Here is a 57,671-nt window from a genome sequence, read left to right as displayed (position 1 = left end):
TTTATGTTATAACAACCCGCAAGTTTTTTACCTTTGGCCGATAAATAACCGTTCCACTCAAAACTAATTTTACTCTAGTTTCACTAGCATTAAAATTTGATAGTACATGAGTTCTCTCCACCCAATTTTCCCCAATAGGTTTTCCTGATGTTAAATTTACTAATTGCCAATCCACGTTTTTTTGTACATATGATTTTACATCTGCAGTGCCAGGTATTAGCGCATCATATGTTATGGTGATCTTAGTATTAGCCCCTGCTGTAATGCTTCTTGTAACATAATCTCCAGACTCTGAAAGATTACCTAGAACTAGCTGTAACCCTGGATATAGCACCGGACTTTTTTCTTTTGACCCTTTTAAATTTGCCTTTACTGTTAACTCTTCAGATAGTCTTTCACGCAGCGCGAGCGGCAAATTATCAGACAAAAAGTTTTCTTTTCCCTCTTCATCTGTTAAGATAAATTCTACATTAGTATCAAATGCCACCTTCTCAACATTTGTTAAAACTATTAAATCTGATACATTATTTGCAGTAACTTTACCCAGATCAATAACGTGAGAGTTTTCGCTAAATTTTGCAGCTAGTAGTCGAAACGTAAGGTCAAAGTTTTGATGTGGAGTCCAGGTACTTGCATTGCTCGATGAGAGTAGTACTCCTACTTGATAAGGCTGACTTGTTACCCACCTACTATTTACTGCATCATATTTGCCAAGCTCTGCTATTTTTACTGCTGTATCTGCATCATCAGTAAGTAGTACTATCGCATACTCCTCTCCTGCATGGCAAAACATTGGTGACCATTCTATACGTGTTGCTGTGCCATCTATCTTTATATCTTTTGGCTCAATATAACTTTCAGCAATGACAGTCTGCGAGGGCATTCCCACTGCTGTTTCTCTAATCTGCACAACAACACGTTTTTTGCCGCTATTTGTGAACCATAAATCTAGACCCCCTATGTGCCTGCTCTCACTTAAAGTAAATGTTTGCGCTAAAGGATCAACTCTTCTTGCTGCGATAACTCTTCTTCTTTCCTCTATGGTAATTGTTTTTTTACCAGTATAAGTTGCTTCTCCATAACTGCCTTTATCACCGAAGAACTGTACTAACTTAGTCCCAGCAGGAATGTTTCTTGGTACAGTCAATCTTCCTTTTATTTTTCCTCTGTTATCAGCAATAAATGTTGCGATCATGTTTTTCTTTCAAATATTTTCTATGCTTGAGGTTGAATAAAAATTCCATCAAACTTTATCTCTTTAAGCTTCTCACTTGGCTCAAAACCTTCAATTTCAAAATTCTGTACTGCTTCTCTCATAAATTCAGCTTCATATGAAGTACTTGACAGCAGCTCTGTTGTTTCTTTAACACTAAATACTCTAGTTACTGGACTTTTCCAATTCGTGGTAACCTCCGTCCAGTGGTCTATATTTTTATTTAGAGTAATTTGTGCCGGAACTGGATCAAAAGCTTGATACGGATTAATTTTTTCTCCTTTAGTCTGTAAACGCTGCTCCAGTACCGGTTCAAGTTTATAAGGTAAAAGATAAGGTTCTTTACCTCTTTCAACATCAATAATTTCCACATCTATAGGTAAAATTAATTCTTTGTTTACTATTGCTGCAGACTGCGAAATTCCTTGATCACGCATATCATCATCAAAGAATGAATCAACAAATACTCCTTTTTTGGTGGTAGGTTCTCTTGAATTTGCATCATTTCGTAAACGCTCCTGTGCAACAAGTGCATAAAGATCATTTATTCCTTTTTTCATTGCTTCAAGCTCATTCATCGGTACAGCATGAATAGCATTATTCACTATTTTTACCCCTTCGCCTTTTTTCCACGTCTGATGAATGTAGCAGAGCAAAAGTTGTCCAGAAGGTGCTTTAGGCATCGATGGTCGCCAAGGGTGAGCTATGCCTTTTATCCTTCTTATTGCGCCTTTTGCATCTATAGTAATTAAATCAAAGCGGGGCATTTTCCAGGTGTAATCAATCAGAACCAAGCTGTTATCAACGGCACCTCTTACTTTACATCCCTCTTCACTTATATCTTCAGGGCTTACATGAGTGCGACAGCGGTAAGTTATTTGATAACTACTTCCAGGAGCTGGTTCTTTGCCAGGTAATGACCAATCAACATTTCCTGCATTTAACTTATAGTCTATACTATTTTCATAAATAACATTGCCTTGTTTAATTTGAATAATTTCAAGTACCGCAGAGTCAGGTATTGGATCAACAGCTCCTGAGTATGAACCATGAGTAACGGTAATGGTTTTTTGAACAGTTATATCTACTTTTTTAATTTCACTGATTGGAAAATCATTAACTTTAAGTTCCATTACTCTTTGGCTATTTGGCTGAAAAGTATGTGGTTCTGATTCAACTGACTTTATATCTGGATCTTCATCAAAAGAAACACGGATACTGTGAGGAAGTTCAATCTCATAGCCATCAACATGAGCTTTGCCCTCATTAATCACAAATGTTTTCGCCCCTTTTTCGCCCTCTTCCTTTTGCAGGAACATTACTTCAAGGCCATTTACTACGTAAGATCCATTAGCTTCTTTGTCATAACGAGCAAGAGCGGTAGTTACTATGTTTGCTTGTGGTGGTGGTGAATGTTCTATTAATACTCCATTTTCAATATGGTAAATTGGATAAAATTCCCCATTTGTAGAGTTAACAGTAACACTCTCTGCTTGGTATCCCCAAATGGTGGAAACTTTAAGCCTTGCTGCTCCTACTTCCTGATAATTTCTTGTACCAACTGCAGGATCACGAAGATTTTCGTCCTCAAGTTCTGTGATGGTAGATAGGGCGAAAAAAACACCGATACGAACTGTAGTATTAAGTGGAATAATAAAATTTTCCCCCCTTACCCTTCTCACCGCTCCACGAAGATAGATTTTTCCTCCTTCAAGTGTAACTTTACCAGTTTCTCTATCTATAATACAATTGCTTCCTGTTATAACATCACCGTCACGAAATATTGCATCGCCTATGCCTTTAAGCTTAGAGAGAGCATACTCCTGAGTCTCGTTTAATTCTGCAGATTGCAAACCTCTTCCAGCAAGAAATAAGCTTTTTTCGTATTCTTTGTCAGGATTAAAGCGGTTATAATAACTATTTAAGGTCATTTTGTTTCAAAAAGTTACAACAAATGAAAAAGTTTCCCGAGTTGCAGATGTTCTGATAAGTGGTACTGTATGTTCCAAAACCAATAAAATCCCATGGTCTTCTATATCTTGAGGTTCAAAATATCTCTGTCCTTCAGGTAATTCTTTTTTTACTTTAGTACCAACCATAACCCCTAGCTCCCTGATAACTTGATTTGCTGCGTCCGTGAAATCGAAAGTAAACTTGAGATAAAGATTATTGGTTGGTACATTTGAGGGCCTAAATCTTCCAAAAGGAGTTATAAGTTCGCCGTTTTCATCACCTGTGCAGAATAGCACTTCGTCTACAGTACGTCTGCCAAGTTCATTCAAGAGATTTATAGAATTTATAGGTTCGGGTGGTGTGCTTTCAGTATACTCTATAGTAACTTTATCACTTACTGGAATAAAGCTATTTTCCGTACGTTTTATTACACCAGTACTGCTATCAACTGTATAGTCTATACTTGGCTGATAAGTTGTTTGCCCTGTAACAATCTTTACATCTTTAATAGGTTGATGATCAAATTTTATTTCACCCTTAACGAAAGTTTTTTCTACTTTGTGGCTACTTCCAGAGCTTGAATCACCACTTCCCCAAGCAAGATGGATAGATTGCTTTTTTATGCTGGCTGCTATTGCTGCTCTTCCTGACTGTGTGAGAATTGACATTTTTAATTAAGCCTCATATATTATATATGTACAATGACTTCAAAATTCGTCCGCAAAAATCAAAATATTTTTTTATATCAGAAAAATTTTTTAGGAGAATAGCTCAGCTCCACAGCTAAACTTTCCAACACCGCGAGCAAATGGTCCGCTAGGAATGTCAAGCCATTTATCTTCTTTTGAACCAGTAGCCATTCCCTTAACCAACTTCCGTGCTTGTAACAGCTCTTGAACTATACGCTCCATTCTATCTCTTCCTATACTGTGAAACTCCTCAGGTAGTCTATGCCGCTGTTTATACACTCCTGTACTTCCTGTATGGGTAAATGGATGTCCAGAAATTGCTGCTCGTGTAATTGCAGTTATAAGATGCTGCTTTGAATCTTTTTCGTTCATATTTTTTATTCTTAATCTTTCAGTTATGTCCTCTAACAATCCTGTTTCTTCATTTCTTAAATAAGTGCGTAAAGTGCGATCAGCCAAACCGTTTGCTTTAACAATTGCTCCATAAAATAATGCGTTCTGTCTTACAGATTCTCCTATTGATTTAAAAATTGTCGGTTTAGCTGCATCTTCCACAGACCAAAAAGCGTATGAACACCTAACACCATTAACAAGAGCAGATGTACCTCTAATGGCATCACGTGCTTGCTCAACAGTCGATATAGGTTTTTCACTTTTTGGCTTTCTCATATGATGGGCAGTAATTATTGATGCTCCAGTGCTACCTGCTAAATCAGATAATAAAGACATCAAATAATCGCCTACGGCTGGGTCAGTATTTAAATCAGCATGCACGAATGATGCAAGTGGATCAAATACGATTAATTTTAAGTCTTTTATTTTATTAAGTTGTTTTGTTATCGATTCAAATTCAGGAGAAGTCTCTATAACTTTACCTGAAACACTCTTTATGATTGTAAGTGATCCACTAACATTTGGTAATGGTACAATAAAGAGCCTATCCTTATATTTTAATCTCTCGCATTGTGAGTCAAGACGCTCTAAACGACGATGTATTTCACTCATATCATCTTCTGCAGAGAATATTACAACAGATCCATGTTCAGTAACTAAAGGACCAAAACCACATGGCTGATCTTTTCTACTCGCAACTTTCAGTGCTAAATCAAGCAGAAGCATACCTTTACCAGTATCTCCCATTGCAGCTAGAATAGATGTCACTCCTAAAGGAAATAACCCTTCAACAAGAAACTTTTGCTCTGGTACTGGACCTATAAAACGTTCTACGCTCCATTCTTGAATATTAAGCAATTGCTTAACAATTACTTTTCTCGAGTTACTTTCAATGAATTCAGAAATGTCTATATTTGCTTGTACACTATCTGCTGCATCCCATCCCTTTGGTTTATTCTCCGGTATTTCAAGAAGAGTAAGTGATAAAACACCAAGAAAAGTAAGCTTTTGCACAACTTTCTCAGCATATTGTTTGCCTGGTTCATCATTGTCTGGCCAAATAATAACATGCTTACCCTTAAGTGGTGACCAGTCTGTTTTTTCTATTGGTGCACTTGCTCCTAACATTGCAGTTGTGGCAGTCATACCTTGCTCTATCAGAGCATCTGCACACTTTTCACCTTCAACTAAAATCACCTTATCAGATTTCATGATACCTGGAATATTATATAAAGGCCTGGTCTCTGGTAGAGTAAAACTAGACCTTTTTACATCAAAAGGAAGATATCTTTTTCCTGAATCAGTGTTATAACGATAAACTGTAACAATCACTTGATCACTTTCATCGTAATAGTTCCATGATGCCGTTGGTTGCCCCAGAGTGTTATTTTTTTCCGAATAACCAATCCACTTAGCAATATCTTCTATCGTATCAGTAAATTGATTTTTTCCAGTAACAGCAGCCCAAAGATCAAAAATATCTCCTCCTTCTTCGGTGGAAAAATCATGCCATAATCCGGCTTTACTGCCAGTTAACTCCACTATCATACTTTGTCCTTTATTGCCTTGTAGATCACCTACATAGAACTTATCACCACGAAAAGTTCCTCTTGGCAGTAAATAAGAAAGACATGACCTTATATTTGATAGGAGTTGAGTTCTTAACTGTTCTTTCTTCCCTAATAATTTATAATGTCCATTTCTTTGTGAACAATAAATATCCATACCTACCTGAAGAATTTTTATGTTCTAGCTATAACGTTAGCAGTTTTCCAACATCCATTAATCTTATTGATGAATTTTGTTGGTATAGATCTACCGTTTCTAAGTTCATATACTACTTGCAAGATATTTGTACGTTTATTGGGTTGAAATATTACTATTCCAGATGTATAAAAACTTCTTAAAGCATTAGCACCAACGAGAGCTTGAAATGGATTCTTTTCCAATGTAGAGGTAGATACTTTTTTGGTGTGATTTGTAATGATTATTCCAGCCATAGGGTTAATCTTGGAACGTAGTTTTTCTATTGCATGCTGCAGACCATTGTTAACGGAATTATAAGGAGAATCAATCACAACTAAATCAAACTTTTCAGCTATCATATCTTTTATTTTTTCTATACCTTCTTCATTTAAGGTTAAGTTCATCTTGTTCGTCACAACTAAGTTTTCTTTTGCTAAATGAGGAAGTTTGTTGAGTTGTTGTATACGTTCTCTAATATAGTCATATTCCATTTCATTTTGTAGATAGAATATTTTTAGCGGTCTTGTAGGTTTCATGCCAAGAAATGATCTTCCTGCGGCCAGATGTACTAATAGAGAAAGAAGAAAATGACTTTTGCCAATCTTTGGAGTACCACCTATGACCAAAAGACCACCTGGTGTCAAAATTCTTGGGCCTATTATATCTTGTGGCATTGGTGATTTGTCATTTAAGTAATGATTTACAGAAAATGCTTTTCCTTCGTTTTGTTTTTCTTGTAATATGGAACTTCTTTCATCTTTACCGTTCAACCATGTTTCAGCAGAATCTATATTACCTTTAACTAAAGTCCAAAGGTCTATTATATTTCCTTTCTTTTCTTCGATCAGGTTGTACCAATTTCCTGCATTTTCTCCTTCCATTTCAACTATTATCTTATTTCCATTTCTACTTCCAATATAGAATTTATCTTGGTAAGATTTGCCATCAGGCAACAAATAAGATAAACAATCCTTGATGTTATTAATTAATAATGATTTTATTTTCAAAACATTTTTAGATGAAAAATCCATAAAATTCTCCTTGTTTATTCCAAATTTGTTCAACATATTTTTTAGACGTTTAAAGTCAAGATTAGCCAGCTCACAAACAGTTTCAAAAGATCGTGAGCGAATCCATTGACAAGCCTCTTTTTTAAGTTTAGGGTTTTTTCCTGCTGCATCCTGAATAGCTCTAGTAATAACAGCAGCCCACAACTTTCCTTCGTCATACTTCAAAATGGCAACCAATCATCTTGAAAACTTTTTTGTAATTCTGGAGTAATAACTGTAGTAATCCTATTTCTATCTCCGTACGTATTATTAGTTTCAACGCCTACTTTCGCTGTAAACTCTAAATCGTTGAAATCAGCTATAGAGTTGATTTTTCTAGCAGTAACTGCTTTCTCTGAAGTGTCATTTGCATGAATATTTCTGGATGATTCCAAAATACTACGCAGCATAGAACGTCCAGATTCTCCCCAGATGTCTTCTTCACCTTCTGCTTTGCCATTTTTGATACCTATAATCTGAAAAATCTTGCGTTTTGCATATGGGCCTTCAGTGACGGTAAATTCTACATTTAAATAGATACTGCCAGTAGTGTAGTTTTTAGTGAACCAATTTTCATAACCTCCAGGCTTTATTGCCATTTTTACCTTGACTATTGTACCTTTCGGTATTAAACTGCTCTGCAGTTTTGCATTATTAAAATCAGTTAAAAAATCTTGTAGCATACGCTCTCCTATAAGTTGACTTTAAAGTGAAAGTTAGCTATTCCATTAGCTGCCAATGACCATTTATCTTATCGACAAGTTTGTTTGGCACGCGTTCACCATTGCGAAGCTCAAATACTATCTGGCGTGCACTGCTTTCTTCATCATGAGCAAACATCACCATACCAGTACTGTAAAATCCACGTAAAGATCCAGCACCACTTAGGCCTTGAAATGGATCTTCTTCGAGCATCTTTTTCGATAATTTTTTTGTATGATGAGTGAGTACAATACAAGCATCTGGATTGACAGCACTGCGTAGCTTCTCAAGAGTCTTTTGCAGAAAGAACAGCATAGCACTATTATCATTTTCATTCCCATATTCACTGCTAAAGATGTTACGTAATGGATCTATGGCCAAAACATCAGGTTTAAAGCGTTCATTTACAATCTCCTTAATTTCACTTATTTCATCATGATTAAATGATAAGTGCACTTTTGGCGTAATGATTAAGTTGTTAGCAGCTACATTCAAAAGTTCATTATCAAGTTGTTGCAAACGTTCTTTCATATATTCATATTCAATTTCAGTTTGCATGTAGAAGATTTTCAAAGGTCTATTTGGTGTCATACCGAGAAATGATCTACCAGCAGCCATGTAAACAAGCCAAGAGATCAAAAAGTCGCTTTTGCCAATCTTAGGAGGGCCACCAAATACTAACAAACCTCTTTTAGTTAGAATTCTTGGTGAGATTATATCCTCTGGTATTGGCGATCGATCGTCCAAGTATTCTTTCACACTGAAAAAAGGAATTTTTTGACCAATAGTTAAAAAGTTTTGTAGCATATAATAACCTCCTATATGTTGGGCGTGATAGGTTGAATTGCAAAAGCTTTAGTTTTAATTTTTGTAAGAAGTTTTCCTAGATGCGGTTCTTCAACCATATTAAGGCAACCACTTCGATCTTTAGCAGGATATCCCCAAGAATTAATCGTCTGACAGACAAATGAACGAATTTCTGTACCATCATCTTTCTTGATTCCAACCATGCTAATTACTTCATCAACAATGCCAGGAATTTCACTTGCGGTTTTAGTACCTTCACATTGAGGTAGCCAAGTCGAGCGATTGAAATCATCAAGGTATTGCCCAAGAGTTCCAACTATAATGATGTCTTTATTTGGAATATGTTGAAACTGATTGAGCCAAGCCATCATCTCTTGAGCAAGTAACCCGTAAGCAGCTCTCATATCTTGTTTTCCTGATCTTTCAGAAAAAGCTTCAGGTTGCATTTTTGCCCACAATAGACATAAACGCGAGGCTACTGTAATACTATCGATAAAAATACATCGATACTTGAGAAACTCTGAAGCAAGCTCTTTGTATTTACTGGATACATGCTCATAGTGTTTTTGGCTATATGCTGAGTCAGATTTTAACGCAGGATTAGGACCACCTATGAGACATGCAATATCTCTTGCCTCATTCCAAGTACGAATACTTACAGAATCCCCTTGCCAATCTTGAACAGCAAGTAAACCTGCCTCAAAATCAAGACAAAGTGTTGGTTCATTTATGGTCTTTAAGAGACTAGTTTTACCTATACCATAAGGACCAAAGATGACCATTTTTATACCTGTTTGAACTTTTAGCCGTTCATTGCTGTTCATTATTTTCATTTTTCTCCCAGTACCTAAATATATATGTACGATGACCTAGGCAATTCGTCCGCAATTTGCAAAAAAAAAATTTTGAGCAAATATAATCGAGAGCTTATAACTTCTCTAAAACTGAGAATTTATCGCGTATTCGTTCTAGTGTGCGATAGATAGTTGTCTTTGGTATTTTGGTTATTACAGAAACTTCAGTAATAGTAAATACCTTAAGTAATTGACATAAATTACTATCTTTTTCAGACAAAGTTGAAATTATATTATTTATATCAGTGCGAATTATCGCTTCGATTTCCGAGTTCCTATGATCTGGAATATCGTCGTTTATATCATCAAAAGTTATATTACGTTTTAGACACAACTGATTGCGTAACATATTGCGAGCACAATAATTAGCTAATCTAGCAACGAAAGTACTAAAACTACTTCTTTTCTCATCGTGCTGGTTAAGATATTGCCAAACCTGACAAAAAAGCTCTTGTTCTATATCTTCGAGACTTTCGTTAATAAAACAGCTTTTGGATTTAAGGCGCGAAGCTTGAAATCTCACATGTTTAACAATTGTAGAATCGATTCCTTGATAAGAATTCTTCATAAAAACTCCAAAAGTTTCATGAATAGAGATTTTTACCAAGACTTTGTATGACTAATTTATTATAAAAAAGTAGTAATAATTTTTTTATCTAAAAGAATAAAATCTTTAAAAATTAAAATAAGATTTAAACGTTTTGATACACTACTGAAGCTACTTTTTCATAGGTAAAAAACTACCAATTTCGTACCTAATTTCTGAATTACTAATTAGTATTTCAGAAAGCAGTAATCGTTAAGTTATTGATAATATTGTCTTTTTTATGTTCTATTCCTAAAAGCCGTTTCTAAAGTTAAGTGGCTAAAATCGGCCAGTGAAGAGGATTTACGGATTACTGAAGTCTTATATATATTATATATATATTTAAATACAGGTAAAATATAATATATGATAATATAATAATATAAATATTGGCGTAATATAAGTTATGTAAAATAGTTATTAAGATAAGTAAAAACTCAAATGGCAGGATATGAAATTTTTTTTAATTTTTTTTCAAAATTGCGGACGAATTTGCGAGTCATCGTACATATATATTATACAGGGCATTGAACTTTAATTACACAAAGGAGTTTTTGTACGTCAATCTTAACGCTAGATCTCGGCAAGCAAACCGGCTGGGCAATTCTTACAGATGGAGTAATTGAAAGTGGAAGCAAAAGCTTTCATGGTAGCCGTTTCAGTGGAGGTGGAATGTGTTTTTTAAGTTTTCACAATTGGCTTAATTCTTTGAAACATGAGTTCACTGCAGTGTATTTTGAGGAAGTAAGAAGACATCTAGGAACTGATGCAGCGCATTGCTATGGCGGTTTTCTCGCAGTTCTGTCTGCTTGGTGTGAAGAGAACAATATTACCTACCAAGGTGTTAATGTTAAAACTATAAAACGCTTTATAGCAGGCAAAGGCAATGCAAGTAAGAGTGAAGTTATTGAAGCGATACGTGAAAAAAGTTTTTCACCTAGAGATGATAATGAGGCCGATGCTTTGGCATTAATGTTCTATATTAGTAAAGATATTAATAAGACAAAAAACCCATAAAAAGTGGGTCCTTTCGGCCATAATGGCGGGTTTGGTAGGTTCGACCCCAGGCCTTCTCTAGCGTCAGATATATTTTGAATATTAACTTTTTAATTATTAAGATATGAATTTAGCAATCCACTACTATCCTACTCGAAACCTAGTTGAATATGAGCGTAACCCACGTAAAAATGACGATGTGGTCAACAGAATGTGTGCTTCTATTCGAGAATTTGGCTTTCGTATACCAATAGTTGCAAAAAGTGATGGCACTGTGGTTGATGGTCATTTAAGACTTAAAGCAGCAAGAAAACTTGGTATGGAAAGTATACCAGTGGTCTTAAGTGATAATTTAAATGAACCACAAACTAAAGCTTTTCGATTACTGGCAAATCAATCAGCTAATTGGGCAAAGTGGGATGATGATCTTTTGAAGGTGGAAATTCAAGAGTTAGAAGATTTACAATTTGATCTTAAAATGACTGGATTTGAGCTAGAAAAAGTTCAACATTTCCTTGATGACTTAGATGGTGAAAAAGAAGATTTTTCTGACTTGGTTGGTGATGAAAAAAGGGTAGAAATAACAAAACCAGGTGATTTTTGGATTTTAGGTGATCATAGAATCTATTGTGGTGATAGCTCTGTAGTTGAATCATATAAAGCGCTGTTAGATGATAAAATGGCAGACATTACTGTTTGTGATCCTCCATATAACGTTGATTATGGTAGCAGTCAAGAAAGAGAGGATAAAAAGATACTAAACGATAATCAAGGTGAAAAGTATGAGCTTTTTCTCTATGACATCTGTTCCCATATTTTAGCATATACGAAAGGTGCAATTTACATCTGCATATCATCATCAGAGTTTTCAACGTTGCAAAAAGCATTTGAGGAAGCAGGAGGAAAATGGTCAACTTTTATCATTTGGGCAAAGAATCATTTTACGCTAGGCAGGTCTGATTATCAAAGACAATATGAAGCAATGCTCTATGGATGGAAAAGCGGCAATAAACGTGAGTGGCATGGCGGTAGAAATCAAAGTGATCTGTGGTTTTATGATAAGCCAATACATAACTCACTGCACCCAACAATGAAGCCAGTAGAGCTAATGGAGAGAGCAATAGTAAACAGCAGCAGATCAGGAGACATAGTACTTGATCCATTTAGCGGTTCTGGAAGTACACTGATTGCATGTGAGAGAACAGGAAGAATTTGTAGGACAATAGAGCTAGATTCAAAATTTGTAGATGTAACCATAAAACGTTGGCAAGTGTACACAGGTAGGGAAGCAATTCTTTTTGGTACTGGTAAAACTTTTTCAGAGATTCAAGAAGAAAAACAGTAAGAAAAAAGTGGAAAAGATAACGCAAACAGAAATTTAGTAAGCCTTGGTAGTTGTAATATTAATTTACTGGTATATACCGTATTTTAATGAGTTTAGCGTAACAAATAACTTTGGATTAAATGTGGTGTACTCAATGAATCAAGAAAAGACGTTAGCTGGAGTAGTAACGTCGCAAACAAATAATGAAGCATCGTTTTCTGAAGAAGTAGAAAATAATGTTTCAAATTCTACACTATCTGTTAAGGAGAGAATTGAATTGTTTGAAAAAGGTACGAAGCAAGAACCTGACCTGAACACTGAATGCAAACTAGCTTCTTTAAATGTGATTAGCAATAGTAGCGATAGCAGTATTACAGCAAAAATAGACGAAGCAGGTGCTGATTTTTCAGTGAGTTGTTCTTCTTTAGTATTTGATGATGGTAAAGACATAGAGGACGAATTTAATGCAGTTTCTGAGGCAAATGGAATAGAATATAACCGTCCGTATTCTCTTGATCAGTTTGAGGCAGCATCCAACACATCTTCCAACCCCAAAATAGACAATACAAAAGAAATGCAAAAAGAGGAAGAGGATAAAGAATTAGGAGATAAACCAAAGCCGTTACCTAGGAATGGAATGTTGGAGAAGGACAATATTAGAAATGTAGCTCCACCTTCACCTAGAACAGCAGAAAATCATCGGTTGAGTATTATTCAGGATATTGCACCACCAAAGCTACCACATTCTTCTTTCCAATTAAATGGAGAAAAATGTGATGAGCAAGAAGCTATAGGAGAACCTATGTATGCAACTATAGACAAAAATAAAAAATTCTCGAAAAGAGGTTTAGATGGTGAAATAAACGATCAAAGTCCGGAGATGGAAAAGTCAAATTCTGAAGAAACATCAATTAAGAAAGGATCAGAAAATATAATTGGTGAACCTGTAGATCTGAATACAAAATTTTTAAAAAAGAGTTTGGAAGGAGGTGATAGTGGAATAGACAATAGAAGTGCAGAGATGACAAGATCAAATTCTCAAGTAACAGAAATGAGTGAGTCTTGTGGCAATCAAGGATGGGAGAATATGTCATTAAATCATGATAGTCCAGTTACACTTTCAACTAGCTCATCAGAAAAAAGTGATAATGAAGAAACCCCGTTAATTAAAAAAGAAAAGAAAACAAATAGAATTTTGCCAAGAGTAAAATATGCAGTGCAGCAGAAGGAATTTATAATTTTCGGTATAGCTGCTGTTGCACTTAGCGTTTCTGCAGCTTTGGTATATTTACAGGATAAAGCACAATTTATTGCATTTTTTGCAAACAGTGTCATCTATGTAACTATACCAATTCTAGCTGTTGCATTATTGGTTGCAATTAGTCCGATATTTTGTGGAATAAAGCAATTTAGAGATACTGAAGAGTGTCAAATAGGGAGAAAGAATGCGAATGAAACTTTGAATCAGGTGCGAGAGTATCAATCAAAAGATAAAGTAATAAAATCAGTCAAACTGGAATACGGCAATGGTACTCATTCGCATTTTACACTTAACGCTTGGGAGGGTAAGAACAACTTCATTAATATTGACGACAAAGTCATTAGTAGAAGAAATAAAGTAGAATCAGTAATCAAAGATAGGCCATTATTTACAGCATTATTAAGCAGTTTGGTTGCTGCAAATATAGTATTGCCTTTATTACTGTATGTAGAAGGTGGTATTAATAGTGTACAGAAGTTTTACCAGAACGCTTTGATTAATAACGTAGGGTTATCACTACTTATAGGCTCGAGTATACTTGCACTATCAGTGATATTCCTTGGAGTACATTACTACAGAAAAACAAATTGCACAAATCTTGTATATTGTGAGGAAAGAATTGAACCAGAAAAAGTTAATGGAAAGTTCATTGAGGAAATAAAGGAAGCAAGGACAAAAGTGCTTGAAGAAAACCATAGTAAAGATGCCAAATGCAGCAGTTTAACGCTAGAGCAAGTAGTGGTTGAATCTCATAACTACAAAGATGCAATTTATAGTATTAGTTGAAAATGGCCAAATTTCACTATGTAAAAAGAAAGCAGCTATAAACCGGAGTACTTCGCTCTATATTAGTAAAATATCTCTAAGACGCCGGCAAGTATAAACAGGTAGGAAATTGCTGATACTGGCAAAACCTTTTCAGAGATTCAAGAAGAAAATTCGTAGAAACAAGAGAGAGGAGAAAAAAAGTGAAAATCACACAAACAGAATGGGCAAGAGAGATAGGAGTATCAAAGCAATATGTCTGTTATTTAGTAAAGAAAGGGATAGTTGAGTTGGAGGATGGTTTGATCAATAGAGAACAAGCAAATGAAGCAGTAGCGGCAATAAGAGATCCAAGTCAGCCACTTAGGAGGAAAAATCCAGAAAACGAAAATACAAGTAACCTTTCCACGATGTTGCTAAAAACTCGAATAAAAAATGAAATGGAACGAGGTAAACTTCTTGAGGCGAAAGCTAAGGCTGAGATTGGTGAACTTGTAGCAGTAGAGGAAGTAAAGCGCGATGCATTTAATGTAGCAAGAGTTGTACGTAATAATTTGCTTAATATTCCAAATAGAGTTTCAGCACTGCTTGCATCACTGAGTGACACTGAAAAGATTCATATGGCGCTAACCGAAGAGATTACAAACTCATTACAAGAATTATCTAATATTAAGTTTTAAATAATGTCTGCTAACTTAAGTTTAGAATTAATAAAGTGTCTTATTAATCAACCAGGAGTGGATGTAAATGTTAGAGGATTAAATGGGAAAACCCCACTACATTATGCAGTAGAAATTAACGAGCTTAGTATGGTTGCTCTCTTACTAAATAGGAAAAATATTAATCCACTGATCACTGATGATAATGGTAAAAGTGCGCTGGATTGTGCAAGAGAAGAGATATTACAAGCACTAATCAATCACAAATATGGATTGGAGAAAGATAGCTTACTTCACTTAGCTGCGATGTTGAATGAAGCAAATGCTGTAAGGTTTTTACTCGACAAAGGGACTAATGTTAATGAGCAGAATGCTTTACTACATACACCGTTACACTTAGCGGCAGGAGCTGGGCATGAACAAATAGTAGAAATTTTAATTAGAGAAGGAAATGCGGACAAAGATGTTCTTGATGCGAGAAATCATGCAGCAATTCATTATGCAGTAAACAACAAGAAGCTAGGAGTAGTAAAATTACTTTCAAATCTTGGTGCGAATGTCAATATAGCTGGTAGCGGCAGAAATGCAATGAAATTATCTCCTTTGCACGTAGCTATAAGTAGCAGTAATTACGACGAAAGAGACTTATGTTTAGATATTGTAAGATGCTTAATAAATGTTCCTAATGCTGGAGTTAATTTACAAGACTATGAAAATAAAACACCACTACATTACGCTGAAAGACTTAAAACAATAGAAGTTTTACTAACTCGAGAAGATATAGATCCTTTAATTAAGGATGATAATGGCAAGACACCATTTTGTTATGCAAAAGAAGCAAATAGATTAGATATAGTAAAGATTTTAGCAAGTAATAGATACGGAGCTGATAAAAACAGTTTGCTTCATTTAGCTGCCAGAAAAGGATATGAAGACCTAATAGACGGTATTCTTGGTGAAGGAGTTGAAATAGATGCTGTAGATGAGAGTGGAAAAACGGGAATTTATGTTGCTGTAAAGCATGGTCACTTTAACGTAGTAAAGTTGTTGCTAAAGAGAGGAGCAGATGCCACGGATGTTTTTCAGTATGCAATAATAACGAACAACGCAAAATTAATAAAATTACTGAGCAAAGAGAAGGAAATAGTGTTATTTGGAAGACAGAAGAACTTTCCAACATTTCATTTATTGAGCAATAAATATTTTGAAGAAAGGAAAATAGCAGACAAAAAAATAAAGAAATATATCAATATCGTCTGTGTTTCTATAACAGTATGTGCAATAGTGATAGTGGGAATTTACCCTAACATTATAGCTGCGGTAATGGTGGGAATAGTTGCGCTCATAGCTGCAATAGCAATGAGTAATTTAACTCAGAAGTACATAGAAGAAGCACTTGAAAAGAAAATGTTTATTGAACTTGAAAGTGAGAAAACAAGTGAGTGCAGTTCTATTTTAAGTGATGTTGAGGTATCATCTAATGATGGTGAAGAGCTAGCAATATGATATACGCTACATCTTTTTCTGAAGGTTTAAGGCCAGATCCGCACCTTAAAGTATCAGAGTGGGCGAATGAGTATCGAGTTTTAGCGCCAACTGCAGCATCAGAGCCAGGTAAATGGAGAACGGAAAGAACTCCTTATTTAAAAGAAATCATGGATTCACTATCTCCATCTTCTCCAGCGGAGAAAATAGTATTCATGAAAGGAGCGCAGATTGGTGGAACAGAAGCTGGTAACAATTGGATAGGCTATATCATAGATCAGACACCAGGTCCAATGCTGGTAGTACAGCCAACAGTTGAAATGGGAAAGCGTTGGTCAAAAGGAAGATTTGCGCCGTTAATAGAGAGTACGCCATGTTTAAAGAGTAAAGTAAAAGACCCAAGATCAAGAGATTCAGGCAATACTGTACAAAGTAAGGAATTTCCAGGTGGAATAGTAGTAATAACTGGAGCAAACAGCAGTGTAGGACTGAGGTCTATGCCAGTAAAATATCTCTTTCTTGATGAAATAGACGCCTATCCAGGAGATTCAGGTGGTGAAGGAGATCCAGTGCTGCTCAGTATTGCTCGAACTAATACATTTGCACGGCGAAAGATTTTTTTAGTATCAACACCAACGATTCATGGAATAAGCAGAATTGAGAAAGAATTTGAAGCAACAGACAAGAGATATTTTTTTGTACCATGTCCGCATTGTAATTATTACCAAATTTTAAAGTGGTCACAAATAAAATGGGAAGATAAAAATCCAAATACAGCACACTATATGTGTATAGAATGTGGTGAAAAGATAGAAAATCATCAAAAGACAGAGATGCTAGACCGTGGAGAATGGAGAGCTACAGGGGCAAAAGAAGGGGAGAAAAAAGGATTTCATCTTTCAAGTCTTTATAGTCCAGTAGGCTGGTATAGTTGGCAACAAGCAGTAGAGGACTTTCTCCATGCAAAGGAAAGCGAACAATTACTGAAGGTTTGGATAAATACTACGCTTGGAGAAACCTGGGTAGATAAAGGAGAAGTACCAGATTGGAAGCAATTATTTAACAGGAGAGAATTTTTTCCCGTAGGCACAGTACCAAAAGGTGAAGTGGTTCTCACAGCAGGAGTAGATGTCCAAAAAGATCGGTTAGAAGTAGAAGTTGTAGCATGGGGAAAAAGCCGTGAAAGTTGGTCAATAGACTACCGAGTATTTGAAGGAGATACAGGAGGAGGAGAAGTATGGGGAAAGCTTTCGGAGCTCTTAAATCATCATTTTATCGGTGAAAATGGTCTTGAATACATGATAAGTATGATGGCGGTTGATGCTGGGTATGCGACACAAGAAGTATACAATTGGGTAAGAGGTCATCAAGGCTCTGGAAGAGTAATGGCAGTGAAAGGTGTAAATAAAGCTCTAGTACCACTTAGCAGCCCAAGTAGAGTAGATATAACAGTTGGTGGTCAAAAGCTAAAAAGAGGAATAAAGCTCTGGCCAGTGGGAGTATCGATATTAAAGTCAGAGCTTTTTTAATTACTTAATGTTTTAAAAGAAGGTGAAGAAGCTCCAGCAGGATATTGTCATTTTCCCGAATATGCACCTGAATATTTTAAGCAGCTAACGGCAGAGCAATTAGTCAGCAAAGTGGTAAAAGGATACACCAAACAAGAGTGGCAAAAGGTAAGAGAAAGAAATGAAGTGCTAGATTGCCGAATTTATGCGAGAGCTGCATCTATTGCGCTTGGAATCGATCGTTGGCCAGAGAGTAAATGGAATAGTTTGAGTGGAAAAATGGAAAGCAAAAAGCCTAAAAAAGTAAGGCAAAGCCAATGGTTGAATGAGAAGTGAAATGTATAACGAAGAATATTTAATTCAAGTCGAAGAAGCGATAAAGAAACTACAAAATGGAGAGAGAGTAGTATCAATTGCATATGGTGACCATATTGTACGGTACGGGGAAGTTCAAATAAAGGATTTATTGGAGCTCAGGCAACGAATAAAAGCGGGGTTAAAAGTTGCGGGCATGAAGCCAAAGAGAAAAATCGTTTTTTCAACAAATAAAGGAGTGATATGAGATGGTAGAAAGCAAGAGGATTAAAATGAGCTCAGATATGATTATAAACGCAGTAATAGATTTATCGCACTGGAATGAAAACATAAATTTTAAATTAGCAAGAGAAGATGGGATATTGGGAGTTATTCATAAAGCAACCCAGGGGTTGAAATACGTAGATCCAACGTATACAGAAAGAAGGAAAGCTGCTGAAGAAGAGGGACTTTTATGGGGTTCATATCATTTTGGAGTAGGAGAAAACAGAAGAGATCAGGCTAACCATTTTTTGGAAACAGTAGGTGAAACTAAAAATACCATAGTTGTTCTTGATATTGAGAAAAATCAAGGTGGAAAAAATATAGAACCAAAACAAGCAGAGGATTTTGTAGAAAGGATTTTAGAAGCAACAGATCACTTGCCGTTGATTTATGGAAGCGCTAATTTTCTGAAAGATTTTGCCACACCGATTTTGACAAAATGTCCGTTATGGATAGCAAGATGGGGAGAAAAATCAGTTTTACCAAAAGGCTGGAATGATTGGATTTTATGGCAATATACAGATGGTAATGAAGGCCCAGAGCCACATGAAGTAAGTGGAATCGGAAAATGTGACAGAAATAAATTTAACGGAACTTTGAAAGAATTAAGAGAATTTTGGTTAGTATGATGCTGAAAAATTTCAAACAACTATTTAGCAAGCCAAAAATCAAAAGTTCAGCCTGGGATGCATCTGGCTCAGGAAGAAGATTTTTTCACTTTCAACCAGAGTTAGGAAGTATAAACAATTTGCTGTCTCAAAACCTTGAAACTTTACGTAGTAGATCACGTGATATGGTGAGAAAAAATCCATATGCAGCAAATATCATTGATACAATAGTAAGTAACTCTATTGGAACAGGAATAAAACCGCAATCAAAAGCAAAGAATGCAGAATTTCGAAAGAAGGTGCAAGAATTATGGCTGAAATGGACAGATGAAGCAGACAGTAGTGGAGTAAGTGATTTTTATGGATTACAAGCTCTGGTATGTAGGAGCATGATAGAAGGTGGAGAGTGTTTTGTACGCCTCCGACATCGTAAACTCGAAGATGGATTTTCTGTACCATTGCAACTTCAAGTATTGGAATCAGAGCATTTGGACAATAAGAGCAATCAAATACTAGCCAATGGTAATGTAATAAGAAACGGGATTGAGTTCAATAGACTTGGGCAAAGAGAAGCATATTACCTATTTAAAGAACACCCTGGTGAAAGTACGTTTGGAGAATCAGTGAGAGTACCAGCAAACGATGTTTTACATATCTATAGATCACTAAGACCTGGGCAAATTAGAGGAGAGCCATGGCTTTCTAATATACTGCTAAAGCTTTATGAACTTGATCAATACGATGATGCAGAATTAGTGAGAAAAAAGACAGCAGCGATGTTTGCAGGATTTATTACGAGACTTGATCCTGAAGCAAATATTTTAGGTGAGGCGCAAGCAAATGAGCAAGGAGTAGCACTATCAGGTTTAGAGCCAGGAACTATGCAACTTTTAGACCCAGGTGAGGACATAAAATTTTCAGAACCATCAGATGTAGGGGGAAGTTATGAAGCATTCATGAGACAGCAACTCAGGGCAATAGCGATTGGTACAGGGATAACATATGAACAGCTAACAGGAGATTTAACAGGTGTTAATTATTCATCCATTCGAGCAGGGCTGATAGAGTTTCGTCGTCGATGCGCTATGCTGCAACATAACATTATGGTATTTCAGTTTTGCAGACCAGTATGGAGTAGATGGCTAGAGTTAGCAGTAGTTTGTGGAGAATTGAGTATAGATGAAAAAGTAGTAAAAGCAGCGAAAGAAGAAGTAAAATGGATACCACAGGGATTTGATTGGGTGGATCCACTGAAAGATCAGCAAGCACAACAAATGGCAGTAAGAAATGGATTTAAGAGTCGATCGGAAGTAGTATCAGAAATGGGTTACGATGTTGAAGAAATTGACCAAGAAATAGCAGAAGATCAAAGACGTGCAAGCGAACTGGGCTTAAGTTTTGATTCTGAGGTTACTGCAAATCAAGAGGTGATATGAAACAACAATGGCTAAACAGATGTGTAATGGTAGAACCAAGGAGTTTTGAGTTACTGTCACTACAAACAGGAAAGCAGCCTATCTTTAAAAATATAAAACATGCAGTAAGAAATAGTGAAAGAGGAATAATACCGATACATGGCATTTTAACTAAAAAACCTGGTGCATTTGATGAAATGCTCGGAATGACATCATATGAGCAAATAGAAGAACAAATTACACAAGCATTAGCAGATAGTAGCATAGAGACAATTATACTGGAAATAGATAGCCCCGGAGGAGAGGTAAACGGTATATTTGACCTAGCTGACTTTATTTATGAATCAAGAGCAAAAAAGAGGATAATAGCGATAGCAAATGATGATGCATATTCTGCTGCGTACGCTATAGCCTCTAGCGCTGAAAAGGTATTTGTGAGCAGAACCTCAGGAGTAGGAAGCATAGGGGTAATTGCAAGTCATATAGATCAAAGTGGATTTAATGAAAAATGTGGAATAAAATATACCACAGTATTTGCAGGAAGTAGAAAAAATGATTTAAATCCACATGAGCCAATGACGTCTGAAAGTATGGAAAGCTTACAAAAAGAAGTAGACCGACTATATGAAATGTTTGTGCAGCTAATAGCGAGGAACAGAGGTCTTTCAATTGAAAAGATTCGATCAACAGAGGCAGGGCTATATTTTGGGGAGAAAGCAGTAGAAATAGGCCTTGCAGACGGAATGACAATTCTTTCATCTATTAATAAAAACAGGAGTATTACTATGAATGAACAAACTACAAATGACCTAGAAACTGATAATTTAACCAAGTATCGTACTGAAGTTCTTGAATTAATACGTTTATGTAATTTATCGAAGATGCCAGAAAAGATAGGAGAATTTATTGAGCAAAGTGCAAGTGTTGAGCAAGCTAGGGAAGTTTTAATGGAATTACTTGCAGAGAGAACAAAAAAGACAGAGATACTGAGTGCAATACCACAGAATTCAGGAGAAGAATTGATGATGCAGGTAGCGAAAAGTCGGTGCATTTAAATTTTATAACCGCCGTATATAGTGCTCTGTGGTAAACAAGTGTTCAAAATGCGCCATAATGGCTAATTATAAGGTAATAACCGCGGTGTATAGCAATTGTAAACGCGGCGGTAAAAAAATAAAAAAAGGAGAGAAAAAGGTATGACAAGTATAACTGAACAAAATAACCTTGGTGACCTATTAAAGTATGAAGCATCAAGTCTATATTCAAGAGACCAAATAACAGTAGCTAAAGGTCAAAATATTAAACTTGGTGCAGTAGTTGCCAAAAAGACGGACGATGGTTTTATTAGAGTACTTAATCCCATTGGAACAGATGGCACACAAACAGCAATAGGTGTAATAACAAGTGATGTAAACGCAACGGAAAACACCAAAGCAGTAATCATTACTCGTATAGCAATGCTAGCAGATCATGCAGTTGTATGGCCAGCAAGTATCACTGAAGAGCAGAAAGCTGCAGCAATAAAGCAACTTGAAGCACGAGGGATCATTGTCCGCAAGGGAGTTTAACTAAAATTAATAGGAAAAAAAGGAGAGAAAAAATGCAAAATCCATTTACAAATACAGCATTTAGCATGACGGCACTAACAAATGCGATGAATATATTGCCGGTAAATTATGGACGTGTTGAAAATTTAAACTTGTTTCCAAGTAGGTCAGTAAGATTTAGACATATTACCATAGAGGAGCAAAATGGAGTATTAAGTTTACTACCAACGCAGTTACCCGGAGCACCAGCAACAGTAGGAAAAAGAGGAAAAAGAAAGGTAAGAACATTTACGATTCCACATATTCCGCATGATGATGTAGTACTGCCAGAAGAAGTACAAGGAATAAGGGCATTTGGGTCAGAAAGTGAACTTAAAGCACTGGCAGATGTAATAACGGATCATTTGCAATTGATGAGGAACAAACACGCAATAACATTAGAACATTTGAGAATGGGTGCACTAAAAGGAATAATTTTGGACGCTGACGGGTCAGAATTATTAAATCTGTACAACGAATTTGAAATCACGCCAAAAGTAGTAAATTTTGCCCTGGGAACATCGACAACTGATGTAAAACGTAAGTGTCTGGAAGTACTCCGGCATATAGAAGATAATCTAAGTGGTGAATATATGACTGGAATTCATGCACTGGTAAGCCCTGAGTTTTTTGATGCACTCACTTCTCATAGTAAAGTAAAAGAAGCATATGAAAGATGGCAAGAAGGAGCAGCGCTAAGGAATGATATGAGGTCAGGATTTACATTTTGCGGAATCACATTTGAGGAATACAGAGGACAAGCAACTGACCCTGAAGGAACGGTTAGAAGGTTTATTGAGAAAGATACAGGGCACTGTTTTCCACTAGGAACAGCAAGCACATTTACAACATATTTTGCACCAGCAGATTTTAATGAGACAGTAAATACTCTTGGACAGCCACTATATGCAAAACAAGAACCAAGGAGGTTTGATAGAGGAACAGATTTACATACGCAGTCAAATCCTCTTCCAATGTGCCACAGACCTGGAGTATTAATCAAAATTACTGCAAGTTGACGATTATAGAGAGGTTATTGAAGGATTGTTTTGATCATCTAGGAGTGGAAGCCATATATTGTAATAAAAATAAGGAGGCGATTCGAAAAATAAAAGTGCTAATTAAACGTCCTGACACTACGCACTCTCTAGGTACAGATGGAGCATTAACTCAGCAAATTGCTTCTATAGAAATACGTGATCAGGACGTTACTTCCTTTAGCATAGGTGATTATATCAAGATTGAAAAAAGGTTCTACAAGATTTTTGAACCACCGTTAAAAGATTCTTCAAGTAAAATATGGAAAATTGAGGCAATAGAAAGTGTTTGATATTAAAACTAGTAACAATATTAATGAAATAATCTCCAATATTGAAAGAAAAGAGCAGAAAATAAAACTGGCAGCTATAAAAGCGTTAAACAAAACGGCACTATGGTTAAAAGCGCAAGCAGCTAAGGAAATCAGTGAGGAAAAGAAGATAAAACTAAGTTTGATAAGAAAGAGATTAAGAATTTTTAAGGCGAAAACTAGCAGATTAGACGTGTTAATTAGAGCGAATCTCTATGACATTAGAGCATCGACAATTGGCAAAATACAAAAAACAAGAAGAGGATCGAAAGTAGGAAAGTATGAGTTTATAGGAGGATTTGCAGCAGTTATGCCAAAAGGAAATAGCGGTATTTTTAAGCGTGAAGGAAGAACAGCATTACCAATACAAGAAGTAAAGCTACCAGTGGAACCTGAAGGCTCAAGAATAATAAAAGACCTTGTTGATTATGAGAGTGAGAGAGTGTTTGAGAAATACTTTAAGCATGAGCTAAACTATATTTTAAAGATATGACAAAGTTCTGGAAAGATTTACATCAAGCAATTTGTACTAAGTTAAAGGAAGAAATACCGGCTATACAGACATGTGAAATTTATCCAGCAATAAGAAAAGAATTAGTAGCGCCAGCGGTGTTTGTAGAACTAGCAAGTTTAGAACCAGGTAAAGATGCAGGTACTGAGGAATTAGCATTGAAAGCCAGGTTTGAAGCGAGGATTGTAGTTGATGGAACAGTAGAGGATTCCTCGGTAGTTGTTAGAACATTAGCTGCTGAGGTTGCAAGAGTAGTGAACAAGAATACCTGGGAAAAGAATGTATCTCCGGCTGAATTTCTTTCTGCAGAGCCTGATGGATTTAGACCCGAATTAGATGCGTATTTGGTGTGGATGGTTGATTGGAGTCATCAGCTTCATTTAGGTAAATCAGTATGGGAAGAGGGGAAAATTAAGCCATATAAAATAGCAGTGGGAGAAATGCATGTTGGAAAATAATTTTGCGATTTCAGAGTTACAGAGAAAAGTAGCAAATATTATTCGTGTCGGAGTCATTAAAGAAATAGACTATGAAAAAGCAAAAGTAAGAGTTAAAATAGGCGAATTTTTAACAGATTATTTACCGTGGATAACAAGCAAAGCAGGAAAAGACAGAGATTGGTCTCCGCCAGATATCGATGAACAGGTTATGATATTTTCTCCTCTTGGTGAATTATCATTAGGAGTGGTATTAGGAGGAATATATCAGGAAAAATACCATGCACCAGAGAATAAAAAAGAAATAAATAGTGTGAAGTTTCAAGATGGGACAAAGTTTACATATGATAAGGAAAAACATTATTTAGAGATTGAAGTAGTAGATAAAATAACACTGAAAGCTGGGGAATCGAGCATAGAAATGACAAAAAGTGGAATAAAACTGAAAGGAAGTATAATAGATTTAAATTGACATGAGAAGAGCTATAGTTTGTACAGGTGATAATTGTACTGGAGTGCCTATTCATGTTTGCGTAAGCGGGAGTAAAGATGTGCGTATTAATGGTAGATCTGTCTGTCGTAGAAGTGATACCTTAACTATGGGAGAGACACTAACACAAGGATCAAACAGCGTATTTGTAAATGGTATTGGTGTAGCGAGAACAGGTGATGTGGCGTCCTGTAGTTTTCAAGTAGTAAGTAAAAATCAAAGTGTGTTTTCAAAATAAAAAAGATTAAAGTAGTCGAAAAATGAAAGGAATGGATGCTAAAACAGGAAAAGCGTTAGAAGGAATAGAGCACTTAAAACAATCAATAATTGATATATTAACCACTCCTATTAATAGTAGAATCATGAGAAGAGATTATGGATCAAGACTATTTGAGTTAGTGGATAAGCCAATAAATAGAGATTTAACTTTGGAAATCTATGCAGCAACAGCAGAAGCTCTACAAAAGTGGGAGGAAAGATTTAAGCTAGAAAAAGTAAAAATGACAGAGGTGAAAGAAGGAAAAGTAACGCTTGACCTAGAAGGATTATACTTACCAAGCGGGAAAAACATTCATTTTGAAGGAATTGTAGTGTAAAGATGCAGCAGCCAAATATTATCGAACCACTGAACTTTGAGGAGATATTTTCCAGAATGAAGGAAGAGTTAGTAAAGCGAGATGAAAGTTTTACAGCATTAGTTGAAAGTGATCCAGCGATAAAGATTTTAGAAGTAGTAGCATGGCGAGAACTTTTACTCAGACAAAGGATAAACGAAGCTGTAAAGGGTAATTTACTTAAATTTGCAGTAGGAGAAGATCTTGATAACTTAGCTGAATTTTATGGAGTAGAGAGGCAAAAAGAAGAAGAGGATGAAAGATTTAGAAAGAGGATAAAAGCAAAAATAGCAGGTTGGTCAACAGGAGGAAATTATAGGTATCACGCACTGTCAGCAGATAGTAGAGTAAAAGACGCATTAGTAGAATCACCTATACCAGGAAAAGTACAAATTTCAATCTTATTAACAGAATTATCCACACTGCCAGAAGAGCTACTTGAAATTATAAGAAAGCAGGTTACTAGAGATGATATAAGAGTTTTAACAGATACAGTAACAGTAATTGGTTGCAATATTACGGAAATAGATATTCACAGCAGAATGAGCATAAGTCCTGTAATATCAGAGGAAGAAATCAAGAAGCAGTTTATTAAGAAGTTTGAATTAGCAAAAAGATTAGGGTGGAGTGTAACAAGATCTTGGATAATAGCGAATCTATTTGTAGATGGTGTAGAAAATGTGGAATTAATAGAGCCAAAAGAGGATGTTGTGGTGCTAGGTAACGAGTGTGCAAATTTGCGAAATTTAAAGATTGAGTAATGCTATTACCCCCAAACGCAACAAAGCAAGAGCAAGCACTGGTTGATGCAACAGATTATAAGGTTGATCCGAGCTGTATCAGAGGATTTAAGTTTAGTCTTAAAGAAGAAACATTGCCTTGGATAATAGAAGAATATGGTTTAGAAGAAATACTGCGCTGGGTAAAAGATAGAAGAAAAGCCATAGTAGAAGGAGTAAAATTTCAAAGACTGAGAGGAACTCCAGCATCACTCAAAATAGCGCTCAAATGGGCAAATATAGAAGATATTACAATTATTGAGGAGCCACCTGGTAAACATTTTTTCGAGTTGCAAATAGGAATAAGAGATGTTCCAAATGACTTTTTTGTAGATGCAGTAGTAGAGCTGACAAAACTATCATTACCTGCAAGATCCAGATTGATGAGAATTTTTAACGATTATTATAATGCGCAGAGATTTATATTGGATGAGAGTTTATTTGGAGATCTTCTTTCTGACTATTCAGGTAGAAAGGTTGAAAAAGATGGGCCAGTGTTATCGTTTGGAAGAGTAAATTTCTTCAGGTTTAGTGTTACGTCAATTAAGGTTATAGAGAGTTATCTACGCAACCATTATGAACAAACATTTAGTAATGACATATATCGATTAGATGTAGCAGTACTTGGAGAGACAGAAACTCATACAAAGGATTACAAAGGCATCTATGAAAGGAGTCATCAGTGGTACAATTTAAAAGCACTATATCCATTACCACAAAGTTTATTACCAGAAATAAAGTTTGCTAAGGCACAAATAGTATTATCGGACAGTTGGAACTTAGGAGAAATAAATGCGTGCTTTCCGGTTGGTAGCATAGAAGAAGAAGGAAATAAATTTGTATTGGGAAACGATAAACTTTCAGGGCAACGTTGGAATTTAAAACACAAACCAATTTTAGAAAGGTTTAGCGTTACCCATAATTATAAAGTAGAAAATTATACTGATCAAAAGATCACAAAATATGTTTTAGCAGAACACAATGTTTACTATAAAAACGATTTAGATACAGAGCAAAAAGACTCAATACACGAATTAGAAAAGCACATTTTAGTGTTTTATTCAGGAGTACTGAAGTGGCACGAACATCGACATTTGCACAGAAGTTGGGAAAATAGTCAAGCAATATGTATAATAAATTAAATACTTATATTTAGATCCTCATATATTATATTAATAATAGGTTAAAGTATATGAAATAAAAAGAAAAGGACTTGCTTTCTCATGCTAAAAAGGACATGACTTGAATAGTAGCAAGTAAACAAAAGAAATTTACTTTGCACTAGAGAGAGCCGAATTAGGCTGATGTTTTTATAGTGGGGTAAGTATGAAGTTTAGCAAAGAAAAGAGAGAATCTTTTAGTAAGTTCTTGAAGGAAGTATCAAGCAACGGATTTAAGAATATTAATAAAAGAAATAAAGAAGGAGAGACGATATTACACCAAGCAGTAGAAATCTCGAATTACAAAACAGTAAGGTTATTAATAAAAAAAGGGGCAGAGGTAAATGCAAGAGATAAAAATGGTTATACACCACTGCACTGTGCAGTATTCGCAAAAAGTTTAGAAAATGTAAAAGTGCTGCTAAGGGAAGGAGCGGAAGTAAATGCTACTCAATATGTTAGTGGATGTACGCCATTGCACTCTGCATGCAAAATAGGAGGAGCAGGAGTTGAAATAATAAAAGAGCTAGTAAAAGCAGGGGCTGAAGTTAATCAACTGAATAAATATGGTGCAACACCAATGTACTATATCTGGGAAAGTGAAAAGTATCGTCTATGTGATAGCACGGAGAGTGAAAAGGCGAGTAAATTTCTGAGAGAAAAAGGAGGAATAACAAAAAGTAGAAAACTGACGTGCTATGGAATAGAGGGGCTAGTGGGAGAAATAGCAGATATGTTGGATAGGAGCTATTTACCTGAGTTCAAAATAATAGAGATAGAAGAAATAAGGAAGAAAGATAAGTCACTAATAAAGGAAGAGTGTAAAAATTTAGCGAGCAAGATAATGAGCCAAGTGAACGAAATGATAGATGAGGTGGTGAGAAAGAAGGCTTAGGGGTTTAAATTTAAAGAAAAGGTGAGGTAAATTATGAGTAAAAAAGAAAAAGAGAAGTCACTATTAGAGAACTCATGTAAAAATATTTATGAAAGAGACGAAAAGGGAAGAACGGCTCTACATTATGCGATAGACGCAAAAACAGTGAGGTTATTAGTTGAAAAAGGAGCGAATGTGAATGCAGCAGATGTAAGAGGACATACAGCACTGCATCTAGCGGTAACGGAGAAACGCCTAGAAACCGTGAGAGAATTAGTAAAATCAGGAGCAAATGTAAATGCGGAAGAATATGGAAGTAAATGCACTCCATTGCACCTTGCATGTATGGTGGGGAAAGTGGAAATAGTAGAAGAGTTAGTGGAAGCAGGAGCTGAAATAGAGCAAGCAGATAAATTTGGAATGACAGCGATGGATTATGCAAAAAATAGTGAAGAAATAGCCAAGGTATTAAAGAAAGAAACAGACAGAATTGAAAAGCTATTTATGAAGGGCTAAAAATATGGAGAAAGAAATAGAAAAGAAAGTAATGAATTTAGATAGAAAACCTTTGGATGAGCTGAGAGAAATATGGAAGAAGGTATATGGAGAAGAAGCGCCTAGATACTCAAAGAAATATCTGATACCAAGATTGGCTTATAGAATGCAGGAAAAAGCGTATGGAGAAATGTCAAGAAAAGGGTCAAAAAGACTAGAGTATCTGGCAGATCGACTAGAGAAGGGAAAAAGAATAAGTAGCGATAAATTACCAGTAGAAGGGACAGAATTAATACTAGAGAGAGGTGAAGAGACGCATGCGGTAATGGTAACAGATAAGGGTTTAATCTACAGAGAAGAGTTTTACACGTCATTGTCAGCAGTAGCCGGAAAAATAATGGGAATGAGTTACAACGGCCCTCTCCTATTTGGGATGAGAGAAAAGGAGAAAGGATGCTAAAAGAGGTGAGATGCGCAATATATACAAGAAAATCAAATGAAGATGGTCTAGAGCAGAAGTTTAACAGCTTGGATGCGCAACGAGTAGCATGTGAAAAGTATATAAAGAGCAGAGAAGGTTGGGTAGCATTGGCAAAAAGGTACGATGATGGAGGATATTCAGGAAAGAATTTAGAAAGACCAGCAATAAGGGAATTATTTGAAGATGTAAAGGCAGGAGAAGTAGATTGTGTAGTAGTATATACGCTAGATAGGCTCTCGAGAGAAACAAAAGACAGCATCGAAGTAACGTCATTTTTTAGAAGGCATAGAGTAAATTTTATAGCAGTAACGCAGATATTTGACAATAATACGCCAATGGGGAAGTTTGTACAAACGGTATTATCAGGAGCAGCACAGCTAGAAAGAGAAATGATCGTAGAAAGGGTAAAAAATAAAATAGCAACGTCAAAAGAGCAAGGATTATGGATGGGAGGAACTTTACCGCTGGGATACGATGTAAAAGATAAAGAATTAATAATAAATGAAAAAGAAGCAAAGACAGTGAAGCACATATTTGAAAGATATGTGGAGCTGAAGTCAATGGCAGAACTAGCAAGGGAATTGAATAATCAAGGTTACAGAACAAAATCAGATATCTTTAAAAAGGCCACGGTAAGGAGAATAATAACAAACTCAATATATATGGGAAAAATCAGGCATTATGAGAAACAGTATAAAGGAAAGCATGAAGCAATAATAGAAGAAGAAAAGTGGAAAAAAGCACAAGAATTGATAAAGAATCAACCATATAGAAAAGCAAAATATGAGGAAGCGCTGCTTAGAGGAATAATTAAGTGCAAGAGCTGCGATGTAAATATGACGTTGACCTATGCAAAAAAGGAAAATAAAAGGTATCGATATTATGTATGCAACAATCATTTAAGGGGAAAGAATTGTGAATCAATAAATCGAACAGTAGTAGCCGGAGAAGTAGAAAAAGAAGTAATAAAGAAAGCGGAGCAGCCATATGAAAATGGGAAAGAAAAGACCGAAGAAAAATGGAAAAATTTAAATTTTGGAAAGCAGAAAGAAGTAGTGAAAAAGTTAACAAGAACAGTATTGGTGAGAGAGGATGGAATAGAGGTGAGTTCAGAGGATAAGGTGGAATTTATACCAATGTGGTTAAAAAAGAAAGGAAAGAAATGCACAGTAATAGAACCAGAAGGCAAAACAAACAATGCGCTACTGAAAGCAGTGGTGAGAGCACATCTGTGGAAGCGTCAGCTAGAAGAGGGAAAATATAGAAGTGTGAAAGAGCTGAGTACCAAAATTAATATAGGTACAAGACGTATACAGCAAATTTTAAGGTTGAATTATTTAGCACCAAAAATTAAAGAAGACATAGTACATGGGAGACAGCCAAGGGGTTTGAAGTTAGCTGACTTGAGGGAAATACCGATGTTATGGAGTAAGCAATTGGAAAAGTTTTTGGCTTAGCATTGTAACGTTTATAAAAGTAACAAGAGATCGAAAAGCTAGAAAACCAATACTTCAAAACAAAGAACCTATAACATGCAAGAAGATGTTGATGAAACGAATTTAGGTAAACTAGTGTTAAAAGCTTAATTATATAACGAAAATAGTGATAATCTTATATATATATAACGATCCCGGAGTTCCAAAATTATTGCGTAAGAGCCGAATATTCCTGACAGCTCTTCTTCTGCTGAATCATGTATTTGGTCTGATAAAGTGCAGATATCTGCCATTTCTCCTTGCCTTGAGCGTATGGTTTATAGTGCATACTTCTGAGCCTCCTACCTATACCTTCACAAGTAGCTATTCAACAAAGTATGCTGGATTAACGACATTACGGTCTGCTGATTGCTTCAACATCACTATCATTAGAATGTAAAGAACTTAATGACTGGCTACGCAACATCAGTGGTACTTCATCTAACTTACTACTTGGACCTAGCTGATCCTCATTAGTGATATCTATTAAAATGGTTTCAAACTCTTGCCTAGCTTTCTCTCCTAATACTTTTTCAATTTGTGAAGAATTGCCGTCCTGTGCTTTTATAAATTGGATCAAACCTTGTCTAAAGCTTGTATCCTTTAGAAGTTTAACCTGTTCATTCTCCAGCTTGGAACCCAAGAGATCGATATTCCCTTGACCGAAAAATTTTTCTGCTTCTACATCCAATCTTTCTTCATTCTCTTCTATATTTACATTCAGTTCAGCTTTTTCTCCAGCTACAAAAGGTTTTATTGCTTTTTCAATTAATTTAACATCAATTGTACCTGTTCTTTTAATCTCAGCTTCGTTATGTTGTATTGTCTGCATTATTGAATCCAGCACCTGCTCCGGAGAAGATTTGTGCCTCACAACATGCTGCACAACCTCCTTTACAATATCATCTTCACTATTTTCTACCATATTACGTAACTCATCATCAAACTTTAATTTTCTAAATGACTGAGTAATTAATTTTATTACTGTACCTTCTAGCTTAAGCTTGTTTGCCCTTTGAGACTCTTGTTCTATTTTTTTATCAGTTTCTCGCGTATGTCTTTGTATTTTTTGTATTTCTTCTTCCATCCTTTTAAACCATGTTTTCTCTTTTCTAAATTCCTCTTTTAAGCAAACAATACATCTATTCAGGATTTGTATTAATATTACTCGCTTCATTTCTCCTCTTGTTGCTTCTGTCGATCCGTATACTTTACCTTTTATCTCATATACAGAATTATCCATAAATTCTCTTATTGGATGGTTATACGCAAAACTACCTAAACCTTCTTTTTTGATTGATTTCACCCACTCTTGCAGCTCGGTGAACGAACACCTAGCTATACACTCTTCAACACAAAACTCTATATTTCCTGGTGTTTTAACATTTGTTTCAAATATATCCATAAAATGTGGTATATTGGATGAAAACTCATGTTCCGCATAATAACTATTAAATAACTGATTCATCACATTTTTGTATTCTATAATTGGCAAGATAAAGCATTTATCTGGGTTAGCCTGGCTTTCTTGAAACGATCCTTTCAACAGTTTTTCAATCTCTTTATTGCTTGGTAAATTACCAGCTAGCAATATAAATTGTTGGGCACCCTCTTTTAAAAGCTTTTTAACCTCATCTTTGATACTTTTTAATTTTTCATCTTTATCGCACCTATGTTTTAAATCAAGCAAGTTATTAAACCAAAATTCCTCGTAACGACCAACATAATCATCTATTAATTTCTCAAAGTCTTTTTTCAACTGCTTGGATGGCTTTATTCTATGATCTTCAAAAAGTTTTTGTGCTTTTTCTAAAAAATCATTGCGACAGTAAAGTAAATGAGATTGCCGCCAAATTGTTATGTTCCTTAGTTCCGCTACTACTTTTCCATTTATCAAACCTATACATTTATCTCTATTTTGGTGTAAAAAGCTAAATGGTACATTAGCGAACGTTCCATACCTAAAAGTATCCCTTTCCTCTTTTGAAGTTTCATACAACTTTTTCATGATTTGATTCATATTAGTTAGATTCTTCATTTTTTCGTCTTGTGCGTCCGATAAGCTTTTTGCTTGCTTGTCTGAATGAACCTTAAGTGCTAACTCTCTATACTTATTCGTAAATACTTCTTTAAAAGATAGGTCATATTCTTTCATTGCTTCTTCACTGTAACCTGAGTTTCTAACATGAGCTAAGCTTTTATCTAGATTAGTTAAAGTTTGGGAAGAAAAACCAATGGAATATAATGCCTGTTCCAACTCCATATTATAAACCATTGCAGATTCAAGAAAGCTTATGCATCCTGGAACATTTAATTGTTTGTTCGAACCTGAAGGACTCGTCTGTGATTGATAACTGCTTGAACCTTGAGCAGTCTGAGCTTCACTCTGTTGTGTTATTTGCTGCTCCACTTGAATATCAGATACCATAAAACTATCGGATTGTTGACCTCTATTCATATAGCCTCCATTTTGTTGAAAAAGAATAAGACGATGGGTAAGTACTGAAGTAAATGATACTAACACCATTCTATGTAAGAAAGAATAGCTTGAATATTTTTCTGCTCTTTGCTTCTGACTTTCAGTGAGAATGACTTCGCCAACTTTAGAGCTCCATGGCCACCACCAATACTTTGGTGTTTCACCAAGCAACTTTAACAACTCAAGTTGATTGATTGACTCATTATTACCTTTTCTTTTCGTATTTTGATAATCAATAGCAGCTGTTGTTGCTATTCCGAGCAATATTACTCCCAAAGTTGTTGCTGCGGTGACTGTTGCTTTACGTGTTGATACAAACGAAGCAAGCGCAGCAACAGACGCAATGCTATAAGTTAAAATCAAACCACTTTTTGTATAATTCGGATAGTTACCCTTTTTTATTACATATAATTGATCTAATAATGTAGGACCAAACTCCCATCCAAACATCCGATATTTTCTATGGCTTGATAAAAACTTCACAACATTTTGCTCCCATAAACATGCTCTTTCAGGTAATACCATAGTTATCTTCCTAACCCTGCACTTGCACCTTGACTTAAATTGACATTACTCAGTACAGTACTTTGATTTAAGATACTTCTTTCAATTATTTCATCACTTACCTTTCCTTCTTTGACTATTTGATCGCTATTAATTCTTATTTCCTCCATAACTGCACTCAAGACCTGGTGTGGATCGGATGCATTATTCATAACATGCTGTACAACTTTCTCTATAATATCTTCCTCATTATCTTCTACTATATCACGCAACTCATTATCAAATTTTAGTTTCCTAATTGAATCTCTAATCAATTTCATCAGTTTGTTTTTTAGGTCAAGCTTGTTTGCTCTTTGAGACTCTTGTTCAGCCCTTTGAGATTCTTGTTCAGCCCTTTGAGATTCTTGTTCAGCCCTTTGGGATTCTTGATCTAAAAGTTTATCCCTTTTCTCGTCTCTTTCTTCCTGACTTTTTTTTACTCCTGCATGAGTTGCTCCTAACCAGTTGATTAGACAGTTGCTCGGTAGAAATTCAATGTCTATATTACGAAACTCAGTTGTAAAACGCTGTCTTTGATATTCTTCGTATTCTTCTGATATAATCTCTGTAGCATACATAGCAACACGTAAAAACCTTGTTGTTCTATCTTCACGCACATTATCCTGATGTGTTCGAAATATATCCTGAAAATGATACCAAAGTCTTTGCCACCTGCCAGCTGGATCTTCTCTTCCCCTTGCTACTCTATAGTCCTTAAATAACGAATACAGAACACTATATACTTCTGCTGTATCTTTATTAGATTCTTTCTTTATCTTACCTTCTATTTCTCTTGCATAATCAATTAACACCCTATCATCACCTGTTGCCATGGCCAAGTAACTTGTTTCTAATGCTTCATACAGCAGCTTATACGTTTGCATATGTTGTTCCTTAGAATGTGGCTCAAGTTTTTTTGCCCAAATCTTTTCATTCAAGAAATCTGATACTGAGTAATACAGACTATTAAACAAACCAGTTTCACGATTTGCCTTGCCGCTTTTCCTTTTTTCTTGTAATTCTTGTTCTACCTTTTTTAACTTGGCTAGTACGGTTTTTATAACCGGTGAACCACTAGATTCCAAGATGCGTACATTCTGACTCACGGGATTAGCAAACTCTCCATCCTCACCAAAAATATTGGACATAAGCTTAGCTTCAACACTTTTATCAAAATCAAACAATACTTTATATGCCCTTTTTGCAATTGTAAAGATTGACTGTAAAGCTATTTCTTTTAACTCTATAGTGTCAAAAGTGTTGATTAATGATTCTGAATGTGCTCCATTGACAGCTAGTACTCTCACTATATCTAAATATTTTTCTTTCTTTTCCGCATTAGATTCATTTTTAAGCTCTTGTGCAGCATAATCAATGCATTCACCGAAACCATAATCTAAAGACGACTCTCTCAAAGATTTTTTCGCTTCATCTATACTTTCCTTTGATTCTGTGTACCTGTTCAGTGGATTTGTTTTATTGCTAGCGTATTTATCAGAGGTAAAATAATGGTCAAGTAATTTATCATACTCAAATTTAACAAAATCTTTGTCTAAGAATTTATTATCCTGCATCTTCTTGATAATTCCTTCTTTAACTGTATCAATTTTAAAAGAAAGAGATTTTTCCCTATTTTCTAATTCTACTATCTTCTGGCGTAAGGAATTTGTCAAACCACTTACAGTACTATTAGTGTGAATTTCCCGTTTAAATTCGTTAATTGTTTCATTTATCATTGACCTACACTCTTGAGAAAAATCGGCATTAACAGCTGCTGCAATGCTATCGGAAACGGTACAATCTTCGTTTCTGTCACGATAGCTTTGCAAGCTACTGCCCGCAAATTGTTTTATCGTAGACTCTACTAACGTGACACTTTCTAATTGTACTTCTCCATCTTCATCACGCTTTATCTGTAACAGTCTATCACTTTCATAAAACTCCTCTGCTTTTCTATAGTATTCTCTTTTTTTACTCTCTTGAATGTTATTCAACTCTTCAACGTCAACACTCTTCTTTTCACTAAGGCACTTTAACTGTTCATTAGCAATACTAAGTGGAAGATCACATTTGGCCATCTTAGAAAGGGAGAGCATATCATAGTTAAACATTGCACGAACGAGCCAATACTGCCAGAGCATACAATATTTTGCTCCCAGTAAAAGTTGTACCAACTTCGGATCACAATAATCAATTGCTGTTCCTATTGCTGCAATTCTTTCCGCTGAATTTAAGCGCTTTGCCTTTCCATTTTGGTTAAGAAGTTTTATTTCCTCTTGGTCATTTGCTTGCATTTTAGTCTCAACTTATACTAAACGGGTAATAATAACAAGAATCATATAAATAAGCAACCCTACAATTATCATAATACGCCAATTATGGGTGGCTTTTGCATTTTATAGCACTCTAAAGTCAGGTACAAGAATCGAAGATATGAGATCCTTCCTTCTTTGAACACCAAGCACGTGCTCAAAATTCATATGCTATACCTAGCACTGCTTGCCACTTCTTTGTAACCTTTGCCAGAAGACAAGCTATCATTAACCTTATGAACACTGTTAATCTCAAGTGACTTTGGTTGCTTATCACAATAATACAAAATTGCAGCAGCAACCAAACAACAAGTTCCAACTGCTATTCCCACAGTTAGCATTTCAAAGTGAACTGCAATAGCTATTCCTAAAACAACTCCGGTTACTGCCAATACAGAAGCAGTCACTACAGGCAACTTACTTCTTGCATTTTGTTGAATAGGATTGTTTGTATCTGTATAACTAGGTTGTTCGCTATTACCTTGAACATTACTTGCCGATTTAGGGTCTTTACCAGGTGCTAAATGCTTCTGTGTTGGTTGAGTAGATTGTTCAGCAACATCTCTATTGTTTAAATCATGAGACTGCTCGCCGTTGGTATCAACTGTTTGTGTTACATCTTCAGTAGATTGAGTAGCATCTTGACCTAGCACAACCTCATCACGCTCGATTGATAGACTTCTCATTTTATTACTTTTAGCTAGATCTGATGCAGTTATGTCGTACTTATCTCGTGGATTTAAATTAGCCAATTCTTTAGGCAAATCTAAAAGAGCACATCCAGTGACTGGTTTTTCATTTGATAGCATTTTTGCTATATCGAAATGGCCATTTTTAACAGCCAAATCTAAAGGAGTATACCCAATAACTGTTTTCTTGCTAACCTCAGCACCACTGATTAATAGAGTCGCTACTATACCCAAATGGCCATTTTCAGCAGCAAAATGTAAAGGAGTACGCCCATAGTATGTTTCCTTGTTAACATCATAACCTTTTTCTAATAGATCTACTACTTTCTCCACATTGCCAGATCCAGCAGCAAAGTGCAAAGAAGTAAATCCACTATTTCCTTTCTCATTGTTAGCACCATTGTCTAATAGAGTTTCTACCAAATTGAAATGGCCATTTTTAACAGCCAAACTTAGAGGAGTATGCCCAGTTAATGTTTTCTCACTAACGTTAGCCCCTTTGTCTAATAGAACTTCTACTATATCCAAACAGCCAAATGCAGCAGCAAAATGTAAAGGAGTAAATCTATTATCTCCTTTCTCATTAATGTTAGCACCTTTTTTTAATAGAACTTCTACTATATCGAAATGGCCATTTTTAACAGCCAAATGTAAAGGAGTAAATCTATTATTTCCTTTCTCACTAACACTAGCCCCTTTGTCTAATAGAACTTCTACTATATCCAAACGGCCAAATGCAGCAGCCAAATGTAAGGAAGTATACCCGCTGGCTGTTTTCTCATCAATGTTAGCCCTTTTGTCTAATAGAGTTTTTAACACATCCAAACGGCCAAATGCAGCAGCCAAATGTAAGGAAGTATACCCGCTGGCTGTTTTCTCATCAATGTTAGCCCTTTTGTCTAATAGAGTTTCTAACACATGCAAATAGCCATTTTCAGCAGCCAAATGTAAGGGAGTATACCCGTTGGCTGTTTTCTCATCAATGTTAGCCCTTTTGTCTAATAGAGTTTTTAACACATCCAAACGGCCATTTTCAGCAGCAAAATGTAAAGGAGTACATCGATTATTTCCTTTCTCACTAACGCTAGCCCCTTTGTCTAATAGAACTTCTACTATATCCAAACGGCCAAATGCAGCAGCCAAATGTAAGGGAGTATACCCGCTGGCTGTTTTCTCATCAATGTTAGCCCTTTTGTCTAATAGAGTTTTTAACACATCCAAACAGCCATTTTCAGCAGCAAAATGTAAAGGAGTATACCCGTTGGCTGTTTTCTTGTTAACCTCAGCACCACTGCTTAATAGAGCTTGTATTATATCCAAATGGCCATTTTCAGCAGCCAAATGTAAAGGAGCAGACCCATCTTCTGTTTCCTTGTTAACCTTAGCACCACTGCTTAATAGAGCTTGTACCATATCCAAATGGCCATTTTCAGCAGCCGAAAGTAAAGGAGTATACCCAGTGACTATTTTCCCATCAATGTTAGCACCATTGTCTAATAGAGTTTTTAACACATGGAAATGGCCATTTTCAGCAGCCAAATGTAAAGGAGTACACCCAGTGACTGTTTTCTTGTTAACCTTATCACCACTGCTTAATAGAGCTTGTATTATATCCAAACGACCATTTTTAACAGCCAAATGTAAAGGAGCATACCCTGTGACTGTTTTCTCATCAATGTTAGCCCTTTTGTCTAATAGAGTTTCTAACACATGCAAATGGCCATTTTCAGCAGCAAAATGTAAAGGAGTATACCCGTTGGCTGTTTTCTTGTTAACCTCAGCACCACTGCTTAATAGAGCTTGTATTATATCCAAATGGCCATTTTCAGCAGCCAAATGTAAAGGAGCAGACCCATCTTCTGTTTCCTTGTTAACCTTAGCACCACTGCTTAATAGAGCTTGTACCATATCCAAATGGCCATTTTCAGCAGCCAAATTCAGCAACGTAACTTCTATACTAATTGAACTATGGCTTTTGGTTAAGGTAAATAGGTAATCTACATCAAAGCCTTTTGATTCCCACTTTTTATATAAATCATCATCTTCCTGCTTTAACCCCTCCTTTATTTGTTTAAGTACGTCACCCTTACTTGAGCTAACGAGCTTTAATTTATTTAATGTTTCGTTCCGCCATTCTAATTTAAAAGCCATAATTTCCTAACGTTTACAGACAATATGTCTTATATACTACATATAGTAATGAGAAGTAAAGATTTATTTACTTCTCATTACTATAAATTATCAGCAACTACTTTAGTTGACTGTAGCTTAAGAAACATACCTTATCTTCAGCACCATAAAATTTTCGATTATTTACTTCTCCTAAAATCACAAAAAACTACGTATATTTGTGAGAACGCGTTGTGCAAAAACAAGGTTGTAAAAATAAAAATAAAAAATTTTACAACAAATCTAGTCAAATCAGTTCGTATGTAAATGTGGATGAAGTAGGCTAAAATAGCTGATTTTAGCGTATAGTAAAATTACCATATAAAAAAGTTTGCACAGAACAAGTTGTAGTCCAATCCATACCAAAAAAACTTGTTCTCACCGCACTTGGTTTTGAGCGCTGAAAATGGTTGATTTACTTGAGATATTAATAATATAGTTTACTGAATTAATAGTAATTCATTTGAGAATAAAAAGAAAAATTTATGATAATTTTACATTTCAAATCGATATTGTTCTTTTTATAAAAAATATTCCTATACTGCGCAAGGTCAAGTTTTAACCACATCAATTTTTCTTTCAAATTAAATCTTATCTTTTACAATGGGTCTTACGTTTAAATTATTTGATACCCAAAATTAAGGAAGCCATTTTAAACGGCACACAACCTCAGCATCTAAAACTAGCTGATTTGAAGGAAATATCACTCTCATGAGAGGAGCAAATGAAGGTGCTTTACGGACAAGAGTCTTAATAATAGTCTTCTATATTATTGTTAATAAACACCACCATAAAATATCTTACTATTACCCACAAATAAAAACATAGTATTGTATTTACTCAAATAATTTAATTTTATTAACCTGAAAGCTTATTGGATTAAAATTATTAAACTAAGAGTTATAATTTTAGCAACTAAAAGCTGTAAATTGCACCATATAAACAGTTATTTCAAGCAAAAGTTATGCCATTAAGAGCTACGCAACAAACATTTATATTTGTGGGTAATAGTAAGATAAAATATGCAGAAACAACCTAGAAGACCGATTACAACCAATGCGTAAATATAGAGTAAAGAAAACTTCATCCACCTATTAACTTCTACCTACTACCTCTACTATTGCTATGGTTATAAACTCTACTCACTCCATCAATTTTATCTAATGCAGACTGCGGGTTACCAAAATCAATTGATATCACTCTTTCTCCGCCTAATTGTAATGCTCCTCCACCTCCACGCTGTGGGTATTGGAGTCCTAAAAATTGTAATAGTAATGGATCAATTTCATGTTGAATTCCTGGATGATCTTGAATCAGTCTACCCCTAGGAGAAGATAGAGGATCATTTTGGAATAATTGTGAAATATTTCTTCTCCGATTTTTAAAGTATTGTTCATTTCTTTGAGATTGTCTAGTGTCATTTCCAATGCCTACACTAAGAAGACCACGTATATAACCTATAATACCCTCACCTTTCTCTCCAAAGTTATTATTTCCCTGTAAAGCTTGATCAATAGCTTGGTTAATATCCCTAGCATTTTCGTATACCCATATGCCACAATTATGGCCATCTGTTTGCTGATGAACGGAAACATTATGGACATTATCATCGTTAATATCACATTCTCTTAAAGCTCCTCGAATATTATTGTCAATACCACTATCTGGACCAAGTGAATCAGCATAATACCCATAATAATTTCCATTTTGGTGTACAATAACTAATGTAACCCAATGACGATTACCTACATTAATAATAGCAATTAATCTATCTTTTTCACCCGAATCTACTTTTTGTTTAAAGTTAGCTATGTGACTACTTAATAAGCCCCTACCTGTTGGATCATTTTGATTTCCATCGACTCCTACTGAAGTTATTGTAAAATCATGACGATTATTAGTTGGATTAGATCGATCATCATAGAAAGTATATTGTTGTGCAGCGAAAAACATGTCATGAGTTTGTAGCCAATAACGATAATTTTGATTATCTGTTGCAAAGTCTAGTGCAAGTAGATCATGCACATCTTCTATCTCACGAGCGTTGTTTCTACGAAGGATAGCATTTATTTGTTGTAATATTCCTTGTGCTGTAGGAGTACCACCTCCCCTTATTCTTGACTTTAATGTTTCTATTACCTGTGCTCTAGTACCTTGCAAGTAACTAAACGGAACATGTAGATTGTCGCCTATATCAAGCAAAAAAATCGAATTTTGTCCTGGTGCTTTTTCTTCGTAAAAACGCCTAAAGTTTTCACGAGTCTGATCTGATAATAGACCTTCTGGTGGATTCTCATCAATAACACTTTCAGGTCCCACTAATCCTCCTGGTCTTGAACCGCGAACATGACGATCAAGCTTGTGTACATACTCTTCTCTTCCTATCCCTTCTGGGAAAAGTATAAGATTACCTGCTTCGCGTGCATCTCTATTAAACACAATAGGAAACAAAACCACCTCATTTCCAGAAGTAATAGGTATAAATCCTCTGTGTTGTTTCTTAAGTCTTCCGATTTCTTGTCTCGCATCATTTTGCTGTTGTCCTACTTCTTCTGCATTATTAGCAAGTCTTAACACATATCCAATTGGGTGAGTATCTAGGTCATTCTCTCTAGGTTGTCTTAATAATAAAAGATCTAATCTCTGTTCTGTAATTCTTGTGAGTATTACCCTTTCTCCTTCTTCTTCCTGCCCCCTTTTTAAACTATATGTTTGACCAACTTTATACATAGCAAGCACTTTATAAGGATTATCACTAGCATAAAATGTACCATGTAGTATAGAACGGAACTTATCCTCACTATTAACATTTATTGTATCCACAAGCGGCATCAATGCTCCAGAGATCTCTTGAAATAATCCTCTATGCTGAGCTATATTTTTCCAGCCATCATTCACAACTTGATTTAAAGTATTATGTACATTTTCAGTATTGGGCACTTGTACAAGATCACCAGCAAGAAAATTATTTGCATTATTATTTTGGTAATCGTGATATAAACCAAGGTCATTTGGTAGATCAATATCTAGTTCAAGTTGATTATTAAGTGTGCATGAAACTTCCCACACATGAACATCATTTCCATTAACATTAAGAGTCTGTAAATTGATGGCTCCTTGTTGTTGCGCATCGTGAGCTCTAATATGAAGTATAACTATATCAGAACCTTCAGCATGAAAGACCATAGTTAAACATCTTAAACCCTCATCACCATGTCTAAATATGTACTTTGTTATAGGTGCTTCGTCTTCCTCTTCTAGTTCTAAAGGGTGCCTATCAAAAGCACTACTTCCAAAAGCAAAGCCAGTTATGCAATCAAATATTCTATTATAATTCTCTGCATTTCTTGGTATTTCAGCAGGAAGATGGTGAAGCAAGAAATCTCTAACATTTTCTCTAATGCCTTCATTCTCCAAACACTCAAATAATCTTTGTACTAAAGGAAATCTATCCTGTTGAAGTTCTACTGTATCAACACTAAAAGGATCTAGATCTAAATTAAAATTTAATCCAACACAGACAGTATTTCTTGATTCAGTATGGATAGGTATAAATGAAGAAGTGTGTAACCTTCCAGCGTAGCCTATGGCACAGTTTAATGTAACATCTGACGGTGTGTCAAATATAGCAAGATTAATAACAATAGGAATATTTTCTCTTTCTGCTTGATGACGTACAAGAAATGCAACATGTGTGTTTCTAGGAGATAAATCAAGATCGATGCCTATTGTGTAGCGATGACTAAAATTTGCTAAGAAACCTAATAAAAACCCGTGACCCTCAAATCTTTGATTGCGATTTTCAATATTATTTTCCAGTACTTGTCTGTAATTATTATAGATGTCAGTTATGTATGGCAAAATTTCTCTGCGTATTCTATCTCTTACATCTTGTCTTCTATCACTCGCTAGCATTTCCATAAAATTATCAATTCCTTGTTGACCCTGTGCTACTTGCGCAAAATTGACCAACCTACCAAGTTGTCTACGCTGATTTTGATTGAGTTGTCTTCCTTCTATTTCCTTAATTGTTAGTCTGTGATCTCCTAAGAGCCGTCTAATAAGATTGATTTCAGATGCTGAATATTTGGCAAATTTATCCCTACCTTGACGATCTTTTTCACGAATTACCTCGAATACCGTTGCAATTGCCTCTCCCTGACTCTTGCCCTTTCCGTGCATGCATACTTTGTATTGCTCAAAATTTAGGTCTTCTTCCCTTAAATTTGGATTTTGCCGTCTAATCTCTTGTACTAGAGCATTTCTCTCCCTTGTACTGAACCTCAACCCATCACTATTAGGACGATCAGAAATACTGTAGCATCTGACAACTTGCTGTCCGTCACGATAAACAGCAACTTTTAGGTTTGCCGTATTTCGATTTTCACCATTACGTGGATTAACACCATGGTTATCAAAACGAAAATAGACTCTCTCATTTGCATTTAAGATATTAGCATCATGTGCAGTAGAAAACATACTAAAAAAGAATACAGGAAGGAAACGACCTGCACTTACATGATACAAGAAAGATGGACATTGATCTAAAAAAGATTCAAATCCTTGTCTGAATCCTTCAAGATCTCCATCCACCAAACTCCTAATAAGTCCATCACCATTACTCATACAAAATACCCCTTATTTACTACGACCAGAAACACCAAGAGTTCATAAGTGGATTACTTATTACCACTAAGCGTAAAGACGCTTTTTTTCTTATAAGAAGAAACACCACTTACACTAGGAGTTCCAAGCTCAGACTGCGGACTATCATCAACTGGCAAAGTTGTTTTCTTACTACCATGAGCTTTAGATCGTGATCGCAAATTACTGCAAGGACCATCACCTACAGGACCAGGTGGTAAAATTGTTTTCTCTAACTCAGAGAATAATTCTTCTGCAAACAGACCGTAATCTACATTTACTCTTTTACCTTCCCTACCGCATAATCTAAGGTCTCTTATTATTAGTTTTTTAAAGAGCTCAAACTTTTCAGGAAAGCAATCTTTGGCAAATGACATCATATCTAATATTTCTTTTTTCTCTATTTCTTTTTCTTCATCAGTCTTATAAATGTCTTCTCGTCTCCAATTGACTATTAACTCTGCAAATACACCACTTGTAGGAACTGTATAATTAGAAGTATTAACAGCAGCTTTTCTGTATTGATACAAGCTACCACATTCCCAAAATTCCATAATAAGAGATCTAGCTTGAACATTTGATTCAGGATTTTTCAACATCACATCTGAAAGAGAGGAAAGAAAAAGCTCATAGTCTCGCTGTGAGAATATTTTGTCCGAACAGTCTCCTCTTGCTGAAACTTCTTTATAACACCAGCACTGTACCAAATCATGAACCGTATCAAAAAAACATGACTCTATTAATTCAGCAAAAAGGGAATATACTCCTTTATCTTTCTGTGATAATTTCTGTAAAAGAGTATCTTTATCGACTATCTTATTTACACAAAAATCTAAAATAGGGGCGTCTTTCTCAACAGATTGAACGCGAGAAAGAGCAAGAATAGCTTCTGTGAGCTTCTTTTCCTTATCTTCTTCTTTTAAATGATTATAAAAATACTCTACCCCTTCACTCCACTTAAGTTTTACAGCACTGTCAAAACCTTCTACTGCATCATACTTCTTTAATTCCCCAGATTCTCTATCGATCCAGAAATCAAATACAGGACCTTTCCTCTTTATGCTATCTAGTAACGAGTTTCGTACGTATTTGCCAAATTCAGTTTCAGTTTTACCATCAAATGCACCAGGAGGAAACTTGTTCCTATAAGATTCAAATCTTTTTTGAAAGAGAGGATGAATTTTATCCACTACACAGTAACTACAAGCCATCTCATATTTGCGAAGTGGATTATCTATTCCACCTATTTTTTCTTCAGTAAACCTTTGACCTAAAGCAGCATTATCCAACCTTACACCTGACCAGCAACCTTCATCTTGAAATACATTGTGCAAAAACTTCAACTTATCACCCTTAAAGTATTTTATGTGCTCCATAAAGTTATCTTGAAGGACTCCCACCCATCTCTTGATAGCTGACTTCCTCCCGGCAACAACTGCTGGATCTGGATGTTTAATAGCTTCCTGTAATTTTTTGGACATCGTAGCCCGAAGCTCTTTCTGTGTTGGCATTATCCCCCCTATTAAGTATTAACAGTGTCATGTAAAAAAGGCATTATACAGAAATTAGAATGGATTGCAATATTAAAATTACCAGAATAGAGGGTTTAATAAAAAAACGTTATGGCTAAAACTTCTTTTCTTGAATTTTCTCAATATAATCAACAGAAAGACCAGTAGTTTGAGTTATAATGTCAATAGAAACTCCTGCTTTAAGTAGATTCTTTGCAACCTCAATTTTCTCTGCTTTTCTGCCTTTTTCATGGCCGATTTGGATGCCTTCTTGTCTACCTTCTTGTCTACCTTTTTGAGTGGCATCATCGAGTTTTTGAGCGAGGACAGCCTGTTCATCACGAATACGCTTTATCTCTTGTTCATAGGCTATAAATTCTTTTTCTGACCAGTTGAACCTATTTAATTCTTCATACGCTCTTTTAATTATTAGATCACTTCCTATTATTCTCTCTAGCTCTTCTTCACTAGTTTCATCTGCATATCTAAAGAAGTAGACCCATTTTTCAACTATACTTGAAAGCTGATCTTCTTTTGTTTTTGGAAATTTAGGCAACTCAATAAATATAAAGTAAAAATCTTTTAGATCACGTTCATTAGTATCTTCATCGCGAATAGTATGCTTTGATTTGTACTCAGACTTATCAGGAAATAAAATACAATCTGCTATAGCAATAAAGATAATTTCCTTAAGGTCCTGGTATTGATCACCTTTATCGGCTTGTCTTGAATAGGCTTTAGCAGCATAGTATTGGGCACGTTTCTCGAAGCCTTTGGTTTTAGCGACCTGCATTTCAATAATCCATTGCACCCCCGTGGAATCTCTACAGAGGACATCAACAATACTTTGCTTTTTAGAGGCAATATCAGGGTCTTGAATAGTACTTAAAAACTCTATATCCTGTATTGCATTTTTGCCAGTAAAACCCAGAATATCATTGAGGAAGTGAATGAGAATATCTTTATTCTTTTCAGTACCAAAGATACGGCGAAAGGCGACATCATTTTTGGGATCAAGAAACTTCGAAAGAGCCATGAGAAAGTAAGATAAAAAGCATTAATTATTATACACAATTGTGAAGAAATATACAACGTTTTTATACTAAAGCCTATTAAAGTTAGCTAAATTTCAAGAGTTGGGAAAAATTACCTTCATAGATAACCCTAGTATGCACCTTAGACGCCCTTTTGTAGATCTTTTTATCAACTCTTCTATAAGTATATTAAAATGCCAACAAATGGATTCATGATTTAGCAGCCTCCAAAGATACCTATTTAAAGTGAGAACTTCTTAGCTTGTCACATTATAGGCATTTAATATACTAGTTCTCAACAAAGGTAACATATGCTAGCAAAATTTCTATCTGAAACTTTTAAAACGGCAGGTTATGAAAAAGAATGACCGTTAGCTATACTAATTCTTTAGATCACGAAGTAGGAAAGAAGGTAAGAAGTTTTAGGTTAGCAGAGGGTTATACTCAAAAAGATTTAGCGGGAAAAATCGGTGTAACGTATCAAATAGTACTACAATATGAAAAAGGAACACGTAAAATTTCGATTGAAAAGTTGTACTCTATAGCAAAGGTGTTATCAATTAATATTACGGATCTTATTCCTGTATCAAATGAGAAAATCTGCTTTAAAAATGAAGAACTAAATTTAATAAGAGAATATAAAAGGATTGGTGGTCAAGAGTTACGTAGAATGTTTTTTTTACTGACCAAATTTATTCAAGTTAGTGAGAAAAGTAGTAAAAAAGCAGAGAAAATAAAGATTGCAAAAGGTTTGGTTAAAGCAGGAGTTTCTGTTGATATTGCTGCAAAAACAATTGGTCTCTCTGCTGATGAATGCGTTGAAGAAAAAGGAGGTTCTATTTACTGCCAAATAGGAAAGAAGATAAAAGAATGGACGGGAATATACTCAGAAGGATTTAGCAGAGAAAATGACTACAACACGTGATGAAGTAAGTAACTATGAGCAAGGAAGGGTTGCTATTCCACTTGATAAATTATATGGAATAGCAGAAACACTATCAATTAGTATTACAGATCTGCTAATAGAAGAAGATGAGATAGTAGAAAATGAATTACCGAATTTAATTGAAGAATACAAAAAGATTGAAAGCCAAGTAATGCACTAATAAAATCTCTGTTTGAAAGCATGCGAATTTGGGAAGAGAAGGTGAAAAGAGCAGAAAAGATAAAGGATTTAGTGAAAGGAGGAATTTCTATTGATATTATTTTGCAAGCGGTAGGCATCTCTTTAGACGAAATTCAACAAATTTAAGTAAAAAAATCAGCATCTATTAATATCTTAATTTCTTGATGAAAAAATAAGCAAAAAAGATTTAAAAATTGATTTGACTTCACTCGAAAGCTATGGCTCTATGCCAATGCTGATAAAAAACAGCAGTAAATATCTAAAAAAAGTTTGTTGTTAGTGAAAGGTAAATTATATGAATAAAGGTAAAGAAGAAATCGAATTCAGAATATTAGAAAGCAAAGGCAAAGCACTACTTGATCGTGAAATAATGGAAACATTTCTAAGTGCAGTACATGAAAGGCCACAAGCTCAAGAAATTGCTAAAAATCTGGTGAATAGCTATACAGGAGTAGAAAGGATTTTAGGTCGAGAAATGGATGACCTGAAAGTTATAGAAGGAGTAACTGATTCTGCAGTAGCAATGATTATGTGTGTTAAGGAAACGCTAGAAAGGGTACTGAGAGAAAAGCTCAAGGGAGAACCAATCATGGACTTACAAGGGCTAGTAGAATACTTGAACGTAAGTATAGGTCATGCAGAGAGGGAATGTGTAAAAATACTGTACTTGAATAAAAGGTGCCAATTAATCGGAGAAGAATCCTATATTGGTGAAATGGAAAAAGCACCAGTATAAATAAAGGAAATTACAAGAAAAGCATTAATAAAAAATGCAACATCAATAATAATGTCACATAACCATCCTGGAGGAAGCTTAGAACCTTCAGAAGAAGATCAAGCAGTAACAAAGAGCTTGGCAGCAGCATGTAGTACTGTAAGCGTAAAATTGTTTGACCATATTATCATCACAAGTGGAGGCTATTTCAGCTTTCGAGAAAACGGATTGTTATAGCAGAAAATATTTGCAAATCTACTCACTATAATTTATAATGAGTAATGAGATGTATAAAGTTTATTGTACGCTTAAAAAGTATTTTTAATAGTGAGGATAATATGGGTAATAAAATAATTGTACCTTTTGATGATAAGAAAGGAGGTACTTATCAATTAAACGTTGATCTTGATAAATTATCAGAAGGTGAGATGTTAAATGCTATTATAGGAATTGGTCGTGTTAACCAGCAGTCCACCTTTGTAAGCAAAACCAATAAGGCTAAAAAACCTGGAGAAGTGCCCTTCCCTAATAGAGACGTTCAAATCAACTACGGAAAGGGACTTGATTATATATATGGCACAAAACCTATAAGTGATCAAGAAGATAAAAATCCATTTACCTCTGCCTTGCAAAAAATAAAGCCAAGTAGAGGTGAAAGTGAAAAGTTGAGCTGGTTTAAGAGTACTGTGGTAAGAGCAAAAAGTCCAAATGAACTGCACAAGGCTGTAGACGAAGCACTAGCTGCTGGAGCAAGGCTAAATGCATGTAATGATGGGGAATGGAGTTTTGCAGCATATGTAGTATTAGGTACACATTTTCACAGATTAGAAAAAAGTGATCGAAAAAAGCTAATACGTAAATTAATGCTAAGCGGTGCAGAGTTTCATGATACTCTACTGCAGAATAAACTGATAGGTGAAATCTATAACGAGCTACAACCAGAAGTTCAACCACAGATAGATAAGCAACTAGAAGAGCTAGAGGAAGCTGGCGAAAATGCTGTGCAAGAAGGAGAATTAATAGATGTTGAGATAGATAATACAACATCGTATATAGAATTTTCTGGGAATAGTAAGGTAGAGGTAGCCAAAATACTGGAAGCAAACAGAAAGTTAGGAAGTAATATCTTAAAAATTGGTAATGATGCAGTTGAAGTTAAAAGTGAGAAGGGAGGTATAAGAAACTATACCGATATTTCAGATGGCAGCTCTATCATGTTAGAATTTCCTACAAGCATTGGTAAGCTAAATATTATATTGTACCACGATGTAAAAAAATATGATCAAGTACAAGTCAGAGTAGAAAACAAGGAAATGTGGGCTGAATTACAACAAAGAGGAAAAGAAATAGGAAAAAATTGTCTTTTTGCTGGAGTAAAACTTAAAGAAGCAGTAGAGAGAGGTAATTTCACTAGATGTGGCTTATGGAGTGAAAAGTATGCTATAAAAGAAGTTAGCAATGATGAAGTGTTGTCTTCATGGGTAAATAGGATATGTAGAGGTAGTAAAGAAACCTTTAGGGGACTTTAACCAAGCCTTCTTTCTTCATTTTACGGATTAACTTCAAGGTTCAAGAAATTTTCTTTTACTGAAGCCTCAACAAAATTGAGCTATAATAGAAAATATTATATGTATGGTTCTTTGCGTGGAAAAAATTCTAGACTATGAAGTAGGGGAAAAAGTGAAAAGTTGGAGGTTAGAGAGGGGGTATACTCAGAAAGATTTAGCTGAGAAAATTGGTGTAAAATACTGGGTAATACTGCAATATGAGAAAGGGAACCGTAGAATTTCAATTGAAAGGTTGTATGCTATAGCTGAGGCACTATCAATCAGTATTACGGATCTTATTCCTGTATCAAAAAGCTGTCTTGAAGATGAGGGAGAAGAAATATTAGATCTAGTAAGAGAATATAAAAAGATTAATGATCAGGAGTTACGTAGAATGTTTTGTTTGCTAACCAAATTTGTCCAAGTCAGTGAGAAAAGTAGTAGGAAAGCAGAGAAAGTAAAAATTGCAAAGGGTTTGGTTAAAGAAGGAATTTCTGTTGGTATCGTTGCAAAAACAATAGGTCTCTCTGCTGATGAATGTGTTGAAGAAAAAGTTGGTTCTATCTACTGCCAAATAGGAAAGAAGATAAAAGAATGGAGGCTAGTGAGAGAGTATACTCAAAAAGATTTAGCAGAAAAAATGAGTACAACACGTGACGAAATAAGCAACTATGAGCAAGGAAGGACTGCTGTTCCACTTGATAAATTATATGAAATGGCAGAAGCATTATCGATTAATATTACAGATCTACTAATAGAAAAAGATGAAGGTAGTAAAGTGGAAAATGAGCTGCTTGATTTGATTAAAGAATACAAAGAAATTGAGAGCCAAGAACTACGTAATGCACTAATAAAATCTTTGTTTGAGGGGATACGGATTTGTGAGGAGAAAGTGAGAGAGGCAGAAAGGATCAAAGTTGCAAAGAATTTAGTAAAAAGGGGAATTTCTATTGATATTATTTTGCAAATAGTCGGCTTATCTGCTGATCAAATTGCATGAAAATTTATTTCTAAATAAGGTATATATGTTTGTTTCTGTAAGAGATATTAGTTCTATAAGCTATGAAATAGGACAAAAAATAGAAAATAGCAGGTTAATGCGAGGGCATACTCAAATAGAATTAGCAAGTAAAATAGGTTTAACATATCAAGAGGTGGACAGCTATGAGAGTGGATATAGCGCTATTCCAATTGAAGTATTATATACGATAGCAAAAGAACTATCGGTTAGTGCTATAGATCTGCTACCTGAACTAGTAGTAGTAAGAGAGTATGAAGATGAAGACGAAGAAATACTCTATCTAACGAAAATATACGAGAATCAAAAGTTAGGCAAAATAGTACCTTCATTAGTCAGGTTTGTTCATATTAGCGAGAAAATCAATCAAGAGGAGGCAAGATTAGAAGTAGCAAAAAATCTAGTTAAAGAAGGAGTTTCAGTTGACATAATTTCCCAAGCAACCGGCTTATCTATTTACGAGTATGATAATACAGAGAAAGAAGTCTGCACTGATTCTATATACTACAGAGTAGGGCAAAGAATAAGAGAATGGAGATTGATAAAAAGGTATACTCAGAAAGATTTAGCAAACAAAGTTGGTTTAACACTCAAGGAAATACACGACTATGAAAGAGGGTATACTGCTATAACATTTGATAAATTATATGAAATATCAGATGCATTATCAGTGAATATTAAAGTTCTGCTACCTAAAACAAGAGAAAGCAAAAAGCTATTGAGTTTAATGGATGAGTACGGAGAACAAGAATCATTAGTCAAATCTCTATCTGAAAATATGAAAAGTGGCAAGGAAAAAGTTAAAAAAACAGAAAGGATCAAGGTTGCAAAAAATCTAGTGAAGGCGGGTGTTTCTACTGATGTTATTTTGCGAGCAAGTGGCCTAACTGTTGATGAGTTAGGTGAGTGTGAAAATTGAATTGTGTTTAAGATATAAGTAAAAGTAGTCAATATATTAACCATTCTAAATCCTTGTTTAGCTGACTCAACTGAAGCATTTTCATAAAGTTTTGCTGCTAATTCGTGTTGTTTGATAAACTTCAAATTTAATGCTTTTAAAATTGATGCTGAAAACACATATTGCTAATGCTAGCAGAGGAGCTAGTTGGTAAAATCGCCACAGCCGTCAGTACTCCCGATTACTTTTCCTGATAATGTGATAGTATTCGCAAGTATTATCATATATTACAAAAAAATCAGTTAGCATTTCTGTTTATTAAAATTATGCAATAAAGCTGCATTTTATATAACACTTCTCAAATTATTTCTACTAAATATTTATGAATATGGTTAAACAGTAGATAGAAGAAACCTTTTCTATTATTGATCTTTTGTACAGTAAAGTTATCTCATAAAATATTAAATTGGGAGTTTTATGGATCACAGACTAAGAGCTTATTTGCTTGGAGTTACCTGGTTTATACTCAGTTTACTTAGTAGTGTAGTTAATGATACTATATCAAAGTGTCTCGGTTTACACCTTCAAAGTTTTGAGATAATCTTTTTCCGTTTTTTATTTAGCACTATTACTCTTATACCTTTTATATTTTACTATGGAATAGGAGTTTGTAAAACAAGTCGAATATCTATTCAAATAACTAGAGGTGCATTGTTGTTTTGTGGAATGACCTTATGGACCTATGGGTTGACTATTTGCCCAATAGTAACTGCAACAATTATAGGTTTCTCAATACCATTATTTGTTATGCTTCTTGCAATTCCTTTTCTGGAAGAAAATATAATTTGGCAAAGATGGGTAGTAGCTGTCATTGGTTTTATTGGTATTGCTATTACTACTAAAGCTTATAGTGAGGATTTTAATCCTAAAATTCTTATTTTTATTGTATCCGCATTAATCTTCGCTATACTAGATGTACTTAATAAGAAGCTTGTAATGAAGGAGACAATAATAAGTATATTATTTTACTCAGCTCTAACAACAACAATTTTTTCCACTCCATCTTTGTTATTTTATTGGCATATGCCTTCCTTGTCAGAATTAATATTACTGCTGATTTTAGGAATAAGTTCAAACCTAATTCTGTTCTTCATGTTAAAAGCTTTTGCTCTTACTGATGCTACTGCACTTGCACCGTATAGATACATAGAGCTAATAATTTCTGCAATAGTAACATACGTTATATTTAATGAATTACCTGATAAAAGTGCTTTATATGGTACTTTGATATTAATACCATCAACCTTATTTATAGCTTATTCGGAAGGTAAGGCAATTAAGAAAAATAGTGTAATACTTTTGGGTAGTAACAAATAAAGATATAAGCAGGGAACTCTTGTCTTGCTAACAGATTTTATATCTAAGATAATCTTCAAAGTTATTCCCTTCTCCACCTAATGCTTAAGCTTAAAACACCAGATGCTTTTTTCAAGATACAAGATAATCTCTAACTTTTGGACGTCTAACGGTAAGTTCTGAGACAGAAATTCCATCAACTGTTATTGGGTTATTAAGTGTTATAGCTTGCATACTTCTCCTGAAAAAGTTAATTAAATAAAAGTCCATATCGGCTTTTACATAACTAATTTTTTTTATTACAGTTTTTGTGTTTGATTGAAGAGGCAACCTAATATAAAAGTTGTAGTAGGGGTTATTTCCTTTCCACTTGGATTAATTCTTGAACTTCATCGACAGAAAGACCTGTACATTTGACAATAGTGTTAACATCAACATTATTAGTCAGCATCGCTTTTGCAACTTCAATCTTTCCTTCAATCTTTCCTTTCTCTTCACCAATTTTGATTCCTTCCTCTTTAGCATCATCAAGTTTTTGAGCAAGGACAGCCTTTTCATCAAGAATACGCTTTATCTCTCCTTCATATGCTAAAAACTCCTTTTCTGACCAGTTAAACCTATTTAGCTCTTCATACGCTTTTTTGATTATTACGTCACTTCCTGTTATCCTTTCCAATTCTTCTTCACTTGTTTCATCAGCGTACTTAAAAAAATACACCCACTTCTCAACTATATTTGAAAGCTGATCTTCTTTAGTTTTGGAAAATTTAGGCAATTCAATAAATACAAAATAAAAATCTTTTAGATCATGTTCATTAGTATCTTCATCGCGAATAGTGTGCTTTGATTTATACTCGGACTTATCAGGAAATAAAATACAATCTGCTATAGCAATAAAGATAATTTCCTTAAGGTTATGGTATTGATCACCTTTATCTGCTTGTCTTGAATAGGCTTTAGCAGCGTAATATTGGGCACGTTTTTCAAAGCCTTTGGTTTTAGCAACCTGCATCTCAATTATCCATTGTACTCCTGTAGAATCTCTACATAGCACATCAACAATACTTTGCTTTTTAGATGCGATATCAGGGTCTTGAATAGTACTTAAAAACTCTATATCCTGTATTGCATTTTTGCCAGTAAAGCTCAAGATATCATTGAGGAAGTGAATGAGAATGTCTTTATTCTTTTCAGTACCAAAGATACGGCGAAATGCTATATCATTTTTAGGGTCAAGAAATTTAGATAAAGCCATAGCAAAAATGTCTAAAAAACATTAACAATTATACAGTATTATCAGTAATTTTTCAATAAAGAAGTGAAAAGGCATCTGTCTATTCCATTAAATCCCTAGAATCGTTTGTAGCAAGGCCATCTGATCAACACCATTTATCTTTCTAATCATATTTTCAGCATCGATTTCTATTAATTCATTACCACCTATCGTAAGTTTATAATAATGGGCAGCTACAGTGCATTTGAGAGTGGCTTTTTCAGCAGGTTTCCAGCTACCAAAATCAAATTCTTTGAATATGCCTCTGAGATTGATTACTACAGCTTCAATATCATTACTACCACTCCCTTGCATTCCACCTCTGAGTGTCAAAGCTACTGAATTTCCATTTATCAACCCAAATAGCCGAAAGAGCTCTGTATCGTATTCAGAAAAAGTAAAGTCTGCTTCTAACTTTTCCATACCCATGTCAATATTTATTGGAATATCCATACCACCAGCTCTATATTCTTCAGTTTTTATGGTAAGCTTTGGCAGCGTAATTTCATCTATTTTTCCTGCATAACCCCGACCATCTACGAACACATTAAAATTCTTTAAAATCTTTGGTAGCATCTTTCTTCCCTTTTTCCCTTAATAAAATTTACGATATTTCACTATTCACCAGCCGTGAACGAAAAGTAATCTGTTCTGCCGGATATGGTGGTGTAAACTCAAAGTCAAAATACACTTTCCCGCTTGCAATGTTTGCCGGTGTATTGAGCTCTGGTGTTGCATAACATTTTCCGCTGATAATAGCTCCTTGAGCTTTTAAATTGGCCAAATAAGAATTCACCCCCTCAATCACATCATCTATGTAAGTTTTGGTGATATTGCGATCAACTGCCCATAAATGAGCTCGAAGTAGACTATCATTGATTAAATCTGCAGTTCGCCTCACTGATAGAAAAGCCCATTTTGAGTCATTTGAACATGTTCTATTTCCCCAAAGCCTATAGCCATTTTGATGAATTATCGTTGTTACTTCATTTTCATTCAAGTGGTTTGCTCTACAATTTGTATTACCGAGCGTAAAATCAATAGGCCTGCTTGTTCCAACAATACCATTTATCTCTTTATTTGAAGGTGAGTGCCAGAAGCCTTGCTCGCTGTCTATCTTAGCTATTAAACCAGCTACAAATGGACTCGATGGCAAGATTTCTTCTTTTCCTTCAATAAATACCTTAATCCATGGGTCAACCACATAAACTCTTGAGCTGCCTACACTTTTTCTCCATTTTATTGCTTCTTCATCATTAGTATTTGGTCCATCTGCAACAATAATTGCTCTTAATTTTTCTGCTATGGAAATTAAAGCACTCACTACTGGATTTACTCCATCTATTTCAGGTAACTGATGAGTAAACTGAGGTGCAATGAGTATTCTTGGCGCAATATGAACTATGCTTTCACTACTGAGGAATGCCTCTATCCCTTGATACTCTCCAGTCTCTTTATCAACACCGCCAATTATATTTTTCAGCGTCTCTTCTTCTTTTAATTTTGGATCGCTGTTTTCACTTTCTTTAACTCGAATAACTACTACTGTTGCACCAATCTGGGAAAATATTCCATTTACTGCAGAAGGTAAACTTCCACTCTTTCCAAGCTTTGCTGCTTCCTTTAAACTTCCTGCTATCAGTACTGGTTTATTCAGTGGAAATTTTTGCTCATCAGCTTCGAATGCAGTACCAATTACACCTATCACTGATGATTTAGCTGTACGTACTGATCTTGTCCCTGAGGTAACCTCTATAACATTTACGCCATGTAAAAATTCTTCAGCCATTTCTTTGTATCTTTTGTTTAAAATCGTTTAGTAAGTTCTCTACACTTTTGGCTTCTGCAATTTTCTTCTTGGTAATGTCTTCCAACTCTTCACATTTAATTATTTCTTTTACTGCTTTTTTTGCTTTTTCTTCAATTATTCTTGCCATTTCAATAACTGTAATACCACGGACTCTTGCTAATGGTTCTATAATTTCTGTATCCTTTTTACTTATAGACTCTGGTGCTGCTAGAATGCTTTTTGCGGCTTTTTCTTGTATTTGATACGATTTAGCTTTTTGGTGAGAATTTCCAGCGTATTCGTTAGTATAGTTATTAAAATAAAAACGAAGTGCAGAAAGCTTCGCATTTTCCAATAATTCCAGCTCAATATCTTCCTTATTCCTTTCAACAATTTTCTCTCCTTCTGTTAAACAATAACTTTTTTGCCAGTCAAAATTCTTTGGTGCTTCATACCAATCATTTCCAGTTGGCTTGTTTTCAAGTGTTGTTATTTCAACTTATTTGTAAGCGTATTTTCTTCCTCTTTTACTGCCAAAGTTTATATGTTGCATCTAGCCCTGGACACTGCCACGCTCTTAGCGTTCTCTCTACATCGATCTCAAGTCCTGTGGTTAAAAAATTACTGCGAAAGTTATATATTCCCCACTGAATAAATTGACCATAGATTGTGCTATACGTATGCTCACTCGCAAAGAACTCAGGTGTCTCACCAACTCTTTCACCTCCTGAGTGAAGATTGGATGACGTATAAAGTAACACTGTAACAGTTTTTCCTGCTGGAATGAGTATGTTACCTGATGCAATAAATTCAGGACTGTTAATTTCATGCTGGTAAATACGTGTCCAAGTAATTCTCGAAATCTCTGACTTCCTTGTATTAGTTTTATCAGGTGTACCTATAAATAATCCTGCTCCTCCATAATTAACTTCATCTTTATACCACATTGCAGATCCAACAAAGTTTAGAGTTTTACTTATATCTACATTGCTTGTGTTTTTTACGAATATTACTCCTAGTGCAGCATAAGGATATTTCAACATATTGAATTGCTCCGAAAATCCATCATACATGAATCTTGGGTATGATTCTCCGTAGATAAATGTACCTTTACTTCCTTCAAAAAAACTGAGTTGTCTTGGCCGATAAAAACTAACATAGCTTGTATCGTACGTGTGAGTACCTGCAAGTAGTTGCAGCATATAGTCTGTTTTTGTTATATCACCGCTCCACTCTCCAAGCTCAGTTGTAAAAGTTCCGTGGCCAAAGTAATTATTTTTTCTACTTAGTACACCAAATAAAAAAGGTAATGCTCCAGGTTCAATCATATGACGATTTCTTACTTCTTTCATGATTGATGAGCCACTTGGTACATCATTTATGGAGTTAAGCTTGGTTGGTTCTCTGCTCCTTATCTCCCTCATAATCGATGAACCACTTGGCACATCATTAACAGTACGGAAGTTATTCACTAAACCTTTTAGACCATCTTTATGATCATTGCCAACACTATTTATTGCTGCAATGTTGGCATTCTTTCTCGTATCAAGTAGCGATAAATTTGTTGTCCCTTTTTCATCAATTCTCTTTAATAACTGCTTCTCTGATTCAGAGATCACTGCTAAAGAACTAGCTTTTTTATTATCCAGATCAGTTAAGTGTTTTTTTGCACTATCAAGAAGTTCTTTTAGCTTACCATCAGTCATCTGTACAATTTCAGAAACTG

The 57,671-nt window shown here is 35.2% G+C and carries 48 protein-coding genes and 4 pseudogenes (1 of these 52 running past the window's edge); 30 read left to right on the top strand and 22 right to left on the bottom strand.

The features are described from left to right. Position 1: 1 nt before the first annotated feature. From OOL01_RS01780 to OOL01_RS01740, 9 genes are all read right to left on the bottom strand, one after another. Positions 2-1,195: a hypothetical protein gene (locus OOL01_RS01780; protein ID WP_264686986.1), complete on the bottom strand. Its 1,194-nt coding sequence runs from the start codon at positions 1,193-1,195 to the stop codon at positions 2-4. Between the two features lie 20 nt (positions 1,196-1,215). Next, complete coding sequence (locus tag OOL01_RS01775; RefSeq protein WP_264686985.1) at positions 1,216-3,144, bottom strand: DUF4815 domain-containing protein; 1,929 nt, start codon at positions 3,142-3,144, stop codon at positions 1,216-1,218. 6 nt (positions 3,145-3,150) lie between these two features. Then, positions 3,151-3,834 (bottom strand): hypothetical protein, encoded by a 684-nt coding sequence (locus OOL01_RS01770; protein ID WP_264686984.1) that lies wholly within the window; start codon positions 3,832-3,834, stop codon positions 3,151-3,153. A 90-nt stretch (positions 3,835-3,924) separates the two neighbouring features. After that, complete coding sequence (locus OOL01_RS01765; protein WP_264686983.1) at positions 3,925-5,973, bottom strand: AAA family ATPase; 2,049 nt, start codon at positions 5,971-5,973, stop codon at positions 3,925-3,927. A gap of 17 nt (positions 5,974-5,990) precedes the next feature. Beyond that, the gene (locus tag OOL01_RS01760; RefSeq protein WP_264686982.1) at positions 5,991-7,229 is read right to left on the bottom strand and encodes an AAA family ATPase; all 1,239 of its coding nucleotides are present in this window, start codon (positions 7,227-7,229) and stop codon (positions 5,991-5,993) included. Then, on the bottom strand, positions 7,226-7,726 hold the full coding sequence (locus OOL01_RS01755) for a hypothetical protein (RefSeq protein ID WP_264686981.1): 501 nt from the start codon (positions 7,724-7,726) through the stop codon (positions 7,226-7,228). The genes OOL01_RS01760 and OOL01_RS01755 overlap by 4 nt, the downstream gene beginning before the upstream one ends. Positions 7,727-7,763: 37 nt before the next feature. Continuing rightward, positions 7,764-8,552 (bottom strand): AAA family ATPase, encoded by a 789-nt coding sequence (locus OOL01_RS01750; RefSeq protein WP_264686980.1) that lies wholly within the window; start codon positions 8,550-8,552, stop codon positions 7,764-7,766. An 11-nt stretch (positions 8,553-8,563) separates the two neighbouring features. Continuing rightward, on the bottom strand, positions 8,564-9,385 hold the full coding sequence (locus OOL01_RS01745; protein WP_264686979.1) for an ATP-binding protein: 822 nt from the start codon (positions 9,383-9,385) through the stop codon (positions 8,564-8,566). 94 nt (positions 9,386-9,479) lie between these two features. Beyond that, positions 9,480-9,974 carry a sigma-70 family RNA polymerase sigma factor gene (locus OOL01_RS01740; protein WP_019236463.1) on the bottom strand — a complete coding sequence of 165 codons (495 nt, stop codon included), beginning with the start codon at positions 9,972-9,974 and terminating at the stop codon, positions 9,480-9,482. 582 nt (positions 9,975-10,556) lie between these two features. Here OOL01_RS01740 and OOL01_RS01735 point away from each other — a divergent pair. The 24 genes and pseudogenes from OOL01_RS01735 to OOL01_RS01620 all read left to right on the top strand — a co-directional run bounded on the left by OOL01_RS01735 (position 10,557) and on the right by OOL01_RS01620 (position 30,824). Next, a complete protein-coding gene (locus OOL01_RS01735; RefSeq protein ID WP_264687242.1) occupies positions 10,557-11,009 on the top strand; it encodes a crossover junction endodeoxyribonuclease RuvC in 453 nt (150 codons plus the stop codon). Positions 11,010-11,112: 103 nt separating this feature from the next. Then, positions 11,113-12,333 carry a DNA modification methylase gene (locus OOL01_RS01730; protein ID WP_264686978.1) on the top strand — a complete coding sequence of 407 codons (1,221 nt, stop codon included), beginning with the start codon at positions 11,113-11,115 and terminating at the stop codon, positions 12,331-12,333. A gap of 133 nt (positions 12,334-12,466) precedes the next feature. Next, on the top strand, positions 12,467-14,359 hold the full coding sequence (locus tag OOL01_RS01725; protein ID WP_264686977.1) for a hypothetical protein: 1,893 nt from the start codon (positions 12,467-12,469) through the stop codon (positions 14,357-14,359). A gap of 182 nt (positions 14,360-14,541) precedes the next feature. Next, complete coding sequence (locus tag OOL01_RS01720; RefSeq protein WP_264686976.1) at positions 14,542-15,018, top strand: hypothetical protein; 477 nt, start codon at positions 14,542-14,544, stop codon at positions 15,016-15,018. 3 nt (positions 15,019-15,021) lie between these two features. After that, on the top strand, positions 15,022-16,503 hold the full coding sequence (locus OOL01_RS01715) for an ankyrin repeat domain-containing protein (RefSeq protein ID WP_264686975.1): 1,482 nt from the start codon (positions 15,022-15,024) through the stop codon (positions 16,501-16,503). After that, positions 16,500-18,326, top strand: a pseudogene (locus OOL01_RS01710) (phage terminase large subunit family protein). Before OOL01_RS01715 ends, OOL01_RS01710 begins: the two are co-directional and overlap by 4 nt. A gap of 1 nt (position 18,327) precedes the next feature. After that, positions 18,328-18,552, top strand: a complete 225-nt coding sequence (locus OOL01_RS01705; protein ID WP_264686974.1) for a hypothetical protein — start codon at positions 18,328-18,330, stop codon at positions 18,550-18,552. A 37-nt stretch (positions 18,553-18,589) separates the two neighbouring features. Next, positions 18,590-19,198: a glycoside hydrolase family 25 protein gene (locus tag OOL01_RS01700; protein ID WP_264686973.1), complete on the top strand. Its 609-nt coding sequence runs from the start codon at positions 18,590-18,592 to the stop codon at positions 19,196-19,198. Further along, entirely contained in the window at positions 19,195-20,613 is a 1,419-nt protein-coding gene (locus OOL01_RS01695; RefSeq protein WP_264686972.1) for a phage portal protein, read from the top strand. Before OOL01_RS01700 ends, OOL01_RS01695 begins: the two co-directional genes overlap by 4 nt. After that, complete coding sequence (locus OOL01_RS01690; protein WP_264686971.1) at positions 20,610-21,647, top strand: S49 family peptidase; 1,038 nt, start codon at positions 20,610-20,612, stop codon at positions 21,645-21,647. Before OOL01_RS01695 ends, OOL01_RS01690 begins: the two co-directional genes overlap by 4 nt. A gap of 141 nt (positions 21,648-21,788) precedes the next feature. Further along, the gene (locus OOL01_RS01685; RefSeq protein ID WP_264686970.1) at positions 21,789-22,160 is read left to right on the top strand and encodes a head decoration protein; all 372 of its coding nucleotides are present in this window, start codon (positions 21,789-21,791) and stop codon (positions 22,158-22,160) included. A 32-nt stretch (positions 22,161-22,192) separates the two neighbouring features. Beyond that, positions 22,193-23,197 (top strand): major capsid protein, encoded by a 1,005-nt coding sequence (locus OOL01_RS01680; protein ID WP_264686969.1) that lies wholly within the window; start codon positions 22,193-22,195, stop codon positions 23,195-23,197. Continuing rightward, positions 23,155-23,508: a head-tail joining protein gene (locus tag OOL01_RS01675; protein WP_264686968.1), complete on the top strand. Its 354-nt coding sequence runs from the start codon at positions 23,155-23,157 to the stop codon at positions 23,506-23,508. Before OOL01_RS01680 ends, OOL01_RS01675 begins: the two co-directional genes overlap by 43 nt. Further along, positions 23,501-24,019, top strand: a complete 519-nt coding sequence (locus OOL01_RS01670) for a phage tail protein (protein ID WP_264686967.1) — start codon at positions 23,501-23,503, stop codon at positions 24,017-24,019. Before OOL01_RS01675 ends, OOL01_RS01670 begins: the two co-directional genes overlap by 8 nt. Beyond that, entirely contained in the window at positions 24,016-24,495 is a 480-nt protein-coding gene (locus OOL01_RS01665) for a hypothetical protein (RefSeq protein ID WP_264686966.1), read from the top strand. Before OOL01_RS01670 ends, OOL01_RS01665 begins: the two co-directional genes overlap by 4 nt. Continuing rightward, entirely contained in the window at positions 24,482-24,946 is a 465-nt protein-coding gene (locus OOL01_RS01660; protein WP_264686965.1) for a phage baseplate assembly protein V, read from the top strand. The genes OOL01_RS01665 and OOL01_RS01660 overlap by 14 nt, the downstream gene beginning before the upstream one ends. Position 24,947: 1 nt before the next feature. Further along, complete coding sequence (locus OOL01_RS01655) at positions 24,948-25,202, top strand: PAAR domain-containing protein (protein ID WP_262986467.1); 255 nt, start codon at positions 24,948-24,950, stop codon at positions 25,200-25,202. A gap of 22 nt (positions 25,203-25,224) precedes the next feature. Next, positions 25,225-25,560 carry a GPW/gp25 family protein gene (locus OOL01_RS01650; protein ID WP_264686964.1) on the top strand — a complete coding sequence of 112 codons (336 nt, stop codon included), beginning with the start codon at positions 25,225-25,227 and terminating at the stop codon, positions 25,558-25,560. Positions 25,561-25,562: 2 nt separating this feature from the next. Beyond that, on the top strand, positions 25,563-26,339 hold the full coding sequence (locus OOL01_RS01645; protein WP_264686963.1) for a baseplate assembly protein: 777 nt from the start codon (positions 25,563-25,565) through the stop codon (positions 26,337-26,339). Continuing rightward, on the top strand, positions 26,339-27,499 hold the full coding sequence (locus OOL01_RS01640) for a phage tail protein (protein ID WP_264686962.1): 1,161 nt from the start codon (positions 26,339-26,341) through the stop codon (positions 27,497-27,499). The genes OOL01_RS01645 and OOL01_RS01640 overlap by 1 nt, the downstream gene beginning before the upstream one ends. Before the next feature lie 184 nt (positions 27,500-27,683). Next, positions 27,684-28,412, top strand: a complete 729-nt coding sequence (locus OOL01_RS01635) for an ankyrin repeat domain-containing protein (protein WP_151807972.1) — start codon at positions 27,684-27,686, stop codon at positions 28,410-28,412. A gap of 33 nt (positions 28,413-28,445) precedes the next feature. After that, positions 28,446-28,907, top strand: coding sequence for an ankyrin repeat domain-containing protein (locus OOL01_RS01630; protein WP_151807973.1), 462 nt, complete (start codon positions 28,446-28,448; stop codon positions 28,905-28,907). Positions 28,908-28,911: 4 nt separating this feature from the next. Continuing rightward, entirely contained in the window at positions 28,912-29,346 is a 435-nt protein-coding gene (locus OOL01_RS01625; protein ID WP_264686961.1) for a DUF2924 domain-containing protein, read from the top strand. After that, positions 29,340-30,824: a recombinase family protein gene (locus OOL01_RS01620; protein ID WP_264686960.1), complete on the top strand. Its 1,485-nt coding sequence runs from the start codon at positions 29,340-29,342 to the stop codon at positions 30,822-30,824. Before OOL01_RS01625 ends, OOL01_RS01620 begins: the two co-directional genes overlap by 7 nt. A 125-nt stretch (positions 30,825-30,949) precedes the next feature. On the opposite strand, the gene OOL01_RS01615 is transcribed toward OOL01_RS01620, so the two are convergent. From OOL01_RS01615 to OOL01_RS01585, 7 genes are all read right to left on the bottom strand, one after another. Next, the gene (locus OOL01_RS01615) at positions 30,950-31,096 is read right to left on the bottom strand and encodes a hypothetical protein (RefSeq protein WP_264686959.1); all 147 of its coding nucleotides are present in this window, start codon (positions 31,094-31,096) and stop codon (positions 30,950-30,952) included. Between the two features lie 101 nt (positions 31,097-31,197). Beyond that, a complete protein-coding gene (locus OOL01_RS01610; protein WP_264686958.1) occupies positions 31,198-33,846 on the bottom strand; it encodes a hypothetical protein in 2,649 nt (882 codons plus the stop codon). 2 nt (positions 33,847-33,848) lie between these two features. Beyond that, positions 33,849-36,158: a hypothetical protein gene (locus OOL01_RS01605; protein WP_264686957.1), complete on the bottom strand. Its 2,310-nt coding sequence runs from the start codon at positions 36,156-36,158 to the stop codon at positions 33,849-33,851. A 182-nt stretch (positions 36,159-36,340) separates the two neighbouring features. Continuing rightward, a complete protein-coding gene (locus tag OOL01_RS01600) occupies positions 36,341-39,016 on the bottom strand; it encodes an ankyrin repeat domain-containing protein (protein WP_264686956.1) in 2,676 nt (891 codons plus the stop codon). A 1,119-nt stretch (positions 39,017-40,135) separates the two neighbouring features. Beyond that, a complete protein-coding gene (locus OOL01_RS01595; RefSeq protein ID WP_019236548.1) occupies positions 40,136-43,660 on the bottom strand; it encodes a cytoplasmic incompatibility factor CifB in 3,525 nt (1,174 codons plus the stop codon). A 53-nt stretch (positions 43,661-43,713) separates the two neighbouring features. Then, a complete protein-coding gene (locus OOL01_RS01590) occupies positions 43,714-45,189 on the bottom strand; it encodes a hypothetical protein (RefSeq protein ID WP_019236549.1) in 1,476 nt (491 codons plus the stop codon). Positions 45,190-45,304: 115 nt separating this feature from the next. After that, the gene (locus OOL01_RS01585) at positions 45,305-46,225 is read right to left on the bottom strand and encodes an Rpn family recombination-promoting nuclease/putative transposase (RefSeq protein ID WP_264686955.1); all 921 of its coding nucleotides are present in this window, start codon (positions 46,223-46,225) and stop codon (positions 45,305-45,307) included. 362 nt (positions 46,226-46,587) lie between these two features. Here OOL01_RS01585 and wmk (OOL01_RS01580) point away from each other — a divergent pair. From wmk (OOL01_RS01580) to OOL01_RS01550, 6 genes and pseudogenes are all read left to right on the top strand, one after another. Further along, positions 46,588-47,475: pseudogene (gene wmk / locus OOL01_RS01580) on the top strand (WO male-killing family protein Wmk). 169 nt (positions 47,476-47,644) lie between these two features. Continuing rightward, positions 47,645-48,301: pseudogene (locus OOL01_RS01575) on the top strand (JAB domain-containing protein). A gap of 101 nt (positions 48,302-48,402) precedes the next feature. After that, on the top strand, positions 48,403-49,593 hold the full coding sequence (locus tag OOL01_RS01565; protein ID WP_264686954.1) for a hypothetical protein: 1,191 nt from the start codon (positions 48,403-48,405) through the stop codon (positions 49,591-49,593). Between the two features lie 103 nt (positions 49,594-49,696). After that, entirely contained in the window at positions 49,697-50,611 is a 915-nt protein-coding gene (gene wmk, locus OOL01_RS01560) for a WO male-killing family protein Wmk (protein WP_264686953.1), read from the top strand. A gap of 25 nt (positions 50,612-50,636) precedes the next feature. Continuing rightward, positions 50,637-51,548: a WO male-killing family protein Wmk gene (gene wmk, locus OOL01_RS01555; RefSeq protein WP_264686952.1), complete on the top strand. Its 912-nt coding sequence runs from the start codon at positions 50,637-50,639 to the stop codon at positions 51,546-51,548. Between the two features lie 456 nt (positions 51,549-52,004). After that, the gene (locus OOL01_RS01550; RefSeq protein ID WP_264686951.1) at positions 52,005-52,904 is read left to right on the top strand and encodes a DMT family transporter; all 900 of its coding nucleotides are present in this window, start codon (positions 52,005-52,007) and stop codon (positions 52,902-52,904) included. Between the two features lie 120 nt (positions 52,905-53,024). On the opposite strand, the pseudogene OOL01_RS01545 reads toward OOL01_RS01550, so the two are convergent. From OOL01_RS01545 to OOL01_RS01520, 6 genes and pseudogenes are all read right to left on the bottom strand, one after another. After that, positions 53,025-53,117: pseudogene (locus tag OOL01_RS01545) on the bottom strand (phage tail assembly protein); the annotation flags it as partial. A gap of 121 nt (positions 53,118-53,238) precedes the next feature. Then, positions 53,239-54,138 carry an Rpn family recombination-promoting nuclease/putative transposase gene (locus OOL01_RS01540; protein WP_264686950.1) on the bottom strand — a complete coding sequence of 300 codons (900 nt, stop codon included), beginning with the start codon at positions 54,136-54,138 and terminating at the stop codon, positions 53,239-53,241. Positions 54,139-54,225: 87 nt separating this feature from the next. After that, positions 54,226-54,732: a phage major tail tube protein gene (locus OOL01_RS01535; RefSeq protein ID WP_264686606.1), complete on the bottom strand. Its 507-nt coding sequence runs from the start codon at positions 54,730-54,732 to the stop codon at positions 54,226-54,228. A gap of 28 nt (positions 54,733-54,760) precedes the next feature. Further along, entirely contained in the window at positions 54,761-55,945 is a 1,185-nt protein-coding gene (locus OOL01_RS01530) for a phage tail sheath subtilisin-like domain-containing protein (RefSeq protein WP_264686605.1), read from the bottom strand. Continuing rightward, positions 55,938-56,438 (bottom strand): hypothetical protein, encoded by a 501-nt coding sequence (locus OOL01_RS01525; RefSeq protein WP_264687241.1) that lies wholly within the window; start codon positions 56,436-56,438, stop codon positions 55,938-55,940. Before OOL01_RS01525 ends, OOL01_RS01530 begins: the two co-directional genes overlap by 8 nt. A gap of 34 nt (positions 56,439-56,472) precedes the next feature. Beyond that, positions 56,473-57,671 carry the 3' portion of a hypothetical protein gene (locus OOL01_RS01520; RefSeq protein WP_264686604.1) on the bottom strand. 250 nt of this gene lie beyond the right edge of the window, so 1,199 of the gene's 1,449 nt are visible here — the last part of the coding sequence; its start codon lies off the right edge, out of view; the stop codon is at positions 56,473-56,475.

The sequence above is a fragment of the Wolbachia endosymbiont (group B) of Rhopobota naevana genome (genome assembly GCF_947250615.1).
Lineage (GTDB): Bacteria > Pseudomonadota > Alphaproteobacteria > Rickettsiales > Anaplasmataceae > Wolbachia.
The sequence above is the reverse complement of the archived record's forward strand: the minus strand, read 5'-3'. Positions and strand labels throughout refer to the sequence as shown.

Bases quoted from the DNA above. Each gene is read 5' to 3' on its own strand.
- OOL01_RS01750 (WP_264686980.1), bottom strand. From the start codon at position 8,552: ATGCTACAAAACTTTTTAACTATTGGTCAAAAAATTCCTTTTTTCAGT.
- OOL01_RS01680 (WP_264686969.1), top strand. From the start codon at position 22,193: ATGCAAAATCCATTTACAAATACAGCATTTAGCATGACGGCACTAACA.
- OOL01_RS01740 (WP_019236463.1), bottom strand. From the start codon at position 9,974: ATGAAGAATTCTTATCAAGGAATCGATTCTACAATTGTTAAACATGTG.
- OOL01_RS01565 (WP_264686954.1), top strand. From the start codon at position 48,403: ATGGGTAATAAAATAATTGTACCTTTTGATGATAAGAAAGGAGGTACT.
- OOL01_RS01600 (WP_264686956.1), bottom strand. From the start codon at position 39,016: ATGGCTTTTAAATTAGAATGGCGGAACGAAACATTAAATAAATTAAAG.
- OOL01_RS01655 (WP_262986467.1), top strand. From the start codon at position 24,948: ATGAGAAGAGCTATAGTTTGTACAGGTGATAATTGTACTGGAGTGCCT.
- OOL01_RS01625 (WP_264686961.1), top strand. From the start codon at position 28,912: ATGGAGAAAGAAATAGAAAAGAAAGTAATGAATTTAGATAGAAAACCT.
- OOL01_RS01775 (WP_264686985.1), bottom strand. From the start codon at position 3,144: ATGACCTTAAATAGTTATTATAACCGCTTTAATCCTGACAAAGAATAC.
- OOL01_RS01770 (WP_264686984.1), bottom strand. From the start codon at position 3,834: ATGTCAATTCTCACACAGTCAGGAAGAGCAGCAATAGCAGCCAGCATA.
- OOL01_RS01645 (WP_264686963.1), top strand. From the start codon at position 25,563: ATGCAGCAGCCAAATATTATCGAACCACTGAACTTTGAGGAGATATTT.
- OOL01_RS01630 (WP_151807973.1), top strand. From the start codon at position 28,446: ATGAGTAAAAAAGAAAAAGAGAAGTCACTATTAGAGAACTCATGTAAA.
- OOL01_RS01590 (WP_019236549.1), bottom strand. From the start codon at position 45,189: ATGCCAACACAGAAAGAGCTTCGGGCTACGATGTCCAAAAAATTACAG.
- OOL01_RS01660 (WP_264686965.1), top strand. From the start codon at position 24,482: ATGTTGGAAAATAATTTTGCGATTTCAGAGTTACAGAGAAAAGTAGCA.
- OOL01_RS01685 (WP_264686970.1), top strand. From the start codon at position 21,789: ATGACAAGTATAACTGAACAAAATAACCTTGGTGACCTATTAAAGTAT.
- OOL01_RS01650 (WP_264686964.1), top strand. From the start codon at position 25,225: ATGAAAGGAATGGATGCTAAAACAGGAAAAGCGTTAGAAGGAATAGAG.
- OOL01_RS01550 (WP_264686951.1), top strand. From the start codon at position 52,005: ATGGATCACAGACTAAGAGCTTATTTGCTTGGAGTTACCTGGTTTATA.
- OOL01_RS01755 (WP_264686981.1), bottom strand. From the start codon at position 7,726: ATGCTACAAGATTTTTTAACTGATTTTAATAATGCAAAACTGCAGAGC.
- OOL01_RS01730 (WP_264686978.1), top strand. From the start codon at position 11,113: ATGAATTTAGCAATCCACTACTATCCTACTCGAAACCTAGTTGAATAT.
- OOL01_RS01765 (WP_264686983.1), bottom strand. From the start codon at position 5,973: ATGGATATTTATTGTTCACAAAGAAATGGACATTATAAATTATTAGGG.
- OOL01_RS01610 (WP_264686958.1), bottom strand. From the start codon at position 33,846: ATGGTATTACCTGAAAGAGCATGTTTATGGGAGCAAAATGTTGTGAAG.
- OOL01_RS01635 (WP_151807972.1), top strand. From the start codon at position 27,684: ATGAAGTTTAGCAAAGAAAAGAGAGAATCTTTTAGTAAGTTCTTGAAG.
- OOL01_RS01535 (WP_264686606.1), bottom strand. From the start codon at position 54,732: ATGCTACCAAAGATTTTAAAGAATTTTAATGTGTTCGTAGATGGTCGG.
- OOL01_RS01620 (WP_264686960.1), top strand. From the start codon at position 29,340: ATGCTAAAAGAGGTGAGATGCGCAATATATACAAGAAAATCAAATGAA.
- OOL01_RS01605 (WP_264686957.1), bottom strand. From the start codon at position 36,158: ATGCAAGCAAATGACCAAGAGGAAATAAAACTTCTTAACCAAAATGGA.
- OOL01_RS01725 (WP_264686977.1), top strand. From the start codon at position 12,467: ATGAATCAAGAAAAGACGTTAGCTGGAGTAGTAACGTCGCAAACAAAT.
- OOL01_RS01700 (WP_264686973.1), top strand. From the start codon at position 18,590: ATGATTATAAACGCAGTAATAGATTTATCGCACTGGAATGAAAACATA.
- OOL01_RS01640 (WP_264686962.1), top strand. From the start codon at position 26,339: ATGCTATTACCCCCAAACGCAACAAAGCAAGAGCAAGCACTGGTTGAT.
- OOL01_RS01695 (WP_264686972.1), top strand. From the start codon at position 19,195: ATGATGCTGAAAAATTTCAAACAACTATTTAGCAAGCCAAAAATCAAA.
- OOL01_RS01780 (WP_264686986.1), bottom strand. From the start codon at position 1,195: ATGATCGCAACATTTATTGCTGATAACAGAGGAAAAATAAAAGGAAGA.
- wmk (WP_264686953.1), top strand. From the start codon at position 49,697: ATGGTTCTTTGCGTGGAAAAAATTCTAGACTATGAAGTAGGGGAAAAA.
- OOL01_RS01745 (WP_264686979.1), bottom strand. From the start codon at position 9,385: ATGAAAATAATGAACAGCAATGAACGGCTAAAAGTTCAAACAGGTATA.
- OOL01_RS01530 (WP_264686605.1), bottom strand. From the start codon at position 55,945: ATGGCTGAAGAATTTTTACATGGCGTAAATGTTATAGAGGTTACCTCA.
- OOL01_RS01705 (WP_264686974.1), top strand. From the start codon at position 18,328: ATGTATAACGAAGAATATTTAATTCAAGTCGAAGAAGCGATAAAGAAA.
- OOL01_RS01690 (WP_264686971.1), top strand. From the start codon at position 20,610: ATGAAACAACAATGGCTAAACAGATGTGTAATGGTAGAACCAAGGAGT.
- OOL01_RS01615 (WP_264686959.1), bottom strand. From the start codon at position 31,096: ATGGCAGATATCTGCACTTTATCAGACCAAATACATGATTCAGCAGAA.
- OOL01_RS01540 (WP_264686950.1), bottom strand. From the start codon at position 54,138: ATGGCTTTATCTAAATTTCTTGACCCTAAAAATGATATAGCATTTCGC.
- wmk (WP_264686952.1), top strand. From the start codon at position 50,637: ATGTTTGTTTCTGTAAGAGATATTAGTTCTATAAGCTATGAAATAGGA.
- OOL01_RS01585 (WP_264686955.1), bottom strand. From the start codon at position 46,225: ATGGCTCTTTCGAAGTTTCTTGATCCCAAAAATGATGTCGCCTTTCGC.
- OOL01_RS01715 (WP_264686975.1), top strand. From the start codon at position 15,022: ATGTCTGCTAACTTAAGTTTAGAATTAATAAAGTGTCTTATTAATCAA.
- OOL01_RS01595 (WP_019236548.1), bottom strand. From the start codon at position 43,660: ATGAGTAATGGTGATGGACTTATTAGGAGTTTGGTGGATGGAGATCTT.
- OOL01_RS01665 (WP_264686966.1), top strand. From the start codon at position 24,016: ATGACAAAGTTCTGGAAAGATTTACATCAAGCAATTTGTACTAAGTTA.